Source organism: Dictyoglomus thermophilum H-6-12, assembly GCF_000020965.1.
GTDB lineage: Bacteria > Dictyoglomota > Dictyoglomia > Dictyoglomales > Dictyoglomaceae > Dictyoglomus > Dictyoglomus thermophilum.
Genome location: NC_011297.1, coordinates 634,388 through 692,058, shown reverse-complemented (window position 1 = coordinate 692,058; position 57,671 = coordinate 634,388). Strand labels below are relative to the sequence as shown.

The 57,671-nt window shown below is 33.7% G+C and carries 57 protein-coding genes and 1 tRNA gene (2 of these 58 running past the window's edge); 2 read left to right on the top strand and 56 right to left on the bottom strand.

Annotated elements, in window-relative coordinates:
• The 7 genes in view from glpK to DICTH_RS03240 are tightly spaced (at most 50 nt apart) and all read right to left on the bottom strand, a layout consistent with a single transcriptional unit that may run on beyond the window.
• On the bottom strand, positions 1 to 494 hold the beginning of the coding sequence (glpK, locus tag DICTH_RS03270) for a glycerol kinase GlpK (protein WP_012548076.1). 991 nt of this gene lie to the left of the window's left edge; only the first 494 of its 1,485 coding nucleotides appear in the window; the start codon lies at positions 492 to 494; its stop codon lies beyond the left edge, outside the window.
• A gap of 50 nt (positions 495 to 544) precedes the next feature.
• Positions 545 to 1,120, bottom strand: a complete 576-nt coding sequence (locus DICTH_RS03265; RefSeq protein ID WP_012547686.1) for a hypothetical protein — start codon at positions 1,118 to 1,120, stop codon at positions 545 to 547.
• 11 nt (positions 1,121 to 1,131) lie between these two features.
• On the bottom strand, positions 1,132 to 2,349 hold the full coding sequence (locus DICTH_RS03260) for an ABC transporter permease (protein WP_012547862.1): 1,218 nt from the start codon (positions 2,347 to 2,349) through the stop codon (positions 1,132 to 1,134).
• A gap of 9 nt (positions 2,350 to 2,358) precedes the next feature.
• Entirely contained in the window at positions 2,359 to 3,654 is a 1,296-nt protein-coding gene (locus tag DICTH_RS03255; RefSeq protein ID WP_012547718.1) for an efflux RND transporter periplasmic adaptor subunit, read from the bottom strand.
• A gap of 15 nt (positions 3,655 to 3,669) precedes the next feature.
• On the bottom strand, positions 3,670 to 4,701 hold the full coding sequence (locus tag DICTH_RS03250; RefSeq protein ID WP_012547988.1) for a TolC family protein: 1,032 nt from the start codon (positions 4,699 to 4,701) through the stop codon (positions 3,670 to 3,672).
• Positions 4,702 to 4,704: 3 nt separating this feature from the next.
• The gene (locus DICTH_RS03245; protein WP_012547218.1) at positions 4,705 to 6,048 is read right to left on the bottom strand and encodes a TolC family protein; all 1,344 of its coding nucleotides are present in this window, start codon (positions 6,046 to 6,048) and stop codon (positions 4,705 to 4,707) included.
• Entirely contained in the window at positions 6,041 to 6,748 is a 708-nt protein-coding gene (locus tag DICTH_RS03240) for an ABC transporter ATP-binding protein (RefSeq protein WP_012548228.1), read from the bottom strand. The genes DICTH_RS03245 and DICTH_RS03240 overlap by 8 nt, the downstream gene beginning before the upstream one ends.
• Before the next feature lie 140 nt (positions 6,749 to 6,888).
• Between DICTH_RS03240 and DICTH_RS03235 the strand changes: the two genes are divergently transcribed.
• Positions 6,889 to 6,963: transfer RNA gene (locus DICTH_RS03235), tRNA-Ala, on the top strand.
• Between the two features lie 25 nt (positions 6,964 to 6,988).
• On the opposite strand, the gene proB is transcribed toward DICTH_RS03235, so the two are convergent.
• From proB to DICTH_RS03035, 40 genes are all read right to left on the bottom strand, one after another.
• Positions 6,989 to 8,104 (bottom strand): glutamate 5-kinase, encoded by a 1,116-nt coding sequence (proB, locus tag DICTH_RS03230; RefSeq protein ID WP_012548246.1) that lies wholly within the window; start codon positions 8,102 to 8,104, stop codon positions 6,989 to 6,991.
• The gene (locus DICTH_RS03225; protein ID WP_012548359.1) at positions 8,097 to 8,309 is read right to left on the bottom strand and encodes a DUF951 domain-containing protein; all 213 of its coding nucleotides are present in this window, start codon (positions 8,307 to 8,309) and stop codon (positions 8,097 to 8,099) included. Before DICTH_RS03225 ends, proB begins: the two co-directional genes overlap by 8 nt.
• On the bottom strand, positions 8,306 to 10,393 hold the full coding sequence (gene fusA, locus DICTH_RS03220) for an elongation factor G (protein ID WP_012547529.1): 2,088 nt from the start codon (positions 10,391 to 10,393) through the stop codon (positions 8,306 to 8,308). The genes DICTH_RS03225 and fusA overlap by 4 nt, the downstream gene beginning before the upstream one ends.
• 78 nt (positions 10,394 to 10,471) lie before the next feature.
• Complete coding sequence (gene dut, locus DICTH_RS03215) at positions 10,472 to 10,915, bottom strand: dUTP diphosphatase (RefSeq protein ID WP_012548762.1); 444 nt, start codon at positions 10,913 to 10,915, stop codon at positions 10,472 to 10,474.
• A 1-nt stretch (position 10,916) separates the two neighbouring features.
• Positions 10,917 to 12,359: a proline--tRNA ligase gene (proS, locus tag DICTH_RS03210; protein WP_012548773.1), complete on the bottom strand. Its 1,443-nt coding sequence runs from the start codon at positions 12,357 to 12,359 to the stop codon at positions 10,917 to 10,919.
• A gap of 14 nt (positions 12,360 to 12,373) precedes the next feature.
• Positions 12,374 to 13,564, bottom strand: coding sequence for a DUF3084 domain-containing protein (locus DICTH_RS03205; protein ID WP_041723197.1), 1,191 nt, complete (start codon positions 13,562 to 13,564; stop codon positions 12,374 to 12,376).
• Positions 13,564 to 14,283, bottom strand: a complete 720-nt coding sequence (gene lptB / locus DICTH_RS03200; protein ID WP_012547954.1) for an LPS export ABC transporter ATP-binding protein — start codon at positions 14,281 to 14,283, stop codon at positions 13,564 to 13,566. The genes DICTH_RS03205 and lptB overlap by 1 nt, the downstream gene beginning before the upstream one ends.
• A 40-nt stretch (positions 14,284 to 14,323) precedes the next feature.
• On the bottom strand, positions 14,324 to 14,947 hold the full coding sequence (locus DICTH_RS03195) for a tetratricopeptide repeat protein (protein ID WP_012548782.1): 624 nt from the start codon (positions 14,945 to 14,947) through the stop codon (positions 14,324 to 14,326).
• Complete coding sequence (locus DICTH_RS03190; RefSeq protein ID WP_012548220.1) at positions 14,931 to 15,878, bottom strand: Gfo/Idh/MocA family protein; 948 nt, start codon at positions 15,876 to 15,878, stop codon at positions 14,931 to 14,933. The genes DICTH_RS03195 and DICTH_RS03190 overlap by 17 nt, the downstream gene beginning before the upstream one ends.
• A complete protein-coding gene (locus DICTH_RS03185; protein ID WP_012547132.1) occupies positions 15,871 to 17,610 on the bottom strand; it encodes an ABC transporter ATP-binding protein in 1,740 nt (579 codons plus the stop codon). Before DICTH_RS03185 ends, DICTH_RS03190 begins: the two co-directional genes overlap by 8 nt.
• Entirely contained in the window at positions 17,585 to 18,688 is a 1,104-nt protein-coding gene (locus DICTH_RS03180) for a glycosyltransferase family protein (protein ID WP_012548451.1), read from the bottom strand. Before DICTH_RS03180 ends, DICTH_RS03185 begins: the two co-directional genes overlap by 26 nt.
• Positions 18,685 to 19,776 carry a lipid-A-disaccharide synthase gene (lpxB, locus tag DICTH_RS03175; RefSeq protein ID WP_012547359.1) on the bottom strand — a complete coding sequence of 364 codons (1,092 nt, stop codon included), beginning with the start codon at positions 19,774 to 19,776 and terminating at the stop codon, positions 18,685 to 18,687. The genes DICTH_RS03180 and lpxB overlap by 4 nt, the downstream gene beginning before the upstream one ends.
• Positions 19,773 to 20,546, bottom strand: a complete 774-nt coding sequence (gene lpxA, locus DICTH_RS03170) for an acyl-ACP--UDP-N-acetylglucosamine O-acyltransferase (protein ID WP_012548453.1) — start codon at positions 20,544 to 20,546, stop codon at positions 19,773 to 19,775. Before lpxA ends, lpxB begins: the two co-directional genes overlap by 4 nt.
• 2 nt (positions 20,547 to 20,548) lie before the next feature.
• Positions 20,549 to 20,983: a 3-hydroxyacyl-ACP dehydratase FabZ gene (gene fabZ / locus DICTH_RS03165; protein WP_012547411.1), complete on the bottom strand. Its 435-nt coding sequence runs from the start codon at positions 20,981 to 20,983 to the stop codon at positions 20,549 to 20,551.
• Positions 20,970 to 21,809 (bottom strand): UDP-3-O-acyl-N-acetylglucosamine deacetylase, encoded by an 840-nt coding sequence (gene lpxC / locus DICTH_RS03160; RefSeq protein ID WP_012548698.1) that lies wholly within the window; start codon positions 21,807 to 21,809, stop codon positions 20,970 to 20,972. The genes fabZ and lpxC overlap by 14 nt, the downstream gene beginning before the upstream one ends.
• On the bottom strand, positions 21,784 to 22,797 hold the full coding sequence (gene lpxD / locus DICTH_RS03155) for a UDP-3-O-(3-hydroxymyristoyl)glucosamine N-acyltransferase (RefSeq protein WP_012548482.1): 1,014 nt from the start codon (positions 22,795 to 22,797) through the stop codon (positions 21,784 to 21,786). Before lpxD ends, lpxC begins: the two co-directional genes overlap by 26 nt.
• Before the next feature lie 12 nt (positions 22,798 to 22,809).
• Positions 22,810 to 23,232, bottom strand: a complete 423-nt coding sequence (locus DICTH_RS03150) for an OmpH family outer membrane protein (RefSeq protein ID WP_012547117.1) — start codon at positions 23,230 to 23,232, stop codon at positions 22,810 to 22,812.
• Between the two features lie 2 nt (positions 23,233 to 23,234).
• Entirely contained in the window at positions 23,235 to 23,702 is a 468-nt protein-coding gene (locus DICTH_RS03145) for an OmpH family outer membrane protein (protein WP_012548175.1), read from the bottom strand.
• A 12-nt stretch (positions 23,703 to 23,714) separates the two neighbouring features.
• A complete protein-coding gene (locus tag DICTH_RS03140; protein ID WP_012547755.1) occupies positions 23,715 to 25,178 on the bottom strand; it encodes a POTRA domain-containing protein in 1,464 nt (487 codons plus the stop codon).
• Positions 25,179 to 25,198: 20 nt separating this feature from the next.
• On the bottom strand, positions 25,199 to 28,087 hold the full coding sequence (locus DICTH_RS03135) for an outer membrane protein assembly factor (RefSeq protein ID WP_012548006.1): 2,889 nt from the start codon (positions 28,085 to 28,087) through the stop codon (positions 25,199 to 25,201).
• A gap of 14 nt (positions 28,088 to 28,101) precedes the next feature.
• Positions 28,102 to 31,104 carry a translocation/assembly module TamB domain-containing protein gene (locus DICTH_RS03130; RefSeq protein ID WP_236608279.1) on the bottom strand — a complete coding sequence of 1,001 codons (3,003 nt, stop codon included), beginning with the start codon at positions 31,102 to 31,104 and terminating at the stop codon, positions 28,102 to 28,104.
• A gap of 434 nt (positions 31,105 to 31,538) precedes the next feature.
• Positions 31,539 to 32,978 carry an AsmA family protein gene (locus tag DICTH_RS03125; protein WP_012547719.1) on the bottom strand — a complete coding sequence of 480 codons (1,440 nt, stop codon included), beginning with the start codon at positions 32,976 to 32,978 and terminating at the stop codon, positions 31,539 to 31,541.
• Entirely contained in the window at positions 32,962 to 34,263 is a 1,302-nt protein-coding gene (gene murA, locus DICTH_RS03120) for a UDP-N-acetylglucosamine 1-carboxyvinyltransferase (protein ID WP_041723523.1), read from the bottom strand. The genes DICTH_RS03125 and murA overlap by 17 nt, the downstream gene beginning before the upstream one ends.
• Before the next feature lies 1 nt (position 34,264).
• Positions 34,265 to 34,888, bottom strand: coding sequence for a uracil phosphoribosyltransferase (gene upp / locus DICTH_RS03115; RefSeq protein ID WP_012547597.1), 624 nt, complete (start codon positions 34,886 to 34,888; stop codon positions 34,265 to 34,267).
• Positions 34,889 to 34,891: 3 nt separating this feature from the next.
• A complete protein-coding gene (locus DICTH_RS03110; protein WP_012548053.1) occupies positions 34,892 to 36,136 on the bottom strand; it encodes a serine hydroxymethyltransferase in 1,245 nt (414 codons plus the stop codon).
• Entirely contained in the window at positions 36,133 to 36,579 is a 447-nt protein-coding gene (rpiB, locus tag DICTH_RS03105; protein WP_012548727.1) for a ribose 5-phosphate isomerase B, read from the bottom strand. Before rpiB ends, DICTH_RS03110 begins: the two co-directional genes overlap by 4 nt.
• A complete protein-coding gene (locus DICTH_RS03100; RefSeq protein ID WP_012547509.1) occupies positions 36,576 to 37,019 on the bottom strand; it encodes a low molecular weight protein arginine phosphatase in 444 nt (147 codons plus the stop codon). The genes rpiB and DICTH_RS03100 overlap by 4 nt, the downstream gene beginning before the upstream one ends.
• A gap of 1 nt (position 37,020) precedes the next feature.
• A complete protein-coding gene (locus DICTH_RS03095) occupies positions 37,021 to 38,034 on the bottom strand; it encodes an L-threonylcarbamoyladenylate synthase (protein WP_012548318.1) in 1,014 nt (337 codons plus the stop codon).
• Positions 38,025 to 38,873: a HemK/PrmC family methyltransferase gene (locus DICTH_RS03090; RefSeq protein ID WP_041723194.1), complete on the bottom strand. Its 849-nt coding sequence runs from the start codon at positions 38,871 to 38,873 to the stop codon at positions 38,025 to 38,027. The genes DICTH_RS03095 and DICTH_RS03090 overlap by 10 nt, the downstream gene beginning before the upstream one ends.
• On the bottom strand, positions 38,857 to 39,960 hold the full coding sequence (prfA, locus tag DICTH_RS03085; protein ID WP_012548179.1) for a peptide chain release factor 1: 1,104 nt from the start codon (positions 39,958 to 39,960) through the stop codon (positions 38,857 to 38,859). Before prfA ends, DICTH_RS03090 begins: the two co-directional genes overlap by 17 nt.
• A complete protein-coding gene (locus DICTH_RS03080) occupies positions 39,938 to 40,822 on the bottom strand; it encodes a DUF1385 domain-containing protein (protein ID WP_012547205.1) in 885 nt (294 codons plus the stop codon). The genes prfA and DICTH_RS03080 overlap by 23 nt, the downstream gene beginning before the upstream one ends.
• Positions 40,812 to 41,408, bottom strand: a complete 597-nt coding sequence (locus tag DICTH_RS03075; RefSeq protein ID WP_012547885.1) for a thymidine kinase — start codon at positions 41,406 to 41,408, stop codon at positions 40,812 to 40,814. The genes DICTH_RS03080 and DICTH_RS03075 overlap by 11 nt, the downstream gene beginning before the upstream one ends.
• An 8-nt stretch (positions 41,409 to 41,416) precedes the next feature.
• On the bottom strand, positions 41,417 to 42,073 hold the full coding sequence (thyX, locus tag DICTH_RS03070) for an FAD-dependent thymidylate synthase (protein WP_012547017.1): 657 nt from the start codon (positions 42,071 to 42,073) through the stop codon (positions 41,417 to 41,419).
• A 2-nt stretch (positions 42,074 to 42,075) separates the two neighbouring features.
• A complete protein-coding gene (gene rpmE / locus DICTH_RS03065; protein ID WP_012547835.1) occupies positions 42,076 to 42,282 on the bottom strand; it encodes a 50S ribosomal protein L31 in 207 nt (68 codons plus the stop codon).
• Positions 42,283 to 42,423: 141 nt separating this feature from the next.
• Positions 42,424 to 42,687, bottom strand: coding sequence for a stage V sporulation protein S (locus tag DICTH_RS03060; protein ID WP_012548757.1), 264 nt, complete (start codon positions 42,685 to 42,687; stop codon positions 42,424 to 42,426).
• A gap of 44 nt (positions 42,688 to 42,731) precedes the next feature.
• The gene (locus DICTH_RS03055) at positions 42,732 to 43,520 is read right to left on the bottom strand and encodes a TIGR00282 family metallophosphoesterase (protein ID WP_012547352.1); all 789 of its coding nucleotides are present in this window, start codon (positions 43,518 to 43,520) and stop codon (positions 42,732 to 42,734) included.
• A gap of 2 nt (positions 43,521 to 43,522) precedes the next feature.
• Positions 43,523 to 45,034, bottom strand: a complete 1,512-nt coding sequence (gene rny / locus DICTH_RS03050) for a ribonuclease Y (RefSeq protein WP_049751866.1) — start codon at positions 45,032 to 45,034, stop codon at positions 43,523 to 43,525.
• Positions 45,030 to 46,097: a flavodoxin-dependent (E)-4-hydroxy-3-methylbut-2-enyl-diphosphate synthase gene (gene ispG / locus DICTH_RS03045; RefSeq protein ID WP_012547290.1), complete on the bottom strand. Its 1,068-nt coding sequence runs from the start codon at positions 46,095 to 46,097 to the stop codon at positions 45,030 to 45,032. Before ispG ends, rny begins: the two co-directional genes overlap by 5 nt.
• Complete coding sequence (gene rseP, locus DICTH_RS03040) at positions 46,094 to 47,140, bottom strand: RIP metalloprotease RseP (protein ID WP_012547363.1); 1,047 nt, start codon at positions 47,138 to 47,140, stop codon at positions 46,094 to 46,096. The genes ispG and rseP overlap by 4 nt, the downstream gene beginning before the upstream one ends.
• 43 nt (positions 47,141 to 47,183) lie before the next feature.
• A complete protein-coding gene (locus tag DICTH_RS03035) occupies positions 47,184 to 48,131 on the bottom strand; it encodes a carbohydrate kinase family protein (RefSeq protein ID WP_012548494.1) in 948 nt (315 codons plus the stop codon).
• Between the two features lie 95 nt (positions 48,132 to 48,226).
• Here DICTH_RS03035 and DICTH_RS03030 point away from each other — a divergent pair, with 95 nt between their 5' ends.
• The gene (locus tag DICTH_RS03030; RefSeq protein ID WP_049751865.1) at positions 48,227 to 49,915 is read left to right on the top strand and encodes an alpha-amylase family glycosyl hydrolase; all 1,689 of its coding nucleotides are present in this window, start codon (positions 48,227 to 48,229) and stop codon (positions 49,913 to 49,915) included.
• Here the strand turns inward: DICTH_RS03030 and DICTH_RS03025 are convergent.
• The 9 genes in view from DICTH_RS03025 to DICTH_RS02985 are tightly spaced (at most 11 nt apart) and all read right to left on the bottom strand, a layout consistent with a single transcriptional unit that may run on beyond the window.
• Positions 49,857 to 51,026 (bottom strand): divergent polysaccharide deacetylase family protein, encoded by a 1,170-nt coding sequence (locus DICTH_RS03025; RefSeq protein ID WP_012547620.1) that lies wholly within the window; start codon positions 51,024 to 51,026, stop codon positions 49,857 to 49,859. The genes DICTH_RS03030 and DICTH_RS03025 overlap by 59 nt on opposite strands.
• Positions 51,002 to 52,297, bottom strand: coding sequence for a replication-associated recombination protein A (locus DICTH_RS03020; RefSeq protein WP_012547497.1), 1,296 nt, complete (start codon positions 52,295 to 52,297; stop codon positions 51,002 to 51,004). The genes DICTH_RS03025 and DICTH_RS03020 overlap by 25 nt, the downstream gene beginning before the upstream one ends.
• Positions 52,290 to 53,063 carry a hypothetical protein gene (locus DICTH_RS03015; protein ID WP_012548374.1) on the bottom strand — a complete coding sequence of 258 codons (774 nt, stop codon included), beginning with the start codon at positions 53,061 to 53,063 and terminating at the stop codon, positions 52,290 to 52,292. Before DICTH_RS03015 ends, DICTH_RS03020 begins: the two co-directional genes overlap by 8 nt.
• 7 nt (positions 53,064 to 53,070) lie before the next feature.
• On the bottom strand, positions 53,071 to 53,976 hold the full coding sequence (locus DICTH_RS03010; protein WP_012548199.1) for a PSP1 domain-containing protein: 906 nt from the start codon (positions 53,974 to 53,976) through the stop codon (positions 53,071 to 53,073).
• Positions 53,973 to 54,953 (bottom strand): DNA polymerase III subunit delta', encoded by a 981-nt coding sequence (gene holB / locus DICTH_RS03005; RefSeq protein WP_012547341.1) that lies wholly within the window; start codon positions 54,951 to 54,953, stop codon positions 53,973 to 53,975. Before holB ends, DICTH_RS03010 begins: the two co-directional genes overlap by 4 nt.
• 2 nt (positions 54,954 to 54,955) lie before the next feature.
• Positions 54,956 to 55,282, bottom strand: a complete 327-nt coding sequence (locus DICTH_RS03000) for a cyclic-di-AMP receptor (protein WP_012548480.1) — start codon at positions 55,280 to 55,282, stop codon at positions 54,956 to 54,958.
• 2 nt (positions 55,283 to 55,284) lie between these two features.
• The gene (tmk, locus tag DICTH_RS02995) at positions 55,285 to 55,902 is read right to left on the bottom strand and encodes a dTMP kinase (protein WP_012547658.1); all 618 of its coding nucleotides are present in this window, start codon (positions 55,900 to 55,902) and stop codon (positions 55,285 to 55,287) included.
• A gap of 11 nt (positions 55,903 to 55,913) precedes the next feature.
• Positions 55,914 to 57,461, bottom strand: a complete 1,548-nt coding sequence (locus DICTH_RS02990) for a R3H domain-containing nucleic acid-binding protein (protein ID WP_012548758.1) — start codon at positions 57,459 to 57,461, stop codon at positions 55,914 to 55,916.
• Between the two features lie 11 nt (positions 57,462 to 57,472).
• Positions 57,473 to 57,671, bottom strand: partial view of a DegV family protein gene (locus DICTH_RS02985; RefSeq protein ID WP_012548795.1) — the 3' end only. It continues 653 nt past the right edge of the window; 199 of the gene's 852 nt are visible here — the last part of the coding sequence; the start codon falls outside the window, past its right edge; it ends in the stop codon at positions 57,473 to 57,475.

Below are 57,671 nucleotides of genomic sequence, written 5' to 3'. Positions count from 1 at the left end.
CAGGTATCAACAGTACCAAAAAGTAGCTTTCCTTGTTCTGCCTTTTTTCTTGCCTCAGGAACATTATCAAGAATCCACTTTATCTTAGGACTAGAAAAATATGCGTCTATAACCAGACCAGTCTTTTCTTTAACAAGCTCTGAGAGTCCATCTTTTTTTAATCTCTCACAATAATCTGCAGTTCTTCTACATTGCCAAACAATAGCATTATGTATTGGTTGTCCCGTATCTTTATCCCACACAATAGTAGTCTCTCTCTGATTTGTAACTCCAATAGCAGAAATTTCTTTGGGCTTTATCTTTGCTTTTTCTATAGCTTCAAACATTACTTCCCTTTGAGAATTCCATATATCCCATGGATTGTGTTCCACCCAACCAGGTTTTGGAAAAATCTGAGGAAATTCCTTTTGGGCCACACCTATTATATTCCCCAAAGAATCAAATATTATAGCCCTTGAACTTGTAGTACCCTGATCTAAGGCAAGAATATACACAAGATCACCTCCCCCTTCTAAATCTAATAATTAATCTATTTTTGATTTTCTTATTTTTTCTTCAAGTAATCAATAAGATCATTAAGTTGTTTCTTATAGATGGATAAATGATAAAAGGGATTTAGAGGTTTTCCTTTACTCCAAGCATCCATAAACTTTTGAAATTCCTGCCTTTCCTTCTCAGATATTTGAAAATTCTGTTGATTTCTCCATTGGGGATTAAATTGAGGCTGTTGAGCAGAAGATTGTTGTTGAGACATTCTTTGTCTCATCTCCTCTAATCTCTTTTGTCTCTCTATTTGCAACTTATCAAGATAGGTTAATTGAGCATCTGTAAGCACACCTTCAATACGGTTAATAAATTTATCGGCTTCTTTCTTAGGTAATTCACTTACCTTACCTAGCTCTTGAAGTATAGGGATAAGTTTTTGAGCTTGACTTTTAGTTATAGTTACCTTCTTATCCTTATCAAGTTCTCTTAAGTCTCTTATTAATCTTGTCAAATACTGCACTTCTTGAGACATAAAAGCCCTTCTTTGAGGTTGAGACTGAGTCTGAGCCCCAACTATAGAAATAAGAAGCAAGAAGATAAAAATAAAAGATACATATCTCTTTGTCCACCTCATTTTTATCCCCCTTATTCATATCTTAAGGCATCGATAGGATTTAATTTAGAAGCCCTATAAGCAGGATAGTATCCAAAGAAAATTCCTACGAGTGCAGAAACAGTAAAGGAAAGTACCACAGGATATAAAGTTACAACAGCAGAAAGACCTGAAAAAGATTTTATAACTTGAGATAATACAATTCCCAAAAGTATCCCTAATATACCACCAGCAACAGATACAATAACTGACTCGATTAAAAACTGATATAGGATATATCTTGCCTTTGCCCCAACAGCCTTCCTTATACCTATCTCTCTTATTCTTTCCGTTACATTCACAAGCATAATATTCATTATTCCTATTCCTCCTACAAGAAGAGAAATAGCAGCAATTCCTGCCAAGAACAAAGTCAAAGTCTGCATTGATTGGTTCAATGAAGAAAGGATAGTTAATTGATTTTGAACTACAAAATCATCATTATTAGGATCTGTTATTTTATGTTTTTTCCTTAAAATCTCCTCTATTTTAGATTGTAAATCATTCATTACATCGGGACTTACTGCGGATACATAGATACTGTTTAAATAATTCCCTCCCTGAATTTTCCTTTGAAAAGTAGTCAAAGGAATAAATATCATATCATCAAGATTAGCAAAACCACCAAGTTGACCCTGAGGTTCAAGTACCCCTATAACTTTGAAAGTAATACCCGAAATTTTTATACTTTGCCCAATAGGATCTTCATTATCAAATAATGTCTCTGCAACAGAGGATCCCAAAACTGCAACCCTTTTACTTCCCTTATATTCTTCTTCAGAAAAGAAATCTCCACTAGCCACTTTAATTTCCCTCAAATTTAAATACTCAGGAGATGTACCAATCACTTGTGTATTTGTATTCTGAGCCTTATATTTAACCTGAACATTTCTAGAGGTATAAGGAACTATTGCTACAATCTTACTTAGGTCTAATTCCTTTAACAAAGCTTCATAATCATCATTGGTAATTGAACTTCTCGGAGTACCTCTTACAAGCCCTACTCCTCTTCCAAATCTCGGGAAAACTGTCAAGAGATTTGATCCTAAAGAGGTAAACTGCCTCTCAATTGTAACCTTAGTTCCTTCTCCTAAGGACATTAGTGTGACCACGGCAGCAACACCAATGATTATCCCTAAAGTAGTAAGAAATGTCCTTAATTTATTTGTATTAAAATTATTAATAGCCATTTTTATAAGTTCTAAGATCATATCTTTCACCTACCTCAAAGGCACTCCAGGAATTCTCATTTGAACTTGTTGATTTCTACTGGTAGAAGTGGTACTTGAAGATGGAAGAATTACTATATCTCCTTCCTTTAATCCACTTTCAACCACTACATTTGTCCCATCATCTTCTCCGAGAGTTACCCTAACCAGTTCCCTTTCTCCATTTGGCTTCAATACTTCCACATAACTTCTTCTTTCTGTCTTTTTCACAGCCTTTAGAGGAACAAGAAGAACATTCTTTCTTTCTAAAAGAATGATATCTCCATCGGCACTCATTCCTACCTTTAATCTTAAATCTTCATTAGGAATTCTGACCCTTACCTTAAAAATAGGAATATTATTAGAAATGGTAGCTGTAGGAGATATCCTAATAACCTTACCTTCAAATTCTTCATCAGGAAAAGCATCCAAGGAGATTCTTACAGGAAGACCTACTGAAACCTTGCCAATATCTGTTTCATCTACCTCAAGAGAAAGTTCCACATTTTTAGTATCAAGAAGAGTCATCAATACCGTATTTGAAGATATATTTTGGCCTTTAACAACGTTTACATTTGCTACAATCCCTGAAAAGGGAGCTTTAATTATAGTATTTTCTAAATTTCTTTTAGCGTTCGAAAGATCTATCTTAGCCTTTTCCAAAGAAAGTTTACTTGCTTCAAGTTCTTTTTGTAAACTTTTTAATTGGCTGTCATAGTTTTCCTTTACCAATTTTAGATTAGACTCTGCTTGAGTTAAAGAATTCTTTGCCTTTTCAAAATTGAATTTTGCTGTATCTAAATCACTTTGGGAAGCAAAACCTTTTTTAAATAATTCTTCGATCCTTTCAAGATTATTTTTAGCATTTTGATATTCTATATATGCATTATCTCTAGTTATTTGTGCGTCTTTCAAATTTTTCTCAAGTTGTCTTTTCTGAGTCTCATAATTTAACTTAGCTTGTTCATAAGAATTTTCATAATTCTCATAAGCAATTAAAGCTTGCTGATAAGCATTCTGATAGTCTGTTGGATCAATTTTTACTAAAACATCACCTTCTTTAACCCTTTTACCTTCTTCAACTACATATATCACTGTGCCTGAGACCTTACTTGTTATATCAAGGCTTCTCTCAGCTTCTAAAATCCCACTCCCAGAAACAGTAATAGTTAAATCTCCCCTTCTTACTGTATAGGTATTAAGAGTAACATTATTTTTATTACCTTTGTTTGTTCTTCCAAATCCCCACCAAAGTCCAACCCCTACTAGAATCAAAATTACAAAGATAATAAATAATTTCCTTTTCATAATTTCAACCTCCAACTAATAAAGAGCTTTCCCTATAGCCAATGATAGACTGTCTAAATTTTTCCAATAATTATGGAGAGAAGAATAGTAATTATTTTCAGCCTTTATGATGTTTATTTCAGCACTCATTAGATCAATTTTTGTTATTAAACCAGCATCAAACTTAAGTTGTGCTATCTTGTAATTTTCTTTAGCAAGATCTAAATTTTTTTGTTGAATTTCTAAGTCCTTTAGACTTGCATTAAGCTGTTCTAATCTTTGAGCAATAGTTACTTTTGCATTATTTAAAGATTGTTCATAAGATTTTTTTGCACTTTCAAGAGAGTTCTTTGCAGATATCAATGTGGCCTTAGGTGTATAATCGTTGTCATAAAGTTTGACCTGAAGTTCATAAAGTTCAACATTATTTTTAGCCTGCACTAAAGAAGGAAGATTGTCTTTAGCTATGTTAAACAATTCATCAAAATTAAAACTGAATGATTTTAATTCAGGCTCTTTTAGAGTCACACCCTCCATAGGTGATATTCCAAGAGTTTGCCAAAATTGGCTCCAATATATTGTTAAATTATTTTGGGCAGTTTTTAAAGAATTCACCGCAGACAGATAGTTTAACTCAGCTTGACTCACATCAGTTGCGGTAGCATTTCCCACCTGATATTTTGCTTTTGTAGCATTAAAAACCTCTTCATAATAAGTCAATTGCTTTTCATTTAATCTAACTTGAGCTTGTGCCTCTAAAACATTAAAATATGCATTCCTTACACTTTGCATGACTTGTAATTTGGTATTTTCATATCTAACTTTCTCAAGGTTTAAACTTAGTTCAGATTGTTTCAAGGCTAATACCAAAGTAGTAGGATCTTTCTTCTTATTTTCATAATCGAGAGAAGCATTGTCTAAGTTAATCTTCGCTATTAGAAGATCCCCATTATTTTTCAACGCAATGTCTATAGCCTCTTCAATAGACAATATTTTTTTCTCTTGAGAAAAAGATATAGAACACAATAAAACAAGAGACATAAAAACTATAAAAAATTTTTTAAACATAGATTAGTTCACCTCCAAATCTCCTAAAAGAATAAACAGTTGAACTTTCTGGAGATTAAAATTCAAGATTGAACTTTCAAGATCGTAATTTGCCTGCATATAATCAATTTCATAATTTTTAAGATCAAGATCCGTGATCAAACCAAGATTATATCTTATTTTTTGAGCCTCTAAATTAGCTTTCTTTTGTTCCAGAACAAGCTCTTTCTGTTTTATGCTCTCTTGAGCTATTAAAAGATTATAGTAAGTTTTCAAAAAACTAAGCTCTACGTCTTTTTTAGTCTTATCATAATTTATTTGAGAGCTCTCTAAAGAAAGTTGAGCCTGATTTTTACTAATATTTTTACTACCACCATCTAATATAGGTGTACTGAAAGAAATTCTAAAGTTCCATATGTTTTCACTACTATTTTTTTGCGAGGTACTCCAACTTGGATTTATTGAAGTATTAAGGACATAATTCTGAGTATCAAAAGATAAAGCATAAGTAGTATTCCCTGAAGTAAAACTTCCACTGACAGAGATATTCCAAGGAGGAATATTAGATTTTTCAAGATTTATCTTGGCTTTCTCAATATCAAGCTTGGAATTTTTAATGGTCAAATTATTGGAATATAACCTTGATATTAACTCATCGTAGGAATAGGTAACAGGCTCATATTTTACACCAAGTTTTACAGGTTTTCGTGGAAGGGTTTTGCCTAAAAGATTTTCAAGAGATTTATAACTTAATTCTAAATTATTCTTTGCAGAATTATAATTTATCTCTGCAAGTTTTGCTTTTTGCTTATAATCCATAAAACTAATCTCATTTATTAGACCATCTTTGAATTGTTTCTCTGCTACTTCTTCTTGCCTCTTAGCAAGTTTGTAACTCTCCTCATATATTTTTAGCTGTTCCTGGGCAAGATATAGGTTATAAAAGTTTTGCAAAAATTGATAGTATAAATTTTGAACATTATTCTTGAAATCGTTCTTTGCTTGTTCTAAATTTAACTCAGCCAGTTTTACATTTATACCCGCCTGTCCTTTTGTAAAAAGAATTTGAGAAAAATTTAAGGATAAATTTCCCGATTTTGATTCGCTTGTAGAAGTAACATTATTTAAGGTTACACTTGTTTCCCCTTGATTATAGGATATCTGTAAAGAAAGTTGTGGTTTTAAACTAGAATAAGCAAGATAATATTCTTGTAAGCTACTATTATATTGTGCTTGATAGATCTTATAGAGAGGAGAATTAGTCAGCAAAGGCTTCAGATCCTCGAGAGTTAAATAATCCTCGGCAAAGACAAAAGTTGTAAGTAACAAAAAAATTATAAAAAGAGAAAACATAAGTTTCCTAAACATGGCTTTTCTCCCTCTTCTTATCCTCAATATCTACTATCTTGCCATCTTGCATTCTAACAATCTTTTCAGCATAACTTGCAATATCAATCTCGTGAGTAACAAGTATAATAGTTAAATTCTCCTCTTTATGAAGTTTACTGATAAGCTCCATTATTTCATGACTGGACTTTGAATCTAAATTTCCTGTAGGCTCATCAGCAAGAAGAACTACAGGATCTACAATCAAAGCTCTTGCAATAGCAACCCTTTGTTGCTGTCCCCCTGAAAGCTGAGTCGGCCTGTGATGTAATCTATCTCCAAGCCCCATTCTCTCAAGCATTAATTTTGCCTTCTCTTTTCTCTCCTTAGGAGGAACCCCTCTATATATAAGAGGGAGTTCTACGTTTTGAATGGCATCATAACGAGGAAGAAGATAGAAGCTCTGAAAGACAAAGCCTATTTTCTTATTCCTTATCTCTGCAAGTTCATCATCAGAAAGTTGAGATACATCTTTTCCCTCAAAATAAATCTTGCCTGACGTAGGTCTATCAAGACAACCCATAAGATGCATCATGGTAGATTTACCCGAACCAGACGGCCCCATTATTGCTATGAATTCTCCTCTTTTTACCCTTAAAGAAACCCCATTCAGCGCTACTGTCTCTACACCATCCATTTTATATATCTTTACCACATTTTCTAAAACAAAAATATCATCCATTTTCTCTCTCACATCCTTTCTAGGAAAGATTCTTTTTATTAAGACGGTACATTATACAATTTTATTTCTTTTAAAAACATTTGACAAAAAGGCTTTTATCACTTATAAACTAAATAGACATCTAACAGAAATAATTAAATGGGGGCGTAGCTCAGTGGGAGAGCGCTTGCTTCGCATGCAAGAGGTCGTGGGTTCAAATCCCATCGCCTCCACCAAAATATGGTAAAGAAAAGGGGACTCTTAAGAGTCCCCTCGGTTTATTAATACCAAGTTATTTCTATGAATTACTTCCTCGTAAAAATCCTCACCTAAAATATTTTTTATTTCCTCAGTATTTTTACCCTTTATCCTTTCCAATTCAGAACTATCATAATTCGTTATCCCACGTCCAATTTCTTCTCCAGTAAGATCTAAAATACTTACCGTATCTCCTCTTACAAATTCTCCTTCTATCTTTTTAACTCCAACAGGAAGCAAGCTTTTACCCTTTTTCAATAGAGCATCTTTTGCCCCATCATCTATATATACTTTTCCCTGAGGTTTTGCCATAAAAAGCATCCAATGCTTCCTTCTATTTAGATGCCTCTCTACTGGATAAAACATCGTTCCAACTTTTTCTTTTTTTAGAACTATTCTCTCAAGAACATTTTCTAAATCTGCTTTTGCAAGAATCATAGGAATACCCGCCTCTGTTACTATCTTAGCAGCTTGTACTTTAGTATACATTCCACCAGTACCTTTTCCTGGACCAGCTATCTTCTCTATTTTTTCATCAATTTCATAGATATCTCTTATTAATACAGCATTAGGTGATAAATTAGGATCTTCCGAATACAATCCTTCCACATCGGATAAGATTACAAGAAGATCTGCATTAATAGCACAAGCCACCTTTGCCGAAAGAGTATCGTTATCACCTATTTTTATTTCTTCCACAGCTACTGTATCGTTCTCATTAACAATTGGTACAACTTTTTCTTCTATTAATGTCTCGAAGGTTTGAGAGATATTTATATACCTTTTCCTATCTCTGAGATCTTCTGCAGTAAGAAGTATTTGAGCAATAGGCTGTTTAAATATAGAAAAAAGCTGAGAATAATACTGCATCAACCTTACTTGTCCAACGGCCGAAAGAGCTTGTTTTGCAGGAAGATCTTTCCTTTTAGAGAGCTTCTGCATTATTTCTCTGCCAGAGGCAATAGCACCTGACGATACAAGCACTACCTCCTTATTAGCTCTCATAAGTTTTACACATTCCCTAACTAATGACAAAATCTTTTCTCCAGAAGGATTTCCCCTCTCATCAGTAATACTTGAAGTACCTACTTTTACCACAATCCTTTTCCAATCATTCATACTTCGAAAGTTCCTCCAAACTTACTTCTCCCACCTTTTTAGCTTTTCTCCTAACCTCCATTCTAGGAAGCATTACTATTCTTCCACATTTTTCGCATTTAAGTTTTATGTCAACCCCTGAAAAAAGCACTATCCATCTGCTTCCACCACAAGGATGCTTCTTAGGAAGTTCTAAAATATCTCCAACCTGGATCTTCTCTATCATTCCTCTTCTTCTTCAGCTCTAGGTTTAGCTTTAGCAATTATTTCCTCTTGGATTTTTGCAGGAACTTCTTCATAATGGGAAAACTTCATAGAATATGATCCTCTTCCTTGAGTTATAGACTTTAATACGGAAGAATATCTTAACATTTCTGCAAGAGGAACAAGAGCCTTTATCACTTGCAATTTGCCTAACGCCTCTATAGAGGTTACTTTTCCTCTTCTACCGTTTAAATCACTAATTATATCTCCAGTATATTCATCGGGAGCTGTTATCTCTACCATCATTATTGGTTCAAGAAGAACAGGTTTGGCTTCTAAGAAACCTTTTTTGAAAGCTTTAGAAGCTGCAATCTTAAACGCCATATCTGAGGAGTCCACCTCATGATAAGATCCATCAAACAACGTCACCCTAACATCTACAATAGGATATCCAGCAAGAATACCTTTTTCCATCGTTTCTCTTACACCTTTTTCTACCGCTGGTATATAATTCTTTGGTACTACTCCGCCTACAATCTTATCTACAAATTCAAATCCTGCACCCCTTGGAAGAGGTTCAAGTTCGAGCCATACATGTCCATATTGGCCTCTTCCACCTGTTTGTTTCTTAACCTTTCCTTCTGCCTTTGCTGTAGCTCTTATGGTTTCCCTATACGCCACTTGAGGGGTACCAAGAGTTACATTAACACCAAACTTTCTCTGCATTCTTTCAACTACTACCTCAAGATGCGAATCTCCTAAGCCATAGATTAAGGTTTCATTGGTCTCAATATTTCTCTGAACTCTCAAAGTAGGATCTTCATCAAGAATTCTAGCAATAGCAGTACTCATTCTATCCTCGTCTGCTCTAGACTTAGGAACTACAGCTACTGCAAACACTGGCTCAGGAAATTCAGCAGGAATAACTTTTACTGAATTATCTTTATCTCCCAAAGTTTCGTTTGTAGACGTTTCCTTTAATTTAGTAATAACCCCAATATCGCCTGCATTTATCTCGGTAGCAGGCTCTTGATTTTTTCCTCTTTGGAAGAAAAGTCCTCCTATCTTCTCTTGTACACTTTTATTTACATTGAATAAGTTAGAATCTGGTCTTAGAACCCCAGAAATAACCCTCACATAACTTATCTTACCCACAAAGGGATCAGCGGAAGTCTTAAATACAAAAGCTAAAAGCCCATTTTTCTCACCAATAGATATGGTCTTTGTTTCTCCTGTTTTTGTATCTTCTATAGGAAGAGCAGGACGTTCTTTAGGGCTTGGGAAGAAGGAAACTACAGCATCAAGAAGTTTTGAAACTCCAATATTTTTAAAAGAGGATACAGGGAAAATAGGGAAGATCTCTCTATTTTTAAAAGCCTCCTTTAGAGTCTTAAGGATTAAATCTCCAGATATTTCTTCTCCTTCTAAGTACTTTTGTAAAAGTTCTTCATCAAACTCTATTATGGTCTCAATAAGCTGTTGTCTGTGCTTTTCATAATCAGATTTTAAATCAGAGGGAATATCTGAAACTTCAGCATCTCCTTTTTCATCTTTATATATATAAGCCTTGCCTTCTAACAAATCAATAACACCGTTAAAATTACCTTCTTTACCTATGGGAATATAAATAGGAATAGCTTTACTTCCAAATCTTTCCTGAATAGATTTAACTACCTCAAAAAAGTCCGAGTTTTCCCTGTCAAGTTTATTAACTACAAAAGCAACAGGAAGTTTTTCTCCTTCACCCATACTCCAAACCTTCTCAGTTTGAACCTGTATTCCTGAAATTGCATCTATTACAATAAGCATACTATCCACAGCCCTTAATGCACTTATAATTTCTCCTATAAAATCTGCGTATCCTGGAGTATCTATCAAGTTTATCTTTTTGCCCTTCCACTCTAAAGGCAAAATAGATAAGCTTAGAGAAATACCTCTTTTTATCTCTTCAGGCTCAAAATCCGATACCGTGTTTCCATTCTCTACTCTTCCCATCCTATCAATTACTTTTGCAGTATAGAGAATCGCCTCCGCTAAACTTGTCTTTCCAGCACCCCCATGTCCAAAAAGTCCTACATTTCTTAAATTTTCAGTTTCATATTTCATTTTTCTTTCAAAACCCCCTTACTTTTTATATTTTTTTTTACTTCCTAAGAATTATATTATCAAAAATTTTAAAGAAGATTATAATCCTGTACTTCCCAGCCCCCCTTCACCTCTCTCAGTTTGGGGAAGCTGAGATACTTCTTCCCACATCACGTGAGCATATTGAAGAACCAAAAGTTGAGCAATACGCATACCTCTTTTTCCATAAAATGTCTTATTAGAAAAATTGATTAAATTTACGAAAATTTCTCCTCTGTAATCACTATCAATAAGCCCTGGAGTATTAAGAATCGATATTCCCTCCTTTGCAGCAAGCCCACTTCTTGGTAAAACAAAAGCTAAATATCCCTCAGGCAAAGCAATTTTTATACCAGTAGGAATTACAAGCCCCCCTCCAATCTCTTTAAAGGGAGGAAGTTCAAAGTCAATACGAGAATATAGATCCAATGCTGCTGACCCAGAGGTAGCATAATTAGGGAGAGGTAAATCTTTGTCTATTCTTTCAATCAAAACTTTAACCATATCAGTAGGCTTTTGCAAAAAGAGCTTTTATTTTTGTCTCCTTTCCACATAAAATACATTTTCCTTCTTCTTCCTTCCAATCAAGAGGTATATTTCTTATGGTTGCTCCTGTTAATTCTTTTATCTTTAACTCACATTCCCCATCTCCACACCAACTTGCCTTTACAAATCCCCTTTTTGTATCCATAATCCTCTTAAATTCTTCAAAATTATCAATTTCATACGTATTTTCTTCTCTAAATCTCAACGCCTTTTCAAAGAGAGTCTTCTGAATATCTCTCAGAAGATTTTCTAAATCCTGGACCATATTTTCTCTCTTAATTGACATTTTTATTCTCAAATCTCTTCTTGCCACATATAACTCTTGCTTCTCTACCTCTTTAGGGCCTATTTCCACTCTAACAGGAACACCTTTCAATTCCCATTCATTGAACTTCCATCCTGGAGTATGTTCCTCGTCTTTATCTACTTTAACTCTGAAGTATTTTCTTAAGACCTCATAAATCTCGTCCACATAATTATAAACTTTTGTCTTATCCGTTTCACTTTTCCATATAGGTATGATGACTATCTGATAAGGAGCAACTCTTGGGGGAAGTACAAGTCCATAATCGTCTCCATGGGTCATTATTAAAGCTCCTATCAATCTTGTAGAAACTCCCCAGCTAGTTTGCCACACATATTTTCTCTCTCCATCCACATCCTGGAACATTATATCGAAGGCTTTCGCAAAATGCTGACCTAAGTTATGAGAAGTTCCAGCTTGAAGGGCTCTACCGTCTGCAAGAAGTACCTCAATGGAATAAGTGTGAAGTGCACCTGCGAATTTTTCGTTCTCAGTTTTTCTTCCAGCTATCACAGGAATAGCAAGATCATTTTCAACAAAATCCTTGTAAACATTCAACATTCTCAATGCTTCTTCTTCTGCCTCTTCAAAGGTTCTATGAGCAGTATGCCCTTCTTGCCATAAGAACTCTGTAGTTCTTAAAAAGGGCCTTGTCTCTTTTTCCCATCTTACCACATTTGCCCACTGATTTATTAAGACTGGCAAATCTCTCCAAGACTGTATCCATTTTGAATACATACTACATATAATTGCCTCTGAGGTAGGTCTTACAGCAAGAGGTTCAAATAGCTCTTCATCCCCTCCTTTAGTTACCCAAGCAACCTGAGGAGAAAAACCTTCTACATGCTCTGCCTCCTTTTCTAGAAAGCTCTTAGGTATAAAAAGGGGAAAATAGGCATTTACATGGCCTGTTGCTTTTATCTTCTCATCAAGAATTCTCTGCATATTTTCCCAAATAGCATAACCGTAAGGTTTTATCACCATACATCCCTTAACTGGAGAATAATCCACTAAATCTGCTTTTAAAACCACTTCTGTATACCATTTAGAAAAATCTTCTTTTTGAGAGGTTAACTCTTCCACAAACTTTTTCTCCATAGACTTTCTACCTCCTACAATTCAAATCTTATTTTTAAAGGACCACTGTTATAGGTATCTTCATCAACTATAACTTTTAGAATAACCTTTTTGTTTTTTTCTTTTATTTTATAAACTATATTATAAAATTCTTCAAAAGAAATTTCTCCAACAGTATTAGTGAGAGGATCTGGAAGTACACCCTTTTGCTGTGCTATTCTGTTAACTTCAGAAAGCACTTCAAGAAGCTTCGCTTCGATACTATTCATATCTTCCCCACCATCAATCACTTTTAAAACCAATATCTCTCCCTTCTTGAATACAAGCCTATATGGATATATCTCAAAGTTTAAAAGAGCAGGTTCTCCCTCAAAAATATTTGCAAGAGAAAAGACTCTTATTAATTTCTCTCCAGGACTTGTAAAAGCATCTAATAGTTTTTTCCATTCCGCTTCGGGAATCCATATAAATCCCTTTTCCTCACTTCCAGCTCCCCTTTCTTTAGCTATATTTTCTATCAATGAAAGAAGTGCCTTAGCTTCTTTTTCTGCCTGTTCCTTGTTTAAACTTCCCTTTGAAATATAATTGAGTATCAATTCTCCTCTCCTAAAAACTATGCCTTCAGTTCTCATACTCGTTATTGTAGAGTTCAAAAACTGTATCTCATCAATAAGCTCTTTCTTTTCCTCTAACAATTTTTCCCTCTCCTTATTTAAAAAAGAGATCTTTTGAGAAATATCATATATAGATCTTTGCAATTTCTCATTTTCTCTTAAAAGTAATTCTCTCTCCCTAGATAAATTCTTAATTTCTGTAAGCATTTTAGCTCTATCTTTCTCTAACTCATCAAGCTTCTTCTTATAACTCTCCAACTCCTTTATCGCTTTCTCTCTTTCTATCCTCACCTCTTCATATTTCTGTATAATCTCTGAAAGTTCTTTTTCTTTATTTTTTATGTTAACCTGAAGATCAGTTATTTCTCTTTTTAACTTTTCCATGCCAAAAAGAGCTATCCTAACATTTTCAGAAAATATAGATAAAACAATAAGAGAAAAAATCATGATAAGAATCCCAGTAAAAACGCTAATAATCCTTGAGGTATACTTAGGACGAAGGTTAAAAATAGAAAGTTTCTTTTTTCCTGCCTTCCTTCCCACATAGTCACCTGCATATGCTATTAATCCGCTAGCAACAAGCAATATAACTATTAGTATTATTCCAGACATCAAAGATTAAACCTCTCCCCAAGAAAGAATCTTTTTGCAATATCACTACTAATTATTTCCCCAGGAGTTCCTGAGATCAGAACCTCTCCCGAAAAGATAATATAAGCATAATCTGTTATAGCTAATGTGTCTCGTACATTATGATCTGTTATAAGAATCCCAAGTCCTTTATCTTTTAAATAATAAATAGTCTCTTGAAGATTCTGTACTGTGATAGGATCTACCCCTGCAAAGGGTTCATCAAGAAGTATATACCTAGGCGATAAAGCTAAAACCCTTGCTATCTCTACCCTTCTTCTTTCCCCACCCGACAAGGTATAACCTAAATTTTTCCTAACTTTATGGAGTTGAAATTCATCAATTAATTCCTCAAGTTTTTTCTTTTGCTCTTTAGGCGTTAAATTGGTAAGTTCTAAAACTAATTTAATATTCTCTTCCACAGTGAGCTTCCTAAAAATTGTAGGATCCTGAGCAAGATAGCCTATGCCTTTTCTTGCCCTTTGAGGCATAGAAAGATAAGTAATATCTTCACCATCGAGAATTACTTTTCCACCATCAGCATAAACCTCTCCCATGATAGTATAGAAAGTAGTAGTCTTACCAGCCCCGTTAGGACCTAGAAGGCCAACTACATACCCAGGATCTACAGTAAGGGATACATTTCTAACCACACATCTTTTGCCGTAATATTTATAAATGCCAACAGTTTCCAAACTCATATGCTTTAATGTTAAAAAATTTTTAATTTCATGTCAATTTTTATCTCAAACCTCTGAGTATCTCCCATATGTTCTTGTATCCCTTTTTTTGAACAATATTCATAGTAATAAAATATTCTTTCAAGGCTAAAAGATAATTACCCTTTTTTAAATATAATGCACACCTCAAAGCATGAAGTGCTTCATTGTCTCTATTTATCTCAAGGCCCTTATTCACAAGAGCTTCGACTTCATTATAGTTGCCCTTTAAGTAATGTAAATATGCAAGATAACTCATTATCCAATCATCCTTAGGCCTCAATAAACTTAGCTTGTTAAAATAATAAATTGCCTTATCCACCTCTCCCAAGAAATAATAAGAAAAGGCAATTTTGTAAAGATTAAAAATATCCTCAGAATTATTTTTAAGGTTAGACCTTATATTTTCCTTTAAGTAATTAGGATCGATCTTATTTAGGATATTGTAATATTCATATAATTTTTCTAAATTTCCTATAGCACCATACAACACAAGCAGATTAAAAACAGTATCGGGATCCCTTGAATCCTTATTATATTTAGCCTCGTATTCTTTTATTAAAAGATTAAAATCCTGTCCACCCGCTAAACTAATTAAGACAAAAAGGGAAAAAACAATAACAAAGAATCTACCTCTTAAAATCAAAAACCTTCAACTCCTTCAATATTTCTGTAGCAAGCGCTAATGCTAACTTACCATCTTCAAGAGTAACCTCAGGATCTTTCCCCTCCAAAATACATTTTACAAAATGTTCAAGTTCCAATCTCAATGGTTCTTCTCTTTCTAAAACCGGTGACTCTAAACTAGACTCAATATGCTGAGCTCCTCCATGAACTATAGATATACTCTGTTCAATATAATCTACAATTATTTGATCTCCACTCTTTTCATGAATATCGAGTTTTCTTAACTTCTTAGGTGAAACTTTACTTGCTATAAGATTTACAAATATATCCCCTTCAAAAAGGATATTCACTGTTGCAAAATCTTCATGAGGAGTATAAATAGAATAACCTACTCCATTTATATCAATAATTTTTCTATTCTTTCCAAGAATATAAAAAAGAATGTCTAAATCATGTATCATAAGATCCATAACAACCCCAACATCGGTAGACCTACCATCAAAAGGTCCCATTCTCCTTGCCTCAATATAAAAAGGATTCTTTATATACTTTTTTAATTCCTGTACTGCAGGATTAAATCTTTCAATATGTCCTACCTGTAAAACTAAATCTTTTCCACTCGCGATATCTAACAATATCTCTGCTTCCCTTAAGTTATACGTAACAGGCTTTTCAATAAAGGTATGAATGCCCTTCTCAAGAAAATCTTTCGCTATCTGAAAATGAGAAATTGTTGGAGTAACAATACTTACAGCCTCTACCTTATCAATGAGATCTCTATAATCGTCAGTCACAAAGGGTATATTATATATAGAAGCAATTTCTTTAGCCCTTTTAAGATTTATATCACATACCCCCAAAAGTTCTACTTGGGGAATCTCACTAAAGATTCTCACATGATGTTGTCCTAAATAACCTACACCTATAACTCCTACTTTTACCTTATTCATTTTTGTCCTTACTCTCCTCTAATTGCCATTTTATTATTCTCAGATAAACTCCTCCCAATTTCAAGAGCTCTTCATGGGTACCTTCTTCTACTATTTCTCCATTCTCAAGTACCACAATTCTGTCAGCTCTTTTAATAGTTGAAAGCCTATGAGCAACAATAAAAGCAGTTTTCCCTCTCATCAGCTCCTCAAGAGCCTCTTGAACAAAAGCCTCAGACTCTGAATCAAGAGCAGATGTAGCCTCATCAAGAATAATTAATCGAGGTTTTAAAAGAATAGTTCTTGCAATAGCTATTCTCTGAGCTTGTCCTCCCGATAAATTAATTCCTCCTTCACCAATTATAGTATCGTATCCTTGAGGTAATTTCATTATAAAATCATGAGCTCTTGCCATCTTTGCAGCCTCTACAATTTCCTCAAAGGAAACATACGGATTTCCATAACTTATATTATCCCTCACTGTACCATGAAAAATAATTGTCTCTTGGGGTACAAAACCAATTTGTGATCTTAAAGATTTAAGACTAACTTTTCTAATATCATATCCATCTATCCTTACTACCCCTTTAGTTGGATCAATAAAACGTGGTATCAGATTTACTAAAGAAGTTTTCCCTGCTCCGCTACTTCCTACAATGGCAATTTTTTCTCCAGCTCTAACTTTAAGATTTATATCTTTTAACACCCAATTAATCCCGTCATAAGTAAAGGAAACATTATCAAATTCTACAAAACCCTTTATAGGTGGAAGAACAATAGGATTTTTTACCTCTAATACTTCTTTGCCCATCTCCAAAACCTCAAAGATTCGTTCTAAAGCAGCATATGCCTGTCTTAATCCCGCTAAAACTCTCAAAATAGTCTGTGTAGGATCAATAGCCATACCTACATAAGTTAAAAAAGCCACAAAAGTTCCAAGAGTCATCTCTCCCTTGGCAATTTTTCTCGTTCCAAGCCATAGAATAAAAACAAGTGCTAAAGCACTTAAAAAGCTAGAGAGAGGAATTTGAATGGCAGTAAGCCTTGCTATCTTTAGGTTTCTAAAAAAATTCTTCTCATTCTCTTCCTTAAACCTTTTAATCTCCGTCTCTTCTTGAGAAAATACTCTAACTACTCTTGCTCCTTTAATGCTTTCTTGAATTATTCTTGTAAGATCTGCAATCTTTCTCTGGACAGCCAAAGACCATTTCTGAATTTCCTTCCCTATTCCTGATATAGAAAAGACAAAAAGAGGAATAACAAGAAAAGTAGCAAGAGCAAGCTGCCAATCAGTAAGTACTACAATTATTAATACTCCCAAGAGGAGTACAATAGCATAAAAAAGATCTGCGATACCTGAGAGGAAAGATGTCTGAATTAGCTGAGTATCTTGTAAAGTTCTTGCAATGAGATCTCCACTATTCCATCGATTTAAATAATCAAGAGATAAGTATTGAATTTTGGAGAAAAGCTTTTCCCTAAGATCTGCAACAACTCTATGACCTATAAAAGAGAAAATATAAATTTGTCCATATAAAAATAAACTTCTTAAGAAAAGAAGAAGTATAATTATTAGCGAAAGTCTATTAAGGACAGCAAGATCTTTAACATTAGAAAGCTGATCTAAAAGTTCTCCTAAAAATTTAGGAGCATACAATTGAGCCCCATTACCAACTAGAATACAAAAAAGACCTAATATAAAATATCCCCAATAAGGTTTTATTAATTTAAATAATCTTGCTAAGTACTTCATTGTATAAGTCTTTCCATATAATCTCAGAGCTCAAATAATCCTTATTAAAATTCTCCTTTAATTTTTCATGAATCTTAATTAACCTCTCCCTATTATACAAAATCTCCTTTATATACTTAAGTACATCTCTAAAATGAAAATTTCCCACAATCTCAGGGATAATACCTGGAGATATTTTATTAGGCAAAGCAAGATAAGGATTTTTCTTTAAATAAAGATTGATCAGTCCCTCCCTTAGCCTACCTTTAAATAAATTCGCAATTCCCTCTATAGGAATGAATTCAGGTCTATGAAGAGGAAGAATAACAATCATAGGTATTTTCATATATGCAAGTTGCATAGTATTGGTTCCAGGTAAGGTTATTGCCATTAAATATCCGTTCAGTTTCTTCATATCATCAAGGATCTCAAATTTTATAGGAAGATCTTTTACCATAGAATTTACTCTTCTCAAAATATCATCTACAACTTTTCCATCAATAAAAGGTGACAGAAAGAAAGTGAAATTAAAATCTGGAAAATCCTTTACTATTTCTTTAACAAGAGCCAAATAAAATGGAATAAAAAATTTCAAGGCATAATTTCTACTCCCTGGAAATAGAGCAATATTATTACTATCGGAGAAAGCATTTGAAGGTAAAAAATCAAATCTTAAATCTCCCACGAAAATAGAATTTGGAATATTTAATTTATCGTTCAAGGTGTAAACTTTTCTATAAAATCTCTCTCCCCAAAAATATTTCTCCACATAAGCTACAGGTATACCTTTTTTCCTCTTAGAAAGGGCTAAGTTAAAATATAAGTCTCCTCCTATATGGAAGAAAACTGAATTTTCATATTTTCTACCATCTCTAAATAAACTCCAATACTTATTAGAAGGAATAACTTCGCCAAAAAAATTCCAAGATTTTAATACCTCCTCTTCTCTGCCTGACGCAAACTGACAAGGAACAACTATAGAATTAAAGACTAAATCTTGAGACCATGCTGGATTAAACTCTTTAATCCATTTAACCAAAGGGTATAACCAACCAGAGATTTCTCCAGGGCCATTTACTAAGAAATAAACTTTTTTCATATTATTTCTAAAATAAAGTTTGAAATTCTGTCCAAAACTCCAGGTTGTCCTAACTTAGTCTCTAACTCTTTTAATTTATCTTCTAAATTTTTTCTATAAATATCGTCCTTTAAAATTCTTCCTATATTAGTCATTACTTCTTCTATATCAATCTTCTGAATAAATTCCGGGTAAATCATCTGGTTAAGAATAATATTGGGCAGTGCTATAAAGGTATAGTGAACAAGTCTTTTAGCAATATGATAAGTTACAGGAGAGATTTTATAAAAAACCATAGCAGGAGTTTTTAAAATAGCTGCCTCTAAGGTTACAGTACCAGAAGCCACAAGACTCAAAGATGAAATCTTTAAATATTTCTGACTCTCTTTTCCAGAAACTAATTCTATATGATCTTTGCCCCTTACATACTCAAAAACTAAATTAGAGAATTTTTCAGAGGCAATAGGCATTACAAATCTGTATCCATTTACTTTCAATCTATCAGCTATCTCTAAAAAAATAGGAGTCAAATTTTTAATCTCTTGAATTCTACTGCCTGGGAAAAGTCCTATGATATTTTTTTCCCGTTCAAGATCTTTATAGGGCAGTAGATAATCTACCAGAGGATGACCATAATATACTACATTGTCTCCAAAGCTTCTATATAATTCATATTCTTGAGGAAAAGTAGCAATAACATAAGAGAGACTATCTAAGACCTCTTTTACCTTTTTCTTATCTCCCCAAAGCCAATATTGAGGAGCAAAATAATAGATTGTTTTCAAACCTAATTTTTTAGCATATTTCGCAAGGGGCAAATTAAATCCCTGAGCATCTATAAAAATTATTAAATCAGGTTTCGTCTCCTTAATTATCCTTTTAACCCTTTCTTGAACTAATAAAAGTTTTGGAATATAAGGAATAGGTTCTACAAAACCAACAGTACTATATTGAGTTACGTCGTATAATACTTCCATCCCTTCTTCTTTCATCCTCTCTCCACCAAGTCCATAGAAATATATATTTTTAGCTTTGTTTTTTAATGCATTTATTAATTTTGCACCATGAATATCAGCCGAAACCTCTAATGCCGATAGAAATATTTTCATTCTTCACTCCTCCAAGATGCATCGGTTATTCCACGTTTTGATCTTATAATAAACTGATACAGAATTTTTGCCTCTTCTTCTTCCCTATTTTTTAGAAGCTCCAGCCTTTTTTCAAAAGAAAGATTTTTATCATATATCAAATGAAATAGCAACCTTATTGTCCTTATTTTTTCAGTAGAAAAATTATTTCTTCTCAATCCCACAACGTTTATACCATATACCTTTGCAGGATTTCCATCACATAGAGAGTAAGGAAGAACATCCTTAACAAGCTTTGTAGAAGCACCTACCATGGCATAACTTCCAATTCTCACAAACTGATGAACAGTTACAAGTCCACTTATAAAAGCCCTATCTTCTACCTCCACATAACCCGCAAGTTGAGTACCATTTGCTATTATCACATTATTACCTATTTTAACATTATGAGCCACATGAACATATGCCATCAAATAACAGTTATCTCCAATTACTGTAACATTACCTTCTCCCGTAGCCCTATGAAATACACAATTTTCTCGTATGGTTACATTATTACCAATGATTAAAAAGCTCTCTTCATTTTTAAAGCTCAAATCCTGAGGAATATCTCCTAAAACACATCCTGAATGTATATGACAATTTTCTCCTATAATGGTCCCTTTTTTAATATGAACAAAAGACTCGATCCTTGTATTTTTGCCTATTTTAACTCCTTCCTCTATGACACAAAAGGGACCTATTTCAACTTTTTCTCCTATCTCCGCTTTGTCGCTAATTATCGAATTCATTGTTAGCCCCCTAAAGCTATTGTAATCTCACCCTCAGCCACTAACTTATCATCCACAAAAGCCCTTGCATCTAATTTATAAATATTTCTTAGAGTTTGTTTAATTTTGACTTCGAGAATTAAAATATCTCCAGGTAATACATTTCTTCTAAACTTAAAATTATTAATACCGGCAAGATAGGCCATAAAACTATTAGGATCTTTTCCTTCACCATAACTAAGATAAAGTAAAAGCCCACAAGCTTGTGCTAAAGCTTCAACAATTAAGACTCCAGGCATAACAGGTCTTTGAGGAAAATGGCCCATAAAGAAATAATCATTGTAAGAAACATTTTTAACAGCTCTAAGATTTTCTCCTTCTTTATAATCAATAACCTTATCCACAAAAAGAAAGGGAAATCTATGAGGCAAGATATTTAATATGTTAACTTCTTTCAAACTCCCTTCCCCCTTCAATAAATTTATTACTTATAATCTCAAGAGCTTTTATATGTAAAGAATGGCCTGAACCTATGGAAATAACCCTCATTTTTAAATCCATTCCCAACAAAGAGAAGTCACCAATTATATCCAAGATTTTGTGTCTTACAGGCTCATCAAAAAACCTTGGTAAATTAACATATCCCTCTTCTCCAACTAACAAGGCATTTTCAAGGTCTGCCCCTGATATTAATCCTCTCTTAATCAAATCTTCTACTTCGTAATAAAATCCAAAGGTTCTTGCAGGAGCAATCTCATTAAAATACTTATCTAAAGAATCTAAATAAAACCTTTGCCATTTAATAAAGGATTTAGGGAAAGATATGGCACATAAAATCTCCAATCTTTCCGATGGAAAAAGAAGCAATAACCCATTACCATCCCTTATCAAAACACTATCCATCAAAGAAAATGATCTTCTTTCAGCATCTTGAATTTTAATTCCAGCATTATACAACAATTCACACCACTTAACAGAACTTCCATCCAAAATTGGTATTTCGTCACCTTCCACATATATAAATAAGTTTGATATACCTAAAGCGTATATAGCTGAAAGCAAGTGTTCTACAGTAGAGATAAGCTTATCCTTATTACCTAATACAACTCGTCTTTTAGTATCAAAAACATAATTATAAAGAGCAGGAACCTTTATCCCTTCTTTTATAAAGACTATCCCTGTATCAATAGGAGCAGGTTCAAAAGTTAACTTAGAAAAACCTCCTATATGTAAACCCTTTCCTTCAGCAGTAAAAGAATTACTTATTGTTGCCTGTTTGCCCAATTTTTTCCCTCAACTTTCTTATTTCTTCCCAAAGTTCAGGAAGTTTCCTTAAAATTGCCTGAACTTTCATCTCTTCGCTATGAGGCCTTGCAGGAAAACCTGAGACTACTGTATTATCAGGCACATCCTTCGTTACACCACTCTTTGCTAAAATTACTACATTATTTCCCACCTTTACATGGTCAGAAACACCGCTTTGTCCTGCCATTATTACACCATTTCCAAGAATGCTACTTCCTGCTATACCACTTTGGCTTACTATAACGCAATTTTCACCGATCTTAACATTATGTCCTATCATTATCAATGATCCTATTTTAGTGCCCTTTCCTATTCGAGTCTCTCCTAAAGTCGCTCTTTCGATTACTGTATTTCCACCAATTTCCACATTATCTTCAATAATTACTTTCCCTATATGAGTAATTTTAAAATGTTCCTTTCCATCCCAAACATATCCAAAACCATCGACGCCAATGCTACAACCCGAATGGATTATCACATTATTCCCAATTATTACATGATCATAAATAGTATTACGAGGATAAATAATACAATTTTCCCCAATCTCTACGTTATTTCCTATTACTACCCCTGGAAAAATTTTGGTTCCTGCCCCTATCTTTACATTATTCCCTATAACCACATAGGCTCCTATACCTGTATTTTCCCCAAGTTCCACATTATTTCCCAAAACAGCAGTATTATGAATACCTGATGGATAAACTCTAAAATCAAAAAACTTTAGAATTTTTGCCATGGCAAGTTTTGGATCCTCAACTTTTATATGGGTCTTTTTTGCTTTCCCATCAGAAGGAATCACGAGAGACCTTGCCCTTGTTTTATCTTCGATTTCTGCCACATCTTTACTTTTAAAAACAAAGACAAGATCCCTCTCTGTAGCAGACTCCCACTCTGCTACTTTTTCTATCTCCATATCCTCACCAGTTAATTCTCCCCCAATAATCTTTGCAATCTCGCTAAGAAGCATATAGATTCACCTTCACTTATTCAAATTATTCAAAACTTCTGTCGTAATATCAATTCCACCCCAAATTCTTACTTTCCTCTCTAAAACTACCGACAATTTTTTGGACTTAGCTACTTTTTCGACCTCTTTATAAATTTTAGTCCTTATCCTTTGCCTTGCTTCCTCCACAAAATCACCCAACTTTTTCTCCTCTTTTACCCTATATTCGTTAATCTCCTTCTCACTCATACCCTTTTTCTTGTAATTCTCGATCAACTTTTCTATCGCTTCCTGCCTTTTCTTTATCTCATTCTGAACAGTTTTTGTTTCTTTATACTCCATGAAAACCTTAGAATAATCCAATACACCAACATTTAAGGTTTGAGTAGAAGATATGACACTAAAAGTAAAAATCAAACTCAAAAACAAGATTGGAAATAACTTACCTCTTCTCATATCTATTTACTACCTGAAAGTATTTTTATGACTTTATCTGTAATATCAACACCACCCCATATAACTACATCTTGCCCCTGAACGGACTTGGTTAGAACTGCTATATATCCCTCTTTTTTAGAAAGATCAGCAAAAATACCATCTAAAGTCTTTCTCAAATTTTCCAATACCTTCTGTACTGCCTGTTTGTAAGGTTCTAATTCTTTATCATACTGATCTGACAACTTTTTAATTTCATCCTGAGACTTTCCTGCCTTTTGAGCCTCTGCTATCTTATTTAACCTATCTTGGTATTCCTGTTGATACTTATTGTAAGCATTCATAAAGGGCTGATAATTTCTAAGAAGTTTATCTTCATCAATATAGGCTATCTTGGGCTGTTGAGTTTGTGCTCCAACAATCTTTAAACCAACGAAAACAAAGGCTACTGAGATTAATAGAACTAAAGCTAAAAATCCATATTTCTTCATTTTATACGCCTCCTAAAATTTTATTTTTGTCTCAGCTTTAAACTTCAAGATATTCACAAAATCACTTTCTAAATTTATAGAGTAATCCACAAATCTTTGAGAACTAACTAAATCAATACCACCTAAAATATTAAATTTTAAATCTGAAAGCGAACTTAAATTATCAAAATTACTACCACCTCCTACTTTTAAACTTACATATGCGTTATTTCCTAAGGGTATAGTATACAATAACCTTATCCCTAAATTTCCACTTTCTGGAGAATTACCCAAAGGATATTTTAAATCACCTTCAAATCCAATTATCTTTCTATCTAATCCTTGTCCTAAAGTCAGATAATATTTACCCTCAAAAGATAAGATTGAGAAATTGAATAAAGATCCACCACCATGGAAATCCAAACCTATCCTCACATATCTTCCAGACTCTGGTACATTATTATCAGTTTTTAATAAATCTTGAGTAAAATAAATAAACAAAGCCTTATCATTTATCACAAAACTCCCTCTATATCCTAACTCCGCTTCAATATTATTTGTTTTTGACATCTGTCTTTTTAAAGCAACACTGTAGTCTTTATTGTTTATATTCAAATCAAGATAATAACTTTGCAAACTAATCCCATAATCAATACTTCCCTGAAGATTAGAAGACACAAATCCTTTTATATAACCAACATTTCCCCAAAAATATCCTAAACTTAGATCGGTGGATTCATTGTAATTATAAGAAAGAGATATTTCTCGAGGGGGTAAATATACCACGTTAAGATATAAAATAGTACTCTCTTTTTCAATCTTCCACTCTGGTTGAACTTTGATCTTTATATTTTTCTTGTTAAAGAGGTCGTTTAGCTCCTCTATTTTATTCATATTTAAATAATCGCCAACATTTATTTTAAGGTAACGCTTTATTAAAGGTTCTTCCCAATAACTCTTTGCTTTTACTTCAATTCTACCTATAGGAGGAAGCTCCTCCCAGGTAAAGGTTAATACGTTATCCTTAAAGAAATACTCTGGTTTCTTTGCTAAAACAAATCCCTTCTTTGAGTAATATTCCTCAATCTTACTGCAATCCTCTTTAGTTTTTTCTTCATTAAAAAATCCTCTTTCTTTACTATAAAGAATGCCTTTTATCTCCTCTACAGAAACAAGTTTAGTATCAGGAAATACAATTTTAGAAATAAGTGGTAATTCTTCCACATGGATTACTAATTCGTATCCTACATCTCTTTTAATAAGTTCATAGCTCAGATATTTAAAATAGCCAGTTTTCAAAAGTTTTTGTACTTCCTTCTCAATATAATCCTTTGAGTAGGTATTAAGAACCTTTATATTAATGCTATTTTGCAGAACATCATAAGGTACATTTTTTACACCATCAAATACTATTCCCTGTATAAGAAAATTTTCATCCCCATATATCACTCCTAAAAGTCCAAAAATAAGTATTGTAAAAATAATAATCTTCCTCAATTTATACCCCTCCATTTCTTCTAAAAAATATCACCAAAACTAAAGTGTACTCTCCATTTAGTATTAGGAGCTATAGGATCATTTCCAAAATTATAACCAAAGTCAATTCTTATAGGAATAATAAGAGTATCATATCTAAGTCCTAAACCAATGCCTGTGTAAAATTTAATATCTGTCAATGAAGTTACATCCTGTCTATACCAAGCACTTCCTGAATCTACAAATAAAACACCGTATAAATTATTTCCTAACGGGATTCTATATTGCATATTAAAAAGAAGGTATGTATCTCCCTTAAAGATGTTATCAGAGAAACCTCTTATCGTACTTGTGCCTCCAAGAGTAAAAAGTTCTGTGGATGGAAAATTTCCTTCTTCAAAACCAAATCCTATCTTTAGAGACAAAACTTGCCTTTCCTTTTGCTGAGAAATAGAGATAGGACTTTCTCTATTTGTTAGAGGAAGATGCCATTGCAGATCCACATTATATTTTATGAAATTAGATTCACTGCCTCCTCCTGCAAACTCAATACTAATAGCTTGTCTAGAACCCTGTGTAGGATTCAAATAGAAATCACGAGTATCCCTCCACAATCCTACATTGAAGCTTCCCACAGTGGTAGAGGTCGTCATTGTGGATGATTCTATGGGAGTAATACTCTCATATTTGAAGCCTAGGCTTATGCTCCAGAAATTCTCAAGAGGATAAGAAAAAGAAAAAGCCCCTCCTGCCTTTTCAAAAGTAGAAGTAGAGGAAGTTGTAGCATCAGTAATATTTACTTTTTTGTCATAAAGATCTAACTGGAAGGCATTTCTACCCCCTAAAAACCATGGATCTATAAAAGTTAACTGATAATTAATTTTAGCCAAAGAAGTCAAAGAGAGCTGTAAACTTAGCTGTTGAGCTTTTCCAAATAAATTTTTCTCTTTGTATTCAACAAATCCATATAATCCTACATCGGTTGCATATCCACCACCAAAATTAAAAGAACCCGAAAGTTTCTCTTTTACAACATAAACCACTTTCACACTATCCTCAGTACTTCCTTTATCAAATCTAACTGAGACATCTTCAAATATCCCCACATTATATATCCTTTGAAGATCAGACTTTATCTTCTCTATATTTACCGATTCTCCCACCGACAAAGATATTTCTCTCTTTACTACGTTCTTGTCTGTAGGTCTTCTAAATATGGCAAGAAAACTTAAAACGGAAGTTTCAGTTGAGGGTATTATCTCTACCTGAATATCTTCTACTTTATAGTCTTTAAAGTAAAAGATTAATTCTCCCTCATTGTTGAAAACTACATTTTGAATAGAAGCAAAAACATACCCCTTGCTCTGCAATAGATTCAAAATACTTTGAACATCTTTATCTAAAAATACCGAATTAAAAGGTAATCCCTCTTTATTTAGCAAAACTTGTCTCAGTTCCTTTTCTGATACCCCCAAAAGCCCCTCAAAAACAATTTTTTTAACTTCTGGATTTTCATTAAAGATAAAATTAAGACTCACTTTATCATTCTCTACACTCTTTTCCACACTTACTTTGGAAAAATACCCCATATTTTCAAATTTTGTAATTTGTTCCTCTATCCTATCATCGGAAATAAAATCTCCTTCTTTTAAGATACGGTACTTTTTAATTTCCTTTTCAGGAATAAGCCTTAACCCTGAATATGTAATGCTTTTTAAAATAGGATTCTCTACCACTGTTAAAGTAATATATGCATAGTTATTAGGAGTTATAACATACTTAGTGTCAACAGAAGAAAACCAACCAGTACTTAGCAATTTTTCTTTCAGTTCATTTAAGTAGTTATCATTTAAGAATCCTCTACCTCTTCCCGAAATAACTTCCATAACCTTCTCTTTCTTAAGGTTAACTAGTCCCTTAACATCTATAGCTACAACCCATGGATTTTCTACAACTGTGATCTCAACCTCTACTGACCTTTCATTCACTCTTTTTGGATTTAGTTCAACCTTCTTAAAATATCCCGTTTCTAATAATTTAGCCTTCCATAAAGATATTAACTCTTCAGAATAATAAATACTACTTTTTGAAATAATGGTATTTTCCGAAATATCCCCAACTATAGAAAGGATTGCCTGAATATCTTTTATATTAGACTTATTATTACCAATCAAGCCCACTTTAGAAACAAGTGGATTTTCCTCCAAGTTAATAGTTAGATAAAGTTTATTTTCCTTTTTAGTTATATTAAATTCTACCTTTGAAAACATATTTGAGCTTATTATCTCTTCTTTTTTAGCCATCAAATCATCTTCTGATATTAACATTCCTTCCTTAATCCCAATCATAGATAAAACATCTTCTTTTCTTAAATTCTGTAAGCCTTTAACTTCTATCTTTTCTAGAACAGGATTTTCTTGAAAATTGAAAATTACAATAAAACCCTCTCCGGATTTTACTTCGTTAACATCCACCTTTGAGAAATATCCCGTAGACATAAACTTCCTCTTTTGCTCCCATATTCTCTCGTCTGTAGTCCACCCAATAGCGGGTAAAATTATAAGATTCTGAAGTTCCTTTACGCTGATTCTTTGCAAACCCTGGAAAGAGATACCATTAATAAAAATCAAAAATGGGGATTCTACAACATTTATCTCAAGTATTATCCCACTTTTACCAGAAAGTTTATTTATTACCACAGAAAGGAAGTATGTGGAATTATCAAGCTTTTCTTTTATCTTATTAATCTGATCATCGGTAATATTTGCCCCTTTACTTACGCCAACCATATTTAATATTTCTTGAGTTGAAATCTTTTGATTTCCTTTTATAACGATATCCTCAATTTTGTACTCACTTTGGGCAAAAGTAAAGCAAATTAAAGCAAAAATAAAAGCAATAAAGAAGAGAAACTTCTTATTCAACCCCATCACCTTCCCTTTCTTTAAAATTGAGTTCCATATTCAAAGCTAAAAGAGAACTCCGTTTTAGGAGAGGTATATAGTTTAAAATACAAATTCTCATTAAATTTATAGGTCAACTGAGTACTCCATAGATTATCTCCTTCCAAATAATAGACTACATTTAAACTTAAATTGCTAAAAAGAACTCTTTCAAAAGAAATACTCTTCCACCTTGGTATCAAACCTTCTAAAGTGTATTCAACTTTTATTCTATCCATTTTTAGTATTTTTTCAAACTCACTTAGTAAAGGAGAAAGTATGTAACTACTAAAAGCAGAGCTCACAACCCCTTCTACTCCTTGAGGAATACTCTCCAAGATTGTCGATAAAGTCCAGTTTTCCTCCTTCACAATAGGAAGATTTTTTTGACCTAAGAGTAAGAATAATATCTCCCTTAGTGAAAGTGGAGGATCGGAACTAAAAATAAAAGAAGAATTCCCCATAAAACTTATACCCTTTAAAATCACATTATATCCTTGAATTATCTTTGAGGCTGATACTTCCCATATATTCTCATTAAAACTCAAACCTGGAAATCTAATATAGCCATCATTTACTATAAAATCATTACCAAGAATATTTATATTTCCATTTACAAACTCTATTTTACCATCAAGTAGTGGCATATTAATATTACCTTTTATAAAAACATTACCCTTAAGATATAGATATAAAAGACCTGGATCAGAAAATAAAATATTATCCTCTAACTTTAACTCCAAATCTAAACTTAAAGGAAGATTTAGTTTGAAATTGTTGAGGCTGATATTTGTATTTTTAGGGAAATATATATGAGAATTACTCACTTTAAGTGTTCCATTTATAGTATATATATCTTTATCCTTTGTTATTTTAAAATCTCCAGCCAAATATCCGTTCCCTATATCAGGAGAGGAAAGACAAAGGCTACTAACATTCCCATAAAGACTAAATAAAGGAGAGATTACTCCATGAATCTTTAGCTTACTAGAAAAAGCATTGATCTCTAAATCCGTCAATTTTAATTCACCATTATTGTAATTAAGCTGAAAATTTCCACCATAAATTTTATCCTTAACGTATTTAAATACTAAGGGATTACTCCACGTTAGTTTACCATAAAGATTTATATTGCTTAAATCTCCATCTACATCTAATCTTAACACTCCACTCTTTAAATCACCTTCGGCAATCAAATCTTTGCTAATAAAATCTTCCAAGAACTTTAAATCTGTAAAACTTACTTGCAGATTAAAGTCTTTTGGACTAAAAACCCCGTTAATTTTCGCAGGCTTTTCCGAAAGTTTAGAGATATCTCCACTTAATAGATAGCCATTTCTATCTTTTACTCCCTTCAAAGATAAATTTATGCTCTTTTCATTAAAATTTTTAATTCTTAAATTAACTGCATCAAGTTCAAAATCAGGTATATCCCATTTCTCCAATCTTAAAAGTCCTGAAATTGAACCCTCAAAACCCGAAATATCTAAATCCTCAAGGAACGAAAGAGAAATATCCTTTAGATTTACTAATCCATTTCCATCAAAACCCAATTTTAAGTTTATCTCTCCCCTTTCCCCTACAATAACATTCCCCATCAAAACACTATTCTGAACATCAATATTAATATTGCCTGATTTTAAAAACTTAATATCATCTTTATTCAATGTGAGCCTTATATTCTTAAAGTCTTTATCCACCTCTCCAATAAAATCCAATGAGAGAACCTTAGACAAAACTTCGTTGAAATTGCCCTCTTTAGGTCTTAAAGACAGAGTAAATCTATTTCCACCTCTAAAGTTAAAAGTCCCATTTAAAGAGAAGTCAAACATAGAATAAGAAGCAGTAAGATTAAATTTTAAGTCTTCCTTATAACTTCCTTTAAAGGAGACATTTTCAATACTATTTCCTTTAAAACCCATTTTCGTACTATTTCCTTTAAAAGATAAAAATCCTTCTTTAAAAGTAGCAGAAAAATCCTCGAGATTTCCATAAAAATTACTGTCAATCTCAGATAAGCTAAGATTTTTTACATCCAAAATAGCAGAATTCTCTTTAAAATCATAATAACCCTCAACACTTCCAGCAAATATATTACCTATAAAACTTAGTTTCTCAAAATCTCCTTTAAGGTTTAAGAACCCAATCTCTTTTTCTTTCATTTTTATGTACAATAGCGACTTAACATAACCACTTTCAAGATTAAAATCTCCATATACCCTTATATTAAAAGGCATCTCCACCGAAAATTCCTTCACATGATTAGGTTCCTCAAAATCAAGCTTACACTGAATATTTTCAAGATCTAACCCGCTAAAATTTAACTTAGGAATCTTAAAAATAAGTCCATCTTTTCTAATATTAACAGTACCTGAGACCTTCAAATCACCAAATCTTATATCTGAAAAATCCAAATTACCGCTTTCTCCGATTTTATAGTATCCTCTGACAAAACCTTGAAGAATCTGCCCATCTATATTAAGGATGTTATTTTCCAAGGAAAGCTTTATATCACCCAAATAATACTTATCAAAGTAAAAGTTTTTGAGATTAATAAATTTGCTATCTAAAGATAGACCAAAATCACTTTTCAACAAGTAATCTCCAACTTTAATATTAAAATCTCCAGAAAAACTACTATCTAAATTCACCTTTATCACTTTTATCTTTTCACCTAATACCTTTATATTTTCTCCCCAAAAGGTTAATTTCCACTCATCCCAATTTCCATTAAGCCCAATATATGCAAATTGCTCTCCGTCAATTAAAAAAATATGTCCTTCTATATTTCTATTACTATCAGTCCTCAAGTTAAGATCTGAAATTCTAAACATGTAGTTATTATATTTTAGACTAGAATTTTTCAGATATATTTCCAAATTCCATGAAGAAAGATCACCTGTAAATAAAAAATAAGGACTAAACTTAATCTGATCTTGCCAATTAATCCTCCCTTTTACATCAAATTTAAAATTACTATAACTAAATTTTCCTTTACCCAACAAAAAATTGTTACCATATTTTCCACTTATAGAAAGATCTAGGTTATTTATGTCTTTACCTTTAAGGTGAAGATTAATTCTATCAACATTAAAATTGCTTATCTTAATCCCCTTTAAATAAAGACTTGCATTATAATTTGGAGAGTGAAATAAATCTCCTGTAATTTTTCCCCTAAAGTAAACCCTACTCTCTATTTCTGGTATGTTTAATCCTAACAGAGATTTTAGATCCTTTAAATTAAAATCTGAAGAAATTAAAGATATATCACCATAAGGCTTATCAAAATCATACTTACCATAAATCCATAATACACCTAAACCGGAGAAAAGAACCTTTCCGCTGAGATTATATATCTTAGAGCTTAATGAGGTTTTGGAGAAAAATAAATTTCCGTTAGCCTGTAAACCCTTAAAAGAAAACCCTAAAATTTCAATTTTTAACCTCTTTGGAAAAAAAAACTATCACCAAGGGGTAAATTGAAGTCTATATCTTCATTTTCGAAGTTAAATTTAATATTTTCTGCAGAGTATTCTCCGAGCCTACCATTCTCAATAACACCACTTACCAATATTTTCCACTTCTTATCCTTCTTGGCCTCTATTATAACGTCTCCTTTTCCCTCCATTTTAGGAAGATTAAAGACCTCTGCTATCTTTTCTACCTTGATATTATTAGCATCAAGTTTTAAGGTAATAAAACCACTCTTTAAATTCAAAGAGGCCTTTCCTGTTAAAGAACCAACATCAAGATTCCCTAAAATCTCTAAACTTATCAAAGGCAATTTTGAGTCTGTATTCACCCTTATGCTATCAAAAACAAAATTATATATAGAACCTTTTTCAGCAACAATATAACCTTTTACCACAGTTTCTTCCCAAGAATCAGAGATAAGAATTTCACCTTTTGCATTTCCTTTTAAATTGATACTATTTTTGAAAAATTCTTTATCTACTTTTTCTAAATTTAAATTTCCAAAACTTATACTTAAGTTAGGTGTGGGAGAAACTTTACCTAAAAATTTTATATCTGCTTCCCAGAGTTTACCTTTCCCCTCAAGGATTGTTATATTTTCTCCTTCAATTTTCACCTTTGTACTCACATCTGCGAATTTAGGACTAAAAGAAGCAATCTTACCCTCAACTTTGGATGCATTAATTTCTCCAGTTGCAGACCAAAAACTTTTCTCCCCCTGAGTATTTATCCACCCAGTAAAATAACCTTTTTCGATCTGAAATATATCAGATAGAAAAATTGGAGCCCATACATTAGCCAAAGCATTCTTAAACTCAAAGGTTAGACTGCCTTTTTCCTTAGAGAAGTCATAATTACCATAACTTTTTATTTGTTGATTATCAATAAAAGTAGACACACTATAAGTAATAACTTGGTTTTTCCAACTCAAGTCACCATTTACCTTTCCGATCTCTATATCTTTCTTAATCCTTAAATCTCTAACAATAACTATTCCATCCTTAATCTTTGCCTTTATCTCTACATTTATACTGCTTGAGCCTCCAGGCTTAGAGGCATCAATTCCCGGTATTTGAGGAAAAATCCATTCTCCCTTTTCATTGTGAATAACAGTTATTTTAGGCTTAGTCAATTCTATATTAACAGGAGAAAGTTTTATAAGATTTTGCAGAGAAATACTTGCATTAGAAAAACTAGCAAAATCTCCTATTTCTAAAGTAGATATTTGTAGTTTATTTGGAAAAATATACCTTACATCTTCAGCCCTTATATAATTCCCGAAATTCTTCTCAAGAATATAATAAATCAATGGTTTGACCCAAAAAGGAGAGGTAATAATTACAAAAAATATTAAAGAGATTAATATAGAAGTAAAGATTAATAAAACTTTAGTTACTTTCTTCATAATAGACCCTTTTAATCTTAGCACCCAAACTCGATAGTTTATCCTCTAAGGCTACATAACCCCTATCAATATGTTCTCCCACATCTAAAACCTCAGTAATTCCCTCAGCCACCAACCCTGCAAGCACAAGAGCAGCACCAGCTCTTAAGTCTGTGGCCTCTACAGGTGCCCCTTTAAGTTTTTCCACACCCTGAATTAATGCTGTTCTACCATCTATACTTATCTTAGCACCAAGACGTAATAGTTCTCCTACGTGAAGAAATCTATTTTCAAAAACTGTTTCTACAATCAAACTACTCCCTTGAGCAAGACTTAAAAATACCATCATTTGAGGCTGAAGATCAGTAGGAAAACCAGGATAAGGCATTGTAGTTACCTCTATACCTTTCCAATTTTTTGCTGCCTTAACTCTTACTTCTCTCTCCTTGATTTGAAAACTCTCCACTCCAGCTTCTTTTAGCTTTATAAATAAGCTTTGTAAATGTTCAGGTTCAACATTTTTTATAATTAGATCTTTTCCCAACATTACCCCAGCAATAATAAAAGTCCCTGCTGCAATTCTATCAGGAATAACTTTATAGTAGTCTACAGGCTTTAACTCTTTTTTACCTTTTATATAAATAGTAGATGTCCCTAATCCTTCAATCTCTGCCCCCATCATCCTTAAGAAGTTCCCTAAATCTACTACTTCGGGCTCGCAAGCAGCATTTTCAATAACTGTCTCTCCCTCTGCCATAACTGCAGCCATCATTATATTCCTTGTAGCTCCTACACTCGGCTTATCTAAATGTATTTTTGTACCTTTTAATCCTTTTTTAGCTCTTGCGCATACATAACCCTTTTCAACTGTAACCTCTGCCCCTAAACTTTCAAAACCCTTAATATGTAAGTCTACTGGTCTCAGCCCTATTCTACAACCACCTGGGTAAGGAATTTCCGCTTCTCCAAAACGAGCAAGTAAAGGTCCCATCAATTCAAAAGATGCTCTCATTTTAGAAACAAGTTCATATGGAGCTCTCCATCCCTTAGGTTCACCCTTTATATGTAATCTATCGCCACCAAGAAATTCTACTTCCATTCCTAAAAATTTTAATATCTCAGCCATAGTGATGTTGTCTTTAACAGGAGGCACATTATCAAGAATTAAATCACCAGAGTTCAAAACAGAGGCAGCCATTATGGGTAAAGAAGCATTTTTGCTTCCCCATATCTCTATTTCTCCCCTAAGTTTGTGTCCTCCCTCAATGACAAACTTGTCTTTTCTCACATGTAGATCACCTATCATTTCATTTTGTTCCAAAGAGCCTATCTCCTGCATCGCCTAACCCCGGTATAATATACCCATGATCATTTAACCTTTCATCTATAGCAGCAGTATATATATCAACATCAGGATGACTATTTCTTAAAGTCTCTATTCCCTCTGGAGCACTTATAATACATACGAACTTAATATCTTTAACTCCTTTAGCCTTTAAAATTGAAATAGCTGCCACTGCAGAACCACCAGTGGCAAGCATAGGATCTACAACTATAACCTCTCTCTTATCTATATCCTCGGGAAGCTTTGTATAATATTGAACAGGTTTTAAAGTTTCAGGATCTCTATAAAGTCCAATATGTCCCACTTTTGCCGAAGGAAGAATTTGCAACATACCATCAGCCATTACAAGTCCAGCCCTTAAGATTGGAACAATAGCTAAATCTTTATTATCTAAAACTTTTCCCTTTGCTATACCTAAAGGAGTTTCTACCTCTACCTCCTTTGTAGGCAAATTTTTTGTGACCTCGTATAACATAAGACTAGAGATTTCAAAAAGAAGCTCTCTAAATTCTTTGGGACCTGTGTTTTTATCTCTAAGTTTTGTCAGCTTATGCTGAACTAAAGGATGATCCACAACTATAACCATTTCTTAATTCTCCTTTCTATAAATTGGAAATTGTTTACAAAGTTCTTCTACTTCTTTTTTAACCTTTTCTTTCACTTTACTATCCTTAAAGTTTGAAAGAACCTCATGAATCAACCTTGCTACATATCTCATCTCATCTTCTTTCATTCCACGAGTAGTTAATGCAGGAGTACCTATCCTAATTCCACTAGTTACTGTAGGAGGTTGAGGATCAAAAGGTATTGCATTCTTATTCACAGTTATACCAGCCTCCTCCAGAGCTTTCTCTGCCTCTTTTCCAGTTATTCCCTTATCCCTCAGATCTACCAGCATGAGATGATTGTCAGTTCCACCACTCACAAGTCTATATCCTAATCTCATAAGTTCTTCTGCCATAGCCTTTGCATTTAAAATTATCTGCTTCTGATATTCCTTAAATTCAGGGGTCATTGCTTCTTTAAAGGCTACTGCCTTAGCAGCTATCACGTGCATCAAGGGTCCTCCTTGAATTCCTGGGAACACTGCCTTGTCAATTTCCTTGGCAAATTCTTTTTTACATAAAATAAATCCACCCCTCGGTCCTCTTAAGGTTTTATGAGTAGTACTCGTAACAAAATGCGCATAAGGAACAGGAGATGGATGCAATCCTGCAGCAACAAGTCCAGCTATATGAGCCATGTCTACCATGAAATAAGCACCTACGTCCTCTGCTATTTGAGCAAATTTTTCAAAGTCTATAATTCTCGGATAAGCACTTGCACCAGCAACTATTAGCTTAGGTTTTACCTCTTTTGCCAAGTTCCAAACTGAATCATAATTTATCATTTCCGTATCTCTATCTACGCCATAAAAATAAAAATTATATAACTTTCCTGAAAAATTAACAGGACTTCCATGCGTCAAGTGTCCACCATGAGCAAGATTCATCCCCAGAACATTATCTCCAGGATTTAAAACCACAAAATAAACAGCCATATTGGCTTGGCTACCTGAATGGGGTTGTACATTAGCATGCTCAGCTCCATATATTGTCTTTACTCTCTCCCTTGCTATATCTTCTACCTTATCCACATACATACATCCACCATAATACCTCTTTCCGGGATAACCTTCAGCATATTTATTGGTAAGAACAGAACCTTGAGCCTCTAAAACAGCTCTACTCACAAAATTTTCAGAAGCAATAAGTTCTAAATGATATTCTTCTCTATACTCCTCACTCTTAATGGCCTCGTAAATTTCAGGATCAACCTCTGGTAAATACCTCACAGCTCATCCTCCTCAATCCTCGAGATTTTATCTATTCTTACCTTATGTCTACCCCCACTAAACTCAGTGTTTAACCATACCCTAACTATCTCCTTTGCAAGATCAAAGCCTAAAATTCTACCACCTAAAGCTAATATGTTAGCATCATTGTGTTCTCTACTTAATTTTGCCTCATATGGATCTCTACATAGCGCAGCTCTTATCCCTTTTACTTTATTTGCTACAATACTCATACCTATCCCTGTACCACATATTAAAATTCCTTTTTCAAAACCACCTTTCGCAACTGCCCTTGCCACAAGGATTCCATAATCAGGGTAATCTACTCTTTCAGGAGAATAAGTCCCAAAATCATGATAGGGAATATTCCATTCATCAAGCCAATGTTTCAATTCTTCTTTTAACATATACCCCGCATGATCAGCTCCTATTGCAATTTTCATCTTACTACCCTCTCCTTCAAATTTTCAACAATTTTTGTTATTGCTTTTTCTATCTTATCACGAACTTCTCTATATTTTTCAATATCAAGTCCAAAAGGATCCTCAATATCCTCTTCTCCAAGAGTCAAAATTTTATTTTTGAACTCAGGATACATTTCCCCTAATACGAATAATTGATCTTTAGTCATAGTGTAAATTAAAGAAGCCTCTTTAATCAAGTCAAAGGTTAACTTCCTAGACCTATGAGAAGATATATCTATTCCTCGCTCTATCATTACCTTTACTGAAAGATATGAAGGTTCCCTGCCCTCGTAAGTAAAAATACCTGCAGAAGTTACCTCTATATTAGAGAGATTAAGCTTTTTTACAATATCCCTAAAAAGATATTCTGCCATTGGACTTCTACATGTATTTCCACTGCACACAAAAACTATCTTCATCTTATCCCTCTCCTGCTGCTCTTCTTAATCTATCCATTATGGCAAGACCAATTCCTTCCTCAGGAAAAGACTCTGAAATTATTATATCTACTTCTTTTTCTAGTTTACGTAAATAAAAAAATAAATTCAAAGCAACTTCTTTCAGATTATTTCTGCTTCCTACAACGTATTTTTTAACAATATCAGGATAAAGACCTTCATTTTCCTTCGAAACCAAAATACCCACCTTTTTACCTTCTTTTAGCCAGATATCTATTTTATTTTGCCATATTTCATTAAACTCTTCAATAATATATAAAGGAACTTTTGGTGCATAATGTCTGTACTTTAACCCAGGAGATGGAATATCCTCTGTCTTTTTTCCCCTCCAAAGTAATACTTTTCTTCCAATTACTCTTTCAATTTCCTCTTTAGGACAAGCACCCGGTCTATATATAATAGGTGGATCTGTGGTCACATCAAGCACCGTAGATTCTACTCCAAAACTCACCTCTCCACCATCTATTATCATATCAATTCTATCTCCCAAATCTTCAATAACATGTTCTGCTCTTGTTGGACTAGGTCTTCCAGAAGCATTCGCTGAAGGAGCAGCAATAGGTCTACCAAAGATCTCAAGAAGCTTAAGAGCAACTTTATTCATTGGCTGTCTTATGCCAACCTTAGGACTTCCAGCAGTAACAATATCGTTCACAAGATTAGATTTATAAAATATTAAAGTTAAAGGTCCAGGCCAAAACCTTTCCATAAGCCTTTCAGCTATAGGAGAGACATTTTCAGCAAGACTATACACTTGCTCCTTTTTGCCAACATGAACAATAATAGGATTGTCTTGAGGTCTGCCTTTTGCCACGAAAATTTTCCTCACTGCTTCTGGATTTAAAGCATCAGCTCCAAGTCCATAAACTGTTTCCGTAGGAAAAGCTACAAGCCCCCCTGCATCAAGCACTTGTGCAGCTTTTTCTAAAGCCTCTAAATCTGGATTATCTTTATCTACTTTTAATACTATTGCCATACGACCCTCAAGACCCTCTTATATCCTAAACTATCTTCAAAAGATTCTACTATTACATTATTAAAAAATCTTTTTACAATGTTTAAAACTTTTTTATATATAAAAGGAGATATTTCCAATATAGCCACAAATTTCTTCCCTTTATCTTTCAAAATCTTAAAAAGAGTTCTATAAAATTCACATCCATCCCATCCTCCATAAAGAGCTTCCCATGGTTCTCTTTTAACTTCCTTTTGCAAAAAAGGAAATTCATAAGAAGCCACATAAGGAGGATTACTTAATAAGATTTCAAAATCGATATTTCTATAAATAAGGGGATAAATAAATGGTCCATAAAAGAACTCAATTTTATCAGAAACCTTATTTATCTCAGCATTAAACCTTGCTATTTTTATGGCCTTTGGAGATATATCACAAGCATATATCTTTATGTTCTCAAACTCCTTAGCAAGAGTTATAGAGATATTTCCACTACCAACCCCAACTTCTGCTACTCTATAATACCCTTCCCTCAAAATAGAATCTTTTGCAACTTCTATTAATATTTCCGTTTCATTTCTTGGTATGAGGACCCCTTTTTCAATAAAAAATTCGGTATTGTAAAACTCTTTTTTCTTAATTATATAATTTAAAGGAATACCTTTCTTTCTTAAATCTAGAAGCCTTTTGATTTCCTCTATTTTTTCTTCTTCTAAAAAATCAATTGTATATATAAATGCTCTTTCCTTATTTAATACAAAAGCTATTAATAGTTCAGCTTCTAACCATGCTGATTCAGGATTAAATTTCTCGATTTCCTTCTTCAACCATATCAAAACTTCTCTAAGAGGTTGCGCCAACTTCCTCAAATAACTTCTTGATTTGCTCTTCTTTTTCAGCAAGAATCAATCTATCAATAAACTCATCTAACTCTCCCGATAATACCTCTTCTAATTGGAAAGAGGAATAATTAATTCGGTGATCTGTTACTCTTCTTTGAGGAAAATTGTAAGTCCTAATTTTTTCACTTCTTTCTCCTGTACCTACTTGCTGTCTTCTTTGAGATGCAATCTCATTTTCCTTTTCTCTTTGATAATATTCGTAAAGTCTTGCCCTCAAGACTTTCATTGCCTTTTCTCTATTTTGATGTTGGGATCTCTCATCTTGGCACTGTACTACAATACCAGAAGGGATATGAGTAATTCTCACACCCGATTCGGTCTTATTAACGTGCTGACCGCCTGCTCCACCTGATCTAAAAGTCTCTATCCTGAGATCCTTAGGATCAATCTCAACATCAACCTCTTCCATCTCAGGAAGTACAGCTACTGTAGCAGTAGAAGTATGAATTCTTCCACTGGACTCCGTTATGGGAACTCTTTGAACCCTATGCACTCCACTCTCAAACTTTAGTCTACTGTATGCTCCTTTTCCTTCAACTATAAATATTATTTCTTTATATCCCCCAAGTCCTGTAGGGTTGGAACTAACAATCTCTACTTTCCATCCCTTTTTCTGGGCATATCCTACATACATTCTAAAAAGATCAGCAGCAAATAATGCAGCCTCTTCTCCCCCAGTACCTGCTCTTATCTCCATAATAATGTTTTTTTCATCGTTAGGATCCTTTGGCAAAAGAAGAGCCTTTAAATCAAACTCGATTTTTTCAAGTTTCTTTTCAATCTCTTCTAATTCTGCTTCTGCAAGAGAGCGTAAATCCTCGTCTTGTTCTTCTTTAGTCATAACTTCGAGATCTTCTCTTTCTTTAAGCAGTTTCTTATATTCACTAAATTTCTCTACTATCTCTTCTATCTTTGCTCTTTCTTTTAACAAAGACTGATATCTGCTTAAATCAGAAATGATCTCCTCTTTAGTGAGAAGATTTTCTATCTCTTTAAATCTCTTTTCTATTTCTTCTAATTTATCAAGAACCAACTTCTGAAGCATATTCCTTCTCTGTCACCTCCTTCAAGGCAACAATAGCTGTCTCAAGTTGATAATCATCAGGTTCCTTTGTAGTAAAATACTGCATCCATAATCCAGGAGTAAGAATAATTTTCCAGAACCAGGAATCAGTATGCTGCGATCCTATTCTTATTATCTCATAAGATAAACTAAAAATCACGGGGATTAAAAGTATTCGCGAAATAATTCTAAGTAAGAAAGGCTGTTGTCCCAAAAAAGCAAATACAACTATACTTACAAGCATTACCACAAGCAGAAAAGAAGTACCACATCTTGGATGAAAACGAGAATATTTTCTACAATTCTCAACAGTCAATTCCTCTCCTGCCTCATAACAGAAGACAGTTTTATGTTCAGCACCATGATACTGAAACACTCTATAAATCTCTTTTATCTTCGTTATACTAAAAAGATAAAGGACAAAAATAACAAGCCTAACAATTCCTTCTAATAACCTTATAATTATCTGTGATGAGATATATCTTTCTATAGGTCTCACAATTAACAAAGGTAGAACAATAAATAAAACTACAAAAAGAGCAAAACCAAGTAATAAAGCTAAACCAATTTCCCAATTATTGTCAATCTTTTCTTCCTCTTTAAAAGCCACTTGGGTAGAATAGTTCAAAGCCTTGATACCCCAAAAAAGAGAATCCATCAATATCATTAAACCCCTTAAAAAGGGAATCTGAGTCCACTTTTTAAAATAAGGTTGAAGTCTTTCCTTCTTGATCACAATCTGTCCATCAGGGTCTCTTACAGCAACCGCTATATCTATACCTTTTCTCATCATTACTCCTTCGTATACTGCCTGTCCGCCTACCAGATCTTTTTTACTTTTCATTTTCGTCTCTCCTTAATACAATATGACAATTCCTACATCTTGCCTCATAGGTCTCAAAGGCTCCTACAAGTATTATTGGATCATCATAGTAAGCTGGTTTTCCATCTATTATTCTCTGGGTTCTACTCGCCACATTTCCACATTTCATACATATGGCATGTAGTTTATCTACATACTCTGCTACAGCCATCAGATATGGCATAGGACCAAAGGGTTCACCTCTGAAATCTTGATCAAGCCCAGCCACTATAACTCTCTTCCCCTTATCTGCAAGCCTTTGGCAAACCTTTACAATACCCATATCAAAAAACTGACCTTCTTCTATAGCTACTACTTGAGTATCATCCTCCACTAATCTCTCTATATCAGCACTACTACTTACAGGAATCGCCTCTATTTTTAATCCTGTATGAGAAGCAACATAATCCTTATCATATCTTATATCTAAGCTATGCTTGAAAACTTGAACCTTCTGTTTAGCTATCTGAGCTCTTCTTACCCTTCTTATTAACTCCTCACTCTTACCACTATACATTCCCCCACATATTACCTCTATCCATCCAGAAGGACCATTTAAAATCTCCATATATTCTTTCACCCTCTCTCCGGAATACAATTTTTTCCTTCTGGACACGGCCCTCTAAAACATGGAGGACCAGCATCGGAGAAAATCACAGGAGCTACATTTTTTACTAAATCCAGCATCTTCCAAGCAAGTTCTCTTATCTCCCACTGAGCAGAATTACATGTTCTTAGAGTAAAAAAATGCATTAGCTCTCTAGCATTCATTGTAACTATAATCTTGGACTCCACAGCTTGGGGCAAGAGATACCTTGCATCCTCTTTGGGGACCCCAAGCTTTACCAATTCTTCGTAAGCCTCAAAAGCCTTATTAATTAAATCCCTATATATATTCAACCTTTGTTCTTCCTTTTCTATAGTTTCAGGAATAACATATTCATCCTTTATCTTCACATACCTTTGGCTCTGCTGAGAATAAGAAGCAATTCTATGTCTAACCAACTGGTGAGTAGTTACCCTTGACACACCCTCTATATAGAAGGTAAAAGAGGCATGCTCGAATATAGACATATGTTGAAGCTTTTTAGCCTTATTAAGTAGACGAGAAATCTCCTCAGGAGTTAGTTTTTCTTCTAACTCCTCAATATTTCCCTGATAATGGCAAAGACGCATAGCCAGAGCACATACCTTTTCAGGCTCTGGCGTATAAGAAATTAATTTGACTCTCAACTTTACTTAATTTCCCAATTGTATTTTTTAGCGAATCTCTCGACTCTTCCTTCGGTATCCACAAATTTCCTCTGCCCAGTAAAGAATGGATGACACTTTGAGCATATTTCTACAGTCATGTATTCTTTTGTAGATAATGTTTCATAAACTGCCCCACAAGCACAAACAATTCTCGCTTTTTTTAATTCAGGATGAATTCCTTTCTTCATATTTTTAACCTCTCCTTTCATTACTCATTTTTTCCTTGTGAATTATACCATAAATATATACTATAAAAAATTATGAGGCAGAAGGAATTAATTCCTTCTGCCTCTCTAACCTTTTACTTTTTACTTTCTAAACAAGAATCCTTATCGAGGTTCTACAATAAAACGGATGGCTGTTCTTTCTTCTCCATCAATTTGTACATCAGTAAATGCTGGAATACAAATTAAGTCAATACCACTTGGAGCTACATACCCTCTTGTGATAGCTATTGCTTTAACAGCTTGGTTCACAGCTCCTGCTCCTATTACTTGGATTTCTGCACGTCCTTTTTCACGAATCACACCAGCTAACGCACCTGCTACTGCATTAGGATTAGATTTGGCTGAAACTTTTAATACCTCTACCATAAACCTACCTCCTTTATATGTTCTTCCCATGGCTGACTTTTAAATTATTTAATCTCTCCCCTCCTTTGTAACCTTATAATGTTTTTTGTTTTTCCACTTTCTTCTTCTACCTCTATAATCACCCCTTCCATTTTAAAAAGTCCTTTCTCTGGTACATTAAATTTTTGAGGTATTTGGAGAAGAAATTTTTTAAGAACAGCCTCCTTCTCAACACCTAAAACTGAATCTAAAGCCCCACACATACCAAGATCTGTTATATAACCTGTCCCCCCAGGCAAAATCCTCTCATCAGCCGTCTGCACATGAGTATGTGTTCCTACAACAGCTGTAACCATCCCATCTAAAAAATATCCCATAGCTATTTTTTCTGACGTTGCTTCAGCATGTATATCTACTATTATTATTTTAGTATCTTTTTTCATTTCTTCAACTATATTTTTAACCACATGAAAGGGATTCTCAATAGGTTCCATAAAAACTCTTCCTTGTATATTAATTATACCCACTTTTTTGTCCAAATGTGTTAAAACAGTATAACCTCTTCCAGGTACTCCTAAAGGATAATTGGCTGGCCTTAATATTTTTTCATAGGTATCTAATAAGGGAATGCCTTCTTTTTTATCCCAAATATGATTTCCACTAGTAAATGCATCTATACCGTAGTCCATCAATTCTTTAAGTACGCTTTCGGTAATACCGAAACCTGAGGCAGCATTCTCAATGTTTGCCAACACAAGATCAATTTTATATTCTTTCTTTATCTGAGGCAGAAGAAGGCCTACACCCCTTCTGCCTATTCTTCCTACTATATCTCCCAAGAAAAGTATATTCATAATTACTTTGCGTACTCTACAGCTCTTGTCTCTCTAATTACAGTAACCTTAATTTGCCCTGGATATTCCATTTCCTTCTCAATCTTTTTTGCGATCTGATAAGCAAGTCTTGTAGCAGCAAGGTCATCTACTTCCTCTGGACTTACAAGTACCCTAACCTCTCTACCTGCCTGAATGGCATAAGCTTTCTCTACCCCAGGAAAAGACATAGCAATTTCTTCTAATTTCTCTAATCTCTTTATATATATCTCAATGCTTTCTCTTCTTGCTCCTGGTCTTACAGCCGATATACTATCTGCTACTTGTATTATAACATCTAAAGGCTTAACCAACGGAATTTCCTCATGATGGGCTGCCACAGCATGAACTATATCAGGATGTTCACCATATTTCTTCAAAAGTTCTGCGCCTAATGTGGCGTGAGATCCCTCTACCTCATAATCAATTGCTTTACCTATATCATGAAGAAGACCTGCCCTCTTGGCAAGATTTACGTCCATATGGAGTTCAGCAGCAATTATAGCTGCAATCTTGGCCACTTCAATTGAATGTTGTAAAACATTTTGGCCATAACTAGTTCTGTAATATAGTCTTCCTAAAGTTCTTACAAGATCTGGGTGAATATTTTGAATGCCCACTTCTATTAGTGCTCTTTCGCCTTCCTCTCTTATTCTGTTTTCTACTTCTTTTTTAGCTTTGTTTACCATCTCCTCGATTCTTGCAGGATGAATTCTACCGTCTTTTACTAACCTTTCTAAAGCAATCCTTGCAATTTCTCTCCTTACTGGATCAAAAGAAGAAAGCACTACAGCCTCAGGAGTATCGTCTATAATTAAATCAACTCCTGTCAATGTTTCAAAGGTTCTAATATTTCTTCCTTCTCTACCAATAATTCTTCCTTTCATTTCCTCACTAGGTAAACTTACTACAGAAACGGTAGACTCTACAGTATGATCTACAGCACACCTTTGTATAGCCTCTGTTATTATTTCTCTTGCTTTTTCTTCCGCCATCTCCTTATATTTAGCTTCTGCTTCTTTTATTTTTATGGCAATATCTTTCTGAATTTCTTCCTCAACATGTTTTAATAATATTTCTTTTGCTTCCTCCTTAGTCATTTGAGCTATCTTTTGAAGCTCATTCATTGCCTCTTCTTCTAATCTTTTGACACTTTCAAGCCTATTATTTATCTCTCTCTCTTTATTGGCAAGAATCTCTTCTTTTCTTTCTAAATTTTCTTCCCTCTGAAGAATTCTTCTTTCAAGATTTGTAAGTTCGTTTCTTCTTTCTCTTATTTCTCTTTCAGCTTCATTTCTTAATTTAAATATCTCTTCCTTTGCTTCAAGAAGAGCACTTCTTTTCTTTTCTTCCGCTTCCTCTTCGGCCTTTTTTAGAATTTCCTCGGCCCTTTTCTCAACTAGCTGAATAGTTTTGCTCTCTATGTATCTTCTAATAAAATATCCTAAACCCAATCCTATAATGAATAGTAATCCAGCTATTATTAAAGTGCTAATTTGAGTTCACCTCCTTTATTTTATCTAGTTCCTCTTCCAATTCTGAAATTATATTCCTGAAATTAGTCTCCTTAATTATCTTTCCTTTTCTAAAAATTATAACCCTATCTTTTGAACCTGTAATACCAATATCTGCCCATTTTGCCTCTCCAGGCCCATTAACCTCACAACCCATTACTGCAACCACCAAGTTTAAAGGATAGTTCTTAAACTTCCGCTCAATTTCTTTTGCAACTTGTTGCACTGGAAAATGAGATCTAGCACACATAGGACAAGCTATAACTCTTATCCCTTTTCTCCTTAATTCAAGGCTATCAAGGATCTCATATGCAACCTCGACTTCTTTATCAGGAGAAGAAGCCAAAGAAACCCTTATAGTATCACCTATTCCCTCATAAAGAAGAATTCCTAAACCAACCGAAGATCTTATAGTCCCAGGAAATACAGTACCCGACTCTGTTATCCCAATATGTAAAGGATAGTCTACTTTTTGAGACAAAAGCCTATATGCTTCTACAGTCAAAGGTACCGAAGAAGCCTTTACAGAGATAACAATGTCAGTAAAATCATTGTCCTCCAAAAGCCTAACTTCATGAAGAGCACTTTCTACCAAAGCTTCAGGTGTAAGTCCATTATATTTTTCTAAAATCTCTTTAGGTAAAGAACCAGCATTACTACCAACTCTTATAGGAACCCCACGAGCCTTTGCTTCCTTAGCAATAAGAGAAATATATTTGGGGTTTTTTATATTACCAGGATTTAGCCTTAATTTATCTACCCCCTGTTCCAGGGCTATCAAAGCAAGCCGATAATCGAAATGTATATCAGCTACTATTGGAATAGGACTTGCTTTTTTTATTTTACCTAAAGCTAAAGCTGATTCTTTATCAGGTACTCCAAGCCTAATAATTTCACAACCCTTTTTAGCAAGTCTTTTTATTTGCCTTACCGTTGATTTAATATCAACAGTAGGGGTCTTCGTCATACTTTGAACCCTTATAGGATTATCGCCACCTATTGCTATATTTCCAACTTTTACAACTCTTGTTTTTTTCCTGTTCATTTTCTCAAGTTTAGTATATCAAAAAAAGTCACAAGTAACATTAAAAATAGCAATATTAAGAAGCCAACCCAATGAATTATCTCCTCTTTGCTTGTTTCTATAGGTTTACCTCTTACCTTCTCAATTATTATAAAAAGAATTCTTCCACCATCAAGAGCAGGAATAGGCAATAAGTTAAAGATTCCGATTTGTACACTTAATAGAGCAATGAAATTTAGATAATAAATCAGCCCCATAGAAGCCACTTCTCCTGTCATCTTAGCAATTCCAATAGGGCCTGTAATAGAAACACCTTGAGCTCCACTAAACAAAGCCTTAAAAACATAAAATATCAAAAGCAATGCATTTACAAACATTAAAATCCCATTTTTAACCGAGGCAGGAAGAGAGTACTTCTTAGGAACAGTTTTAAATACTATACCTATTACCCCACCTTTTCGTTCTTCACTCCATTCGGGCTTTACCCTGAAGGTTAAAATATTTCCATCCCTCTCCAGCGTAACTTCTATAAACTTTTCTTCTCCAGGAGCTTTTATAGATCCAGTAATCAATCTGACTGCATCAGAAATATCTTCAATTTTTTGCCCATTTATATATAGAAGTCTATCTCCCGGCATAATTCCAGCCATACTCGCTGGTTTGTTTTCTAATACTTTATCTACTACAGGAATAGGCTGAGGAATACCTATAAGAAAAATAGATATGAAAAGTATTATCGCAAAAACAAAATTCATAAAAGAGCCAGCAAATAAAATTAAAAATCTTTGCCAAGGAGCCTTTCTATAGAATCTTCTATTCTCAGGCACTTCTTCAAATTCTGGAAGATTAATATCGTCAACTCCTGCCATTTTTACAAAACCACCAATTGGAATAAGTCTTAGTACAAATCTTGTTTCTTTCCCTTTTATTTCTAAGATTTTAGGTCCAAAACCTATAGCGTACTCATATACCTTAACCCCAAAAATCTTTGCAAAAATAAAATGTCCAAATTCATGAGGTATAGTGAGCAAGCCAAACAGTATAAGAAAAAGTATTAACTCCATCTTTTAATCTCTCCTCAAAAACAAACTTTTCAAAACTTTTCATTCAATAATACCTTTTACCCATAAAATTTTCAACCTCTGCCAAATATGGTGGCTCGGCTCCTTTTTTAGTACAGGTTAAAGCTGAAACTGTATTGGAAAAATCTAAGGCATTTTCAAGTTCTGTCTTAGTTACATTTTCTAAAAAATTTTTATTCAATTTTCCTATAGAATTCAAATAATATAAGAATCCTCCCATAAAAGCATCGCCTGCTCCTACTGTATCAACAACTTTCACCTCTTTTCCCTTAGAAAAAGCAGAAAAGAATTTAGTATACCCTATTGATCCTTCCTTTCCCAAAGTCAAAAGAAATATTTTTACACCTTTTTCTAAAAAATACCTGGCAATTTCATCCATACTCTCTGTCTCATAAAGCCATTTAATATCTGCAATACTTGCTTTTAGAATATCTATAGTTTTAAGCCAAGCCTCAAACTTTCTTAAGTAATCATTCTTATCCCTTATTAAATTAGGTCTTATATTAGGATCAAAGGAAATTAAGACCTTCCCATGATTTTGAGTCATCATTTTCTCTAATACAAAACACCCTGGTTCTCTTATCATAGATATAGAGCCAAAATGAATAAGCTCAACTTTTTCTGGATCTATTAAGGGTATATCCTTTTCTTCTAAAGAGACATCAGCAGTATTTTCTCCGTAAAATATAAAATGAGGCTCTCCTTCTCTCAAGATAACAAAAGCAAGAGTAGTATTCTTCTCTGATCTTAATACTAAGGAAATATCTACGTGATTTTTCTTCAGTTTTTCAATCAACATCTCTCCAAAAAAATCGTAAGATATCTTACCAAAAAAACCACAAGGTGCTCCCAATCTTCCCAAAGTAATTGCTACATTATATGGCGATCCACCTTCTTTAGGTATATATGCTATTTCACCATTTATCTCTATAGGAGTAAAATCTATAAGTGCTTCACCACCCACAATAATCATGTTATCATTACCTCCTTAAGAATTTATGTTTGTATAATCATTATAAACTATGATAAAATAATTAACACGAGTTAATTTACTGGAGGTAGAATAAAATGATATACGATGACAAAATATTCGGAGATTTATGCCACAAAGAGTTTTTAGTAGAAAGAGAAGTTAAAAAACTTGAAGAAATATATTTAGAAGAGGTTTTACCAGAAGATCCTAAGCCTGAAGATGAAATAGAATTTACTTTTAACTGTCCATTAAAGTTTCACATTACTTCAGGAAAAATTGTCAAAGATAACAGAGAAATATATACCTTTAATATACAGGAAAGAAAAACTCAATGGAATGATAGCATATTTAACTTTAGCGAAATTATCAAAATAAAAATACCTCCTTTAAAGGAAAATGGTCTATATCAAATCCACCTTTATGAGATGAATGAAAAAATCTATGAGCAATATCTCTCAATAGACAATTTTGAAGCACCCTTATGGAGTGAGGAGAGTATAATTTATCACATATTTATTGATAGATTTGCTAAAGATGAAAAAGAAGTAGAATATTCTGAAAACCTCAAAGAGAAATTAGGAGGAAACCTGAAGGGGATACTAAGCCGTTTGGATTATATAGAAAACCTTGGGATAAATACCATATGGATATCTCCCATTTTTAAAAGCACATCATATCATGGTTATGATATTGAGGATTACTTTGAAATTGATCCTATTTGGGGAACAAAAGAAGATTTAAAAAAACTTGTAAGGGAAGCCTTCAATAGAGGCATAAGAATAATCTTAGACTTTGTACCAAATCATATGTCATATAAAAATCCTATATTTCAGAAAGCTTTAAAAGACAAAAACAGTAATCTAAGAAGTTGGTTTATATTTAAAGGAGAAGATTATGAAACCTTTTTCGGTGTAAAGTCAATGCCCAAAATAAACCTTAAAAATAAGGAAGCGATAGATTATATAATAAATGCTGCCAAATACTGGATAAGAGAATTTGGAATTTCTGGATATAGAATGGATCATGCTACAGGTCCTGACATTAATTTTTGGAGTATTTTTTATTATAATTTGAAATCTGAATTTCCAGAAACTTTCTATTTTGGAGAGATAGTAGAGACTCCGAAAGAAACAAAAAAATATGTAGGCAAATTTGACGGAACTTTAGATTTTTATCTTTTTAAAATAATTAGAGACTTTTTTATAGGTAAAAGATGGTCTACCAAAGAGTTTGTAAAAATGATCGATTTGGAAGAAAAATTCTATGGAAATAAATTCAAGAGAATTTCTTTTCTCGAAAATCACGATTCAAATAGATTTCTATGGGTTGCTAAAGATAAGAAATTACTTAGATTAGCTTCAATTTTCCAATTCTCGATTAATGCAATACCTATAATCTACAATGGACAAGAAATGGGATGTAGTCAGTACAGAGATATACTTGAGGGAAATAGAACTCTACACGAACATGCAAGACTTCCTATACCCTGGAGTGATGACAAACAAGACAAAGAACTTATAGATTTTTACAGGCAATTAGTTAAAATCAGAAAAAGTCATCCAGCGCTTTACAAAGGTACGTTTATTCCTATATTTTCAGATATGATATCTTTTATCAAAGAAACCCAAGAAGAATCCATACTTGTACTTATAAATATAGAGGATAAAGAAGAAATCTTTAATCTGAACGGTACGTACAGAGATCTATTTAGCGGAAATATTTACACTAATTCTTTAAAGCTAGGCCCGATGAGTGCTCACTTATTACTTCGTATAGATCACTGATCCTTACTAGATCTAAATCATTAAAAAAGCCTTCCTTATCAAGTTCATTAAGAACTTTAATCGTTTTTGGTCTAAGATGGAGAATAAAAACCCCCCATCCTCTCTTTTTAGCTATATTAACTGCCTGAATAAATCTAGCTTTTATCCTTTCCTCATCATTCTCATGATCAATGAATAACATGTTTTCAAGAGCTGGTATTCCAGATCTATTTGCCATTTTATAACCTACACTGTTTAGAATAGTTCTACTGTCAAGAAAGGCTAAATTATATTTCTTAAAGACTTTTATGACTCTTTCCATAGTTTCAGAATCCTGCGTAACCTTTGAACCCATATGATTGTTAACCCAGGAAATTTTAACATTTCCAAATCTCTCAAGGTGAGTCTTTATGATATTCTCAATCTCTACCTCATCCATACCTACCATTATAGCTTCCGACACTAAATATTTTGCATCTCTTGGATAACTTATAGACTCCATAGGAAGATGCATCAGCACTTCCCAACCTCTTTTAGAAACTTTTTCTGCAATATCCTTTGTTTTTCTAGTAGGTATTATGGATATATTAAGAGTATAAGGAAAATTTAAAAGCTCATGGGTCCAAAAATTATCCTCTACCACATCATCAACCACAAAAGCAATCTTAGGAAGATTATCAGCATTTACTTTATTTATAGGAAAATAAAGATTAGCAATTTTTATGTTTTTTTCATCCCCCTCAGAAAAACGATATTTTCTAAAAATCTGATATTTTTCACTTATTCCCTGAGAACTTCTGACTCTGTCAACTATTAGTTCTTCAGATTTTAGTTTCTCGAGTAAAAAGTATTTAGTTAGTGGATTTTTGAAATATATAGAGTAAAATTTCCAGTTTAGAACATAATCCCGATAACTTTCTTTCCTATCCTCAACAATATATCTCTCTATATCCTTTTCATAATCTTTTATAATGTCCTCTGCAATCTCTGTATCAAGAACTACTATGCTCTTTTCCTTTATCACCTTATTCTCATCTATATGTTTCTCTATTTTTTTCTCTCCCTTACACCCCCCTAAAACAAAAACAAAAAAAACTAAAAGAAGAATTACTTTTTGTACCTTTCTCTCCATAAAGCCTCTAACCTTTCCTTTACCTTCTTTTCTCTACCTTGCTCAGAAGGATTATAAAAAAATTCTTCTACTCCTTCAGGAAGATACCTCTGTTTTACAAAATGATTGGGATAATCATGAGGATAAATATAATCGGGAGAATTGCCCCTCAGATGTTCTGGAACTATCGCTACTCCATGTTCTTCTATATATTTCATTGCCTTGTCAATTCCCATTATAACACTATTGCTTTTAGGAGCTGTAGCTAGGTATATGGTAGCTTCTGCAAGAGGTATCCTTGCCTCAGGCATACCTACAACATCTACCGCATAATAAGCTGCTTGAGCAACGACAATAGCAAAGGGATCTGCCATACCAATATCCTCAGCTGCATGAATAATTAACCTTCTTGCTATAAACCTCGGATCCTCTCCTGAGAGGAGCATTTTTGCAAGATAATATAAGGCTGCATCAGGATCAGAACCTCTTATACTCTTTATAAAAGCAGATATAGTGTGATAATGTTCATCTCCTTTTTGATCATATCTAAATACCCTCTTTCCAATAACCTCCTTCACTACATCTCTATCAATCATTAATCTTCCATCTTCTAAGGGAGATGCCATAAAAGAAGCAAGTTCCAATGTATTTAGAGCTATTCTTGCATCACCATTAGCAAACCTTACAATCTCCTCAATTGCATCATCTGTTATTTGCAGTTTCTTTTTGCCAAGACCTCGATCTTCATCCTCTAAAGCTCTTCTTAAAATTTTTTCAATATTTTCATTAGACAAAGGTTTAAGTTCTATTAATCTACATCTTGAGAGTAAGGTTGTATTTAGAGCAAAGAAGGGATTCTCAGTAGTCGCACCTATAAGGATAATTGTTCCTTTTTCTACAAAGGGAAGAAGTACATCTTGTTGAAGCCTGTTAAAATGATGTATCTCATCAAGGAAAAGAACAGTTCTTTTCCCGTAAAGTTCAAGGTTTCTCCTTGCCCTCTGAAGCGCTTCTTTTAACTCCTGTACTCCCACAATAGCAGCATTTAACTCTATAAACTCAGCATTAATAGCTTTTGCAAGGAGTATTGACAAAGTGGTTTTACCAGATCCAGGAGGGCCATAAACGATAAGAGAAGGAAGATAACCTTTATTAATAGCTTTCCTCAAAAAAGAATTTTCTCCAATAATATCCTCCGCCCCAAGAAATTCCTCAAGGGTTCTTGGTCTCATCCTAAAAGAGAGAGGCTCATAGTTATGGTCTTCCTTAAATAGACTTTCCTGTCTATCCATTAAAAAAATTCCTAAAAACTATTTGAAAATTCTTAATAAGGTCGCCTTTACTTTGCATTATATATAAACTTTTATCAAATGCATATATCCCTTCTTTTAGTTTTAGGCTTATATTACTTTTACCTTTTGCAAATCTCCTATCAAGAAGATATTTTATATTTTCAATTATATTTCTTTCTATCTTGAGTGTAGTATCAATAAAAAATATAGTAATTTTAGGTTTCAATTCTTCTCTTCGCCTAAGAAATTCCCACATTTCCCTTAATCTTACATTATTAGGAGGACTGGTTTTACACTCTATATATAAAAGACTACCTTCAAGGATAGAAAGAACATCAAAATCTCCCCCTCCCCTTAACTCTCTAATCTTTACGCCCCAAATCGTAGGCATTTTAAATTCTTTTCTCAAAAGCTCGGATATATACCATTCAAGGGTTTCTCCAAAATTGTCAATATAAGGATAAGAAAAATAATAGTCATTCCCAATTAAATTTATAATTCCACTTTTGATTAAAAAGTCCCAATATTCTTTTATTTCCTCTAACTTCCAACGAGACAATAACCTATCAATAAGAACTTTTCCGTTATCTTGCGAATGGATTATATCACTTAAGAGTCTTCTAAATCTGTAATGAGAAAGAAAGCTAAAATAATCACTCTCCAAAGATGTGTTCTTGGGTAAAACTATTCTATCTTTTTGACAACACTCGTCAATTTGATATCCTCTTCTCCAAAAGAATATTTTAATCTCCTCAAAATAATCCACTTATTACCTAATCTTCTTCCTCTTCTAACATCTTAAGTATTTTTTCAAGAACTTTATCTTTTTCTCCCTCTTTATCTTCTTTTTTGTATATCTTCTCAACTTCATCCAAAGAAATTAACTCTCTTCTTTCTTCATCGAATTCTACCACCAATTTATTTAAGGGTACATGATGATCTACAACTATACCTTTACCCTGTTTTGTCTCAACAACAGTACCCTTAGGAGGTAAGCTCGCTTTTATCTCTTGGTAAGTCTTATATTCATAGGATAAACAGCACATTAATCTTCCACAAATACCAGAAATTTTCAATGGATTTAAAGCAAGTCCTTGTTCTTTTGCCATCTTCACCGAAATAGACTCAAAATCCTGAAGATAAAGATGACAGCATACTTCCCTCCCACAAATCCCAATTCCGCCAAGATACCTTACCTCATCTCTTACCCCTACTTGATGCAATTCAATTCTTGTTTTATATTGACCTGCAAGCTCTTTTACTAATTCTCTAAAGTCAACCCTTTCCTCAGAGGCAAAATGTATGGTAATTTTACTATAATCAAAATTAATCTCACAAGCAAGCATTTTCATAGGTAGTCCTAATATTTTAGCCTTTTCTTGTGCAAACTGGAGAATTTCTTTCTCCTTTTCCCTATACTCTTTTATTTTCTGCAAATCCTCTTCTGTGGCCTTTCTTAAAATAGGCTTTAAAGGAGAAGGAGGTTCAAAATTCTCAGAAGGAACAAAAGGAGGAATTACAACCTTACCTGCTTCAACTCCTTGAACAGTCTTCACTATCACCACATCTCCAACTTTTAGATTAGGGTCTGTGGTTGAAAAGTAATAAACCTTTAAACTTCTTAACCTTATACCTACCACATATATATTCTCTATATTTTCCTTTTCTTCAGTCATCATGAGCTCATACCCACCCTTAAAAATAGAGTTTCTAATGTTAACAATAAATTAGCATTATTTCTAATACCTCTTATAGCATCCTGAGTTAACCTGAAAAAGTTTCTCAGATCTGAGACCGAATATTCTTGCGCCTTTCTCGCTATTTCTGGTAAGAAATCTTTCTGCATAATATACTTCTCATCTTCCGTGAGCTTCCACAAAAGCAGATCTCTCCACCAGAAAAGAACAAGCTCAAGAAGATTTATAATCTTTTCGTCATCTTTCTCCTCTACTAAAAAATCCACAAGCTCAAAAGGAGAATATGGCCTATCCTTCTTAAGAAGAGTTAAATATTTAAATAATTCTATCCTCTTAGTCCAATTATTCTCCTCACCCCAAAAAAGAGCCTTTCCAACACTCCCCTGCGATAAATTCACCAGAATCTCTAATTTATCCTCCGAAACCTTATCCTTTATTATTTGCCAAACCTCATCATAACTCAAATAAGAAAAACTTATTATTTGACTTCTTGAAATAATTGTTGGCAATAGTAACTCAGGTCTATAAGCTATTAAAATAAACAAGGTATGTTCTGGAGGCTCTTCTAATATTTTCAAAAGGGCATTAGCCCCTTCCGCTCTTAGCTGATGAGCATCATCTAAGATAAATACTTTCCAATTACTAATGTATGGCTTAACATAGGCTTCTTTTCTAATATCTCTAATTTGCTGTATCTTATACCATTGCCCCTCAGGTTTAAGGTAAAATAAATCAGGATAAGAAAGTTTTTCTATACTCTTACAAATATCGCATTCACCACATCCTTCAAGGGGTTCTACCTTACAATTTAAAGCTTGAACAAAAGAGATAGCAGTTAATCTTTTCCCAACACCTTCAGGACCCACAAAAAGATAAGTTTGGGATAATTTATTTTCATTGATAGCTCTTCTTAACACCTCTATAGCTTGTTTTTGTCCAACTATCTCTTTAAAGGCCATAGTTATATTTTCTCAAAATAGCTTACATCCACTGCAAATACTACTGCTCCGCCTACTTTTATTTTAACAGGCATAGGTACAGTTCTTAAGAGCTCTACCGATGGAAGAGGAGGAATAATCATTTTTTCTCTTTCCTTACAATTTTCTCTTAAAATAGATAAGACCTCTTCAAACTTATCATCCTCTACTACTGTCATCAATGTAATAGAAGCTTCCTCCAAAAAACCACCTTTACTTTTGAAGAAGGTAAGAGATAAATTATGCTCTATGAAAATTTCTCTTACCTTCTTCCAGTCTTCCTCCTGGATAATTGCAAAAACTAATTTCATTTTTACACCCCTCTAAGAAATTTCTCCTTTATCCTTTTAACAATCCTCTCAAAGATCTCTTCTTTAGACAAACTTCCTGGTATGATTATAAACCTTTCTTGTTCCCTTTTTGCAATCTCCAAGTATCCCTCTCTTACTCTGTAATAAAAATCCTTACCTTCCATCTCAATTCTATCAAAAGTTTTCTTTCTTCTCAAAGCCAGTTCAGGATCTAAATCAATTAAAACAGTAAGATCAGGTTTCAACCCAGAAGTGGCTATGTCATTCATTTCCGCCAAAATATTTAGTGGTAAATTCCTTCCGTATCCTTGATAAGCAATTGTTGAATCAGCATACCTTTCACAAATTACTATGTAATTCTCCTCAAGTTTCTTTTTAACCACAATGGTATTTTCCACCCTCGAAGCTAAATAGAGGAAGACTTCTGTCCAAGGATTTATTGAAAAATCTGGAGACAAAAGAATTTCTCTTATTTTACTTCCTACCTCTGTACCACCTGGCTCCCTTGTAAGGTAGACCTTAAAACCTTTGCTCTCAAGATAATCTTTTAAAAGTATAGCTTGAGTTGTCTTTCCAGATCCATCTATTCCTTCAAAGGTTATAAAAAGGCTATTTTTCATCCCTATAGAAATTAATGAGATGGATATATCCTTACCTTACGGAAAGGCTCTACTCCTACACTTTCCGAATACAATCCATACTGCTGAATGAGCTGATGTTGTAATCTTCTTATATAAGCAGGCTGAGGTGATAATTCATAAGGTTCATCATGAGTCAACACATACTCAATACCTTCTTGAGCTTCTCTGAGAGCCTCCTCCTCTGCATCACTCTTACTCGTACCTACACTTATTCCAAACTCCTCGCTCAAAAATCTCTCTATCTGAGTAACAGTGTTACTTCTTAAAACGGCAATCTTAATACCCTTCTTTTCTGCTTCTTTCAAAAGATCTTTTGCTCTTTTCTGATGTGCTTTCAATATCAAGAGGCAGCTAGCTTCGGAAAGATTTTTCACTACAAAAGCAGGAACCCCTAAATTACGTATTGCTTTTTCAAGTCTATTCCTGCTTATTCCATAGGGGAATATTTTCAAAGGCTCTGTCCTCTTCTCCCTTTCAGGCTTTCCGAAAACCGATACTTCTTCCTCTTCTTCTGAAGGCTCAATAGTAGGAGCTTCAACTTTTTTTACCTCTCCTTCAGGAGTTCTAAGTCTTATCTCAGGTTTTATAATGTATCCTCTTAATAGGGCATCAACAGTTTTTGCCACATCATGATGAATAGCAAGTCTATCTCTTTCCTGAATTTCTATAACCACTTGAAAGGTCGGAGGAGCTTTTCTTTCAAGAACAGTCTTCTGAGTACCTCTTCTTTTTGCTTCTTCATCGCTCAATGTTACTACCTGAATCCCTCCCACAAGATCCGAGAGCGTAGGATTAAGAAGTAAATTCTGAAGAGTTATACCGTGAGCAGTACCAATCAACTGCACACCTCTTTCAGCAATAGTTCTTGCAGCCTTTGCCTCAAGTTCGGTTCCAATTTCATCAATTACAATAACTTCAGGCATATGATTTTCTACCGCTTCAATCATCACATCATGTTGTTTTGCCGGATTTGGAACTTGCATCCTTCTTGCCCTACCTATAGCAGGATGAGGAATATCTCCATCACCACCAATCTCGTTAGAGGTATCGATAATAATTACTCTCTTACCAAGCTCATCAGCAAGAACTCTTGCTGTTTCTCTTAAAAGAGTTGTTTTACCAACACCAGGCCTACCTAAAAGAAGAATATTCTTTCCAGTTTCAATCACGTCTCTTATTATGTCGACCGTTCCTAACACTGCTCTTCCTACTCTACAAGTTAATCCAATTATTCTACCATGCCTATTCTCTATAGCAGAAATTCTATGAAGAGTTCTTTCTATTCCAGCTCTTTTGTCGCCACTGAATTCTCCAACTCTTGCAATAATATAATTTAAATCTTCTTCGGTGGTAAACCTCCCCTCAAAAACAACAGTTTTCTTATAAAATCTTGCCTCAATCTCCCTTCCAAGATCAAGAACAACCTCTATGAGATCCTTTATATCAGGATCTTGTTCTAACCTACTTTTGATGTCACTTGGAAATATGGCTAAGAACTTATCTAAATCATCCACTATTTGCTGTAACAACTTATTCATCCTCTCCTTTTCTAAACTTCTTTAAAAACTATTATTCCCCAAGAGCCTGGCCCAATATGAGAAAGAATAGTACAACTAAAAGGCCCTATATAAAAATCAGTTATATTTAAACTGTTCTTTACCTCTTGTGCTACTTCTAAAACCTCTTCATAATTATCTGAATAAGCAATAGCAATCTTAACCGGATCGCTTCCAGCATATTCCTTAGTA

What these genes read in the sequence shown, in the direction of transcription:
- DICTH_RS03075 (WP_012547885.1), bottom strand. Translation starts at nt 41,408, where the DNA reads ATGGAGATTTTAAATGGTCCTTCTGGATGGATAGAGGTAATATGTGGG.
- DICTH_RS03095 (WP_012548318.1), bottom strand. Translation starts at nt 38,034, where the DNA reads ATGGCAATAGTATTAAAAGTAGATAAAGATAATCCAGATTTAGAGGCT.
- DICTH_RS03100 (WP_012547509.1), bottom strand. Translation starts at nt 37,019, where the DNA reads ATGAAGATAGTTTTTGTGTGCAGTGGAAATACATGTAGAAGTCCAATG.
- DICTH_RS03035 (WP_012548494.1), bottom strand. Translation starts at nt 48,131, where the DNA reads ATGATTATTGTGGGTGGTGAAGCACTTATAGATTTTACTCCTATAGAG.
- lpxB (WP_012547359.1), bottom strand. Translation starts at nt 19,776, where the DNA reads ATGAAAATATTTCTATCGGCATTAGAGGTTTCGGCTGATATTCATGGT.
- DICTH_RS03145 (WP_012548175.1), bottom strand. Translation starts at nt 23,702, where the DNA reads ATGAAGAAATATGGATTTTTAGCTTTAGTTCTATTAATCTCAGTAGCC.
- DICTH_RS03080 (WP_012547205.1), bottom strand. Translation starts at nt 40,822, where the DNA reads ATGAAAAGTAAAAAAGATCTGGTAGGCGGACAGGCAGTATACGAAGGA.
- DICTH_RS03205 (WP_041723197.1), bottom strand. Translation starts at nt 13,564, where the DNA reads ATGTCTGGAATAATACTAATAGTTATATTGCTTGTTGCTAGCGGATTA.
- murA (WP_041723523.1), bottom strand. Translation starts at nt 34,263, where the DNA reads ATGATAGGTGATCTACATGTGAGAAAAGACAAGTTTGTCATTGAGGGA.
- dut (WP_012548762.1), bottom strand. Translation starts at nt 10,915, where the DNA reads ATGGTTAAAGTTTTGATTGAAAGAATAGACAAAGATTTACCTCTCCCT.
- rseP (WP_012547363.1), bottom strand. Translation starts at nt 47,140, where the DNA reads ATGGAGTTAATACTTTTTCTTATACTGTTTGGCTTGCTCACTATACCT.
- DICTH_RS03030 (WP_049751865.1), top strand. Translation starts at nt 48,227, where the DNA reads ATGATATACGATGACAAAATATTCGGAGATTTATGCCACAAAGAGTTT.
- proB (WP_012548246.1), bottom strand. Translation starts at nt 8,104, where the DNA reads ATGAATGATTGGAAAAGGATTGTGGTAAAAGTAGGTACTTCAAGTATT.
- DICTH_RS02990 (WP_012548758.1), bottom strand. Translation starts at nt 57,461, where the DNA reads ATGAATAAGTTGTTACAGCAAATAGTGGATGATTTAGATAAGTTCTTA.
- DICTH_RS03000 (WP_012548480.1), bottom strand. Translation starts at nt 55,282, where the DNA reads ATGAAATTAGTTTTTGCAATTATCCAGGAGGAAGACTGGAAGAAGGTA.
- DICTH_RS03250 (WP_012547988.1), bottom strand. Translation starts at nt 4,701, where the DNA reads ATGTTTAAAAAATTTTTTATAGTTTTTATGTCTCTTGTTTTATTGTGT.
- DICTH_RS03245 (WP_012547218.1), bottom strand. Translation starts at nt 6,048, where the DNA reads ATGTTTAGGAAACTTATGTTTTCTCTTTTTATAATTTTTTTGTTACTT.
- DICTH_RS03135 (WP_012548006.1), bottom strand. Translation starts at nt 28,087, where the DNA reads ATGGGGTTGAATAAGAAGTTTCTCTTCTTTATTGCTTTTATTTTTGCT.
- DICTH_RS03225 (WP_012548359.1), bottom strand. Translation starts at nt 8,309, where the DNA reads ATGATAGAGAAGATCCAGGTTGGAGATATTTTAGAACTTCCTAAGAAG.
- lpxA (WP_012548453.1), bottom strand. Translation starts at nt 20,546, where the DNA reads ATGAATTCGATAATTAGCGACAAAGCGGAGATAGGAGAAAAAGTTGAA.
- DICTH_RS03060 (WP_012548757.1), bottom strand. Translation starts at nt 42,687, where the DNA reads ATGGTAGAGGTATTAAAAGTTTCAGCCAAATCTAATCCTAATGCAGTA.
- holB (WP_012547341.1), bottom strand. Translation starts at nt 54,953, where the DNA reads ATGGCCTTTAAAGAGATAGTTGGACAAAAACAAGCTATAGAGGTGTTA.
- DICTH_RS03190 (WP_012548220.1), bottom strand. Translation starts at nt 15,878, where the DNA reads ATGAATAAGGTAAAAGTAGGAGTTATAGGTGTAGGTTATTTAGGACAA.
- tmk (WP_012547658.1), bottom strand. Translation starts at nt 55,902, where the DNA reads ATGAAAAATAGCCTTTTTATAACCTTTGAAGGAATAGATGGATCTGGA.
- upp (WP_012547597.1), bottom strand. Translation starts at nt 34,888, where the DNA reads ATGGTTATAGTTGTGGATCATCCTTTAGTTCAGCATAAGCTGACAAAA.
- DICTH_RS03255 (WP_012547718.1), bottom strand. Translation starts at nt 3,654, where the DNA reads ATGAAAAGGAAATTATTTATTATCTTTGTAATTTTGATTCTAGTAGGG.
- rpiB (WP_012548727.1), bottom strand. Translation starts at nt 36,579, where the DNA reads ATGAAAATTGCAATAGGAGCTGATCATGCGGGGTATATGTTAAAAGAA.
- DICTH_RS03180 (WP_012548451.1), bottom strand. Translation starts at nt 18,688, where the DNA reads ATGAAAAAAGTTTATTTCTTAGTAAATGGCCCTGGAGAAATCTCTGGT.
- DICTH_RS03150 (WP_012547117.1), bottom strand. Translation starts at nt 23,232, where the DNA reads ATGAGAAGAGGTAAGTTATTTCCAATCTTGTTTTTGAGTTTGATTTTT.
- DICTH_RS03010 (WP_012548199.1), bottom strand. Translation starts at nt 53,976, where the DNA reads ATGATGACTGAAGAAAAGGAAAATATAGAGAATATATATGTGGTAGGT.
- DICTH_RS03240 (WP_012548228.1), bottom strand. Translation starts at nt 6,748, where the DNA reads ATGGATGATATTTTTGTTTTAGAAAATGTGGTAAAGATATATAAAATG.
- prfA (WP_012548179.1), bottom strand. Translation starts at nt 39,960, where the DNA reads ATGCTTCAGAAGTTGGTTCTTGATAAATTAGAAGAAATAGAAAAGAGA.
- DICTH_RS03125 (WP_012547719.1), bottom strand. Translation starts at nt 32,978, where the DNA reads ATGAAGAAAGTAACTAAAGTTTTATTAATCTTTACTTCTATATTAATC.
- ispG (WP_012547290.1), bottom strand. Translation starts at nt 46,097, where the DNA reads ATGAACAGGAAAAAAACAAGAGTTGTAAAAGTTGGAAATATAGCAATA.
- DICTH_RS03265 (WP_012547686.1), bottom strand. Translation starts at nt 1,120, where the DNA reads ATGAGGTGGACAAAGAGATATGTATCTTTTATTTTTATCTTCTTGCTT.
- proS (WP_012548773.1), bottom strand. Translation starts at nt 12,359, where the DNA reads ATGGAGAAAAAGTTTGTGGAAGAGTTAACCTCTCAAAAAGAAGATTTT.
- fusA (WP_012547529.1), bottom strand. Translation starts at nt 10,393, where the DNA reads ATGAAATATGAAACTGAAAATTTAAGAAATGTAGGACTTTTTGGACAT.
- rpmE (WP_012547835.1), bottom strand. Translation starts at nt 42,282, where the DNA reads ATGAAGAAAGGAATTCATCCTGAATTAAAAAAAGCGAGAATTGTTTGT.
- lpxD (WP_012548482.1), bottom strand. Translation starts at nt 22,797, where the DNA reads ATGCTTCTTAGCGAGATTGCAAAGATTATTGGGGGAGAATTAACTGGT.
- DICTH_RS03185 (WP_012547132.1), bottom strand. Translation starts at nt 17,610, where the DNA reads ATGAAGTACTTAGCAAGATTATTTAAATTAATAAAACCTTATTGGGGA.
- DICTH_RS03020 (WP_012547497.1), bottom strand. Translation starts at nt 52,297, where the DNA reads ATGGATAGACAGGAAAGTCTATTTAAGGAAGACCATAACTATGAGCCT.
- DICTH_RS03260 (WP_012547862.1), bottom strand. Translation starts at nt 2,349, where the DNA reads ATGATCTTAGAACTTATAAAAATGGCTATTAATAATTTTAATACAAAT.
- lptB (WP_012547954.1), bottom strand. Translation starts at nt 14,283, where the DNA reads ATGAGTTTGGAAACTGTTGGCATTTATAAATATTACGGCAAAAGATGT.
- DICTH_RS03025 (WP_012547620.1), bottom strand. Translation starts at nt 51,026, where the DNA reads ATGGAGAGAAAGGTACAAAAAGTAATTCTTCTTTTAGTTTTTTTTGTT.
- DICTH_RS03055 (WP_012547352.1), bottom strand. Translation starts at nt 43,520, where the DNA reads ATGAATATACTTTTCTTGGGAGATATAGTAGGAAGAATAGGCAGAAGG.